This is a genomic window from Catenulispora sp. EB89 (assembly GCF_041261445.1).
Lineage (GTDB): Bacteria > Actinomycetota > Actinomycetes > Streptomycetales > Catenulisporaceae > Catenulispora.
The window spans coordinates 57,672-102,705 of the sequence record NZ_JBGCCU010000036.1 but is presented as its reverse complement, the minus strand read 5'-3'; the positions used below and the strand labels follow the sequence as shown (position 1 = coordinate 102,705).

The following is a 45,034-nucleotide window of genomic DNA, read 5'->3' as shown; positions in this document are numbered from 1 at the left end:
GACGTCGGCCGGGTCCTTGCGACCGGCGAGGCCTACGCCAGACCCGAACACCACAAGAAGGGCACCAAACCCCGCCGAAAAGGTTAAACGACAAGCTTAGCTCCGGCCGTAGCTCCGACTCCAGCCCCGATCAGGCGAGCCGATTCATCAAGTCCCCCACCGCCTGGCAGCGGGTGTCCGCGTGCGCGCGGAACGACTGCTCGACCCGGGCCCGGACCGGATCGCTCTGCTCCTGGCTCAGCTTGAACATCCCCTCGGCGCCGGTCACCTCGACGCGGAAGGCGCCGACGGCGGGCACGATGCGGCGGAAGTACTCCACCGACTCGGCCATGTCCCACTGGCTGCCGAAGCGCGCCTCGAAGGCCCGCACTGTCGCCTTCACGACGTCGAGCGTCTCCTCGATCGTGTCGATCTTGCGCACCGTGCCGCGCACGTGCACCGAGGTGAAGTTCCAGGTCGGCGCGGCCGGGGTGTAGTCGTAGGTGGTCGGCGTGACGTAGCCGTGCGGCCCGGTGAACGTCAGGAGCACGGCGCCGCCGTCCTCCAACGCCTCCCAGTGCGGGTTCTCCCGGTTCAGGTGGCCCAGCAGGACGCTGCCGGCCAGGTCGGCGGCGTCGGCGGCGAGCGATTCCGGGATGGCGGGCAGGTGGGTGGCGTACGGGACGCCGCCGGCCGGGCCGTTGGTCGTCACCAGCGCCAGGGGGTTGTCATGGAGGACTTCGATCATCCATGAGGCATCGGGCGCACGATAGTGACCGGGTACGAACATGGGGTCCTCCCTGGGCTCTGTCTCGTCGGCGGGACACGCTGAGCGGCTGCACTCACCATGGCCGAGGTCTCAGTGCTCTGCCTACCTTTGGACAAGGCATGAGCTCGCTTCCGGGAGGCGTCTTGAGGGTCTTGTTCGCGGTCTCGTCGTGGCCGACTCACTATTCCGCGATGGTGCCCTTCGGCTGGGCGCTGCAGGCCGCCGGGCACGACGTGCGGGTCTTGTGCACGCCGCCGCAGGTGCCGGCGCTGAGCGGGGCCGGGCTGACCCCGGTGCCGGTGCTGGACAGCCCCTCGGACGAGGTACGGCTGCGGGTGCAGTACTTCGCCGAGGCCCTGGACGGGATCTGGCCGTACCCCTGGCTGCCCCGGCACCCGCTGACCGGCGCCCGCATCGACAGCCTCGACGACTTCTCGGTCGAGGAGTTCCGCGAACGCCGACTCCCCGGCATCGCCGCCCGGGCCGCGGCGAGCTTCGACGCCGCCGTCGACTACGCCACGGCGTTCAAGCCGGACGTCGTCCTGCACGACCCCGCGAACCTGGAGGGCGCCCTCGCCGGCCGCGTCACCGGCGCCCGCACGGCGATGGTGCTGTGGGGAGCGGTCGGCCCCGCCGAGCCCGCGCACATGCGCATCGTGCCCGAGGACATCAGCGGCTCCTTCCCGCGCTACGGCCTGGGCCCCTTCGACCCCGGCACGATCGCCGCGGTCATCGACCCCTGCCCCAGCGCCGTAGCGCCGCCGATCGGAACCGCCGAGCGCTGGCCGGTGCAGTACGTGCCCTACAACGGAAGCTTCCCGGCACCGCGCTGGACCCTCGACCCCACCGACCGGCCCCGCATCTGCGTCACCTGGTCGACGGCCCTGCGCACGATGATCGGCCCGCCGGCGTTCCTGCTGCCGGAGATCGCCCGCGCCCTCGATGCCCTCGATGCCCTCGATGCCCTCGACGGCCTGGCCGGGCTCGACGCCGACGTGATCCTCACCGCGACCCCCCAGGACGTGGCGGACCTGGGCCCGATGCCGCCGAACGTCCGCGTCTTCGAACGCCTGCCCCTACGCCTGATCCTGCCGTCCTGCACCGCGGCCATCCACCACGGCGGCGCCGGCAGCACCCTGACGGCGCTGTGGGCCGGCGTACCGCAACTGCTACCGACCTTCGCCTCCGAACAAGCGGCATCAGCGAACCGCGTCGCCACCGCCGGCACCGGCATCCACCTGCCGGGCCACCTCGCCGACGCCCCCGCGCTCCGCAAAGCAGTCGACGACCTGCTGACCGACGCCTCGTACCCGAAGGCAGCCCGCGCGGCCCGCGACGAGATGCGGCTGCGGCCGACGCCGCTGGAGCTGATCGAGATGTTCGCGGACTGAGGTGCGGCCTAGCTCAGCGAGGCCCTATCCCTCCACGACAACCGCCGTCACCACGAACCCGCCCTCCACCGCGAACCGCCCCCGCATCCGCGTCAGCGCCACTCCCCCGACCTCCGGCCCGACCTGCTCCAGCTCCGCCACGAAAGTCCGCGCGACCGGCTCGAACCGCACCGTCGCGTCCTGGAAGTCCAGCCACCGCCGCGCCAGCGGGAACCAGGCTTTGTAGACCGACTCCTTCGCGCTGAACATCACCTTGTCCCAGTGCGTCGCCGGATGCCGCGAGCGCAGCTCCGCCAGCGCCGGGATCTCCTCCGGCCGCGCCACGACCTCCAGCACCCCGTCCGGCAGCGTCGAGTGCGGCTCCGCGTCGATCCCGACCGCCGCCAGCCGCCCGGCGCGCGCCACCGCCGCGGCGCGGTAGCCGTCGCAGTGCGTCAGGCTGCCGATGACGCCCTCGGGCCACAACGGCTCGTGCTTCGGCCCCGCCAGGATCGGCCCGGCCGCGCAGCCCAACTCGGCCAGCGCCTTGTGCGCGCACCAGCGCGCCGACGCGAACTCCCGCCGCCGCTTCTCGACCGCCCGGGCGACCAGCGCGGCCTCCTCCGGAAACAGGTCGTCGGCGTCACCGTACGTCTCGACCGAAACCACATCGGCCGGCAGCACCGCGTCGATCACACTCGTCCCCCAAGCTCAGCATCCAACGGCACCTGACATCGTCAACCAGACGCTCGGCGAACGACAACTCCCCCAGTCGCGGCATCCCTTGACTCCTCACACATCCATTCATACATTCACACATTATCTGTATGAATGGATGGCAGCAATGAACAGAGGCACAGCGGTCGTGGCGGGCGGCAGCATCGCAGGGCTCTGCGCCGCAGGAGTACTCGCCCGCCACTTCGAGAAAGTGATCGTTCTGGAACGGGACCAACTACCGCCGAACGCAGAGCACCGACGCGGCGTCCCCCAGAGCAAGCACCCGCATTTCCTCCTCAACTCCGGCCGCCGCGCGATCGGCGAGATCTTCCCAGGCTTCGAAGACGCCCTGATCGCGGCCGGCGGAATGCTGCTGATGCCGTCCATGGACGCCGCCTACTGCGAGAACGACGGCTGGGCACCCCGCAAACGCGGCTCCATGACGATGGTCTACAGCTCCCGAGTACTGATCGAACGCGTCCTGCGCGACATGGCCCGCCGGTTCCCCGCCATCGAACTCCGCGAAGGCACGACGGTCACCGGTCTGCTCTCCGTCGACGGAGGCACCCCGACCGGACACATCACCGGAGTCGAACACCGCACCGCCGATGGCGACGTCACCCGAATACCAGCCGACCTGGTCGTCGACGCCCTCGGCCGCGGCTCGTCGACCGTCGACTGGCTCGCCGCCGACGGCTGGCCCACGCCGCCGGAGAAGACCCTCGACGCCAAGGTCACCTACACCTCCCGCTGGTACGACCTCCCGCCGACGGCCCAACGCCCCACCGCCTGGTGGTGGAAGCACCTGATCATCACCCCGACCCAGAACCCTGACAACCACCCCGCCGAGCACGACTTCCTGAGCAACTTCTTCCCGATCGAGGGCGATCGGGCCATCGTCTGCCTGGGCTCGTGGGGCATCCCCATGCCGCGCGACGTCGAAGCGTTCGAATCGGCGGCGGACCGAGTACGCGCCACCGCCTTCGGCGCGGCCGCCAGGGCCTGCACGCCGACCTCGCCGGTGCACCTGACGCGCTCGACCGGCAACAAGTGGCGCCGCTTCGACCTCCTCGACACCCCACCGACCGGCCTGGTCTGCATCGGCGACTCGATCTGCGCGTTCAACCCGTTCTACGCCCAGGGCATGAGCTCCGCGGCCCGCTCGGCGCTGATCCTCGGCGACATGCTGCGCGAATACGACGTCTGCGACGCCGCGTTCTTCCGCAAGTTCCTCACCCGCCAGAAGAGGTCCCTGGCCGTGCCGTGGATGCTGGCGATGGCACGCGACCAGGCCTACGACTTCGCCACCGGAACGGAGCTCCCTCCGCGCTGGCGTCGACGAATAGCCGCGCGCCTGAGTTGGCCGCTCTTCAACGCCATCAACGCCGCCAGCCGCGAGGACGCCTACGTCGAGCGCACGTTCGCGGAGGTCTTCAACCTCGACAAGTCGCTGCGCCGGCTCGCCGCGGATCCACGCTTCTGGTACGGCGTCGCGCGTTACAAGCTGCGGCAACGGCTCGGTCGCACCGTCATCCCCGGCGGGTTCGACCAACACCGGGATCCGCCAGCCACGGACTATACGGACTACACCGGCTACACCGATTACGCGACCTGAGAAGCGGAGGCACCTGCGTTGGACCAGACCTGCGATCCGACCGCCGAGCGCATCGCCGAAGGCCTCGGCTTCTCCTGCCGCCACGCCAACCCGATCGTGACCTTCCGCAACCCGTTCAGCCTGAGCAACGGCACCATGCCGGTCCTGGAACTACTCATCGTCGGCGGCGCCGTGTTCGCCTTCTGGCACGCGTGGCGCCGGTGGCGGCACGACGGCGACCCGGCTAACCTCACGCTGTGGTTCGCCTCGGTCGCCTACCTGGCCGTCATCGAGCCACCGTTGTACTTTCCCGGCTGGTTCGGCCTGGACAAGCAGGTCGGGTTCATCTTCTCGCACAACGTGTTCACGGTGCAGTTCATGTACGACCGGCTGCCGCTCTACATCGTGGCTTTCTATCCGGCGCTGTCCCAGCTCGCCTACGAACTGGTGCGCACGCTGGGGGTGTTCGCACGGCGCGGCGCCCTCGTCGGCGCGCTGGCCGTCGCATTCGTCTGCCAGGTCTTCTACGAGATCTTCGACCAGCTCGGTCCGCAGCTGCGCTGGTGGGCCTGGAATCCCGGGGATACCAAGGTCAATAAGCCTGCGCTGGCTTCGGTGCCGATGAACAGCATGTTCTTGTTCGCTTCGGTGTCCTTCGCGGCGCTGACGTACCTGGTCGTCCGCCTGACCAGCACCAGTCCCAGCGCCAGCACCGGTGGCTTCGGCGTCGCCTGGCGATCCGTCATCGCAGGCGCCCTCGCTCCCCTGGCGATGCTGATCGCCGGCGCACCCGCAGGCGCCTTCCAAGGCCACGGCCACCTCACCATCCAGACGACGATCATCAGCATCGGACTCGCCATCGTCTGGATCATCGGCCTCGCCCTGATCGTCGACTCCTGGCGCGCGCCCCGCACCCACGCGGCACCGGCACCGGCACCGGCACCCCCGCCAACGCCCGCGCCCGCGCCACTGTTCGCCCGCACCTATCCCGCGATCTACCTGGCCACCCTCGCAGCCCTGTGGCTGGTCGCACTCCCCGCCTACTTCACCGCGACCAACGGCGTCACCTCCGCAGGAACACCGATCGGCAGCCTGTGGTACGCCACGCTCTGCGCGGCCGCCGCGACCGGCGTCATCCTCGCTGCACGCCGGACGACCAGGTAAAGTCCTGAGATCGTGGCGAAGCACGGATGGGGCGGCCGGCCCCCAGCGTCGGAGGCCGAGGCACGGCAACGGATCGTCGACGCGACCGCGCGCTGCGTGGACCGATACGGCGTCACCAAGACGACCCTGTCCGACGTCGCCACCGAGCTCGGCGTCACCCGCCAGACCGTCTACCGCCACTTCGCCCGCGTCAGCGACATCATCGCCGAGGTCGCGGCCCAGGGCGCCGACGCGTTCGTGGACCGCCTCGTCGCCCACCTGGCGGGCCGCACCGACCCGGCCGACGCCGTGATCGAGGGCATGGTCTTCTGCATCCGCACCATCCCCGCCGAACCCCGCGTAAGCCTCCTGCTCCGCCTCGACGACTCCGACGCCTTCGCCCGCGGCGCCACCACCGAAACCACCATCGCCTACGGCGCCCGCATGCTGCGCCGCTTCGCCGTCGACTGGACCGCCGCCGGCCTCACCGACCCCGACCTGCACGACCTGGCCGAGGTCATCATGCGCCTGCTCACCTCGTTCCTCCAGCACCCCGGCAACGCCCCGCAGGACGAGGAGCGGCTGCGCGCGCTGCTCAACCGCTGGCTGGCGCCGGCGCTGCGCGATGTCGTAGTTCGGTAAGTGCGGCTGGTGGGCACGTTGCGGTTTGTCTGTGGCTTTACAGGCGGTTTTACGGCTTCGCCTAAGGTTTGGTGACCTCGCAGGGGGACGCAGTTCGGTTGAGCGCCGCATGTCACGTTGGCGGCCGCCGGTTGTCATGAACACGACCGCGCGGTGGTTCAGGTCTCTGCGGCGATGCGCTGGCGACTGGCGACTGGCGGCCTGCGGTGTCGGTGGCGCGTGCTATATCTACGCATAAGGGGCGTTAATGCCCTAACAAAATGCCACCACACCCGACTCGCACACCAGGCTGCGCTGGCGACCGCCGGCATTTCACGTGCAAGACCACGCGTGCACTCGGTCACTGCACATACCCCATCCGCGCCGCTCACCGCCGGCGAACCGTAGCCTTTCGCGAATCAGCCGACTGCGAACCCCCCACCGGTCTAGTCTCTGCTGGTGTCCTCCACGCGAGCACCCTTCCGAGCCTCCTACGCGCTGGCCGCCATCGCCATCGCCGTGTCGATAGCCACCGCGGCCTGCGGTTCCACCGCCACCACCTCGGCACAGGCCGCGAACCCGACGCCGTCCGCGTCGCGCACCCCCACAGCCGGCGCCGCCACGACGTCCCACGCGTCGCCGTCCTCAGCCGCCTCCGCGCCATCGGCAACGAGCGCCAAGCCCACCGCGACCACCCCGTCCGAGGCTGCCTCCACCCCGGTCCCGCCGCCGTCCTTCGGCAACCCCGACGGCCACGCTCCCGTCCCGCTGGCCGCCCGGGCGGCCGACACCTCGCATCCCACCACCGTCGTCGGCGACGGCACCGCGGCCGGGTGCACGTCCGCCGCCGTGGTCGCCGCCGTCGCCAAAGGCGGGGTCATCACCTTCTCCTGCGGGCCCGCGCCGGTCGTGATCACCATGTCGGCCACGGCCAAGGTGGTCAACACCTCCCAGCGCGTCGTCCTCGACGGCGGCGGCAAGGTCACCCTCAGCGGTGGCGGCCAGCGGCGCATCCTTTACATGAACACCTGCGACCAGGCGCAGACCTGGATCACGTCGCACTGCCAGAACCAGTCCACCCCGCAGCTGACGCTGCAGAACATCACTTTCGCTAACGGCGACTCCACCGGCCAGCAGGCCTACGGCGGCGGAGGCGGCGCGGTCTTCGCCAGCGGCGGACGGCTGGCGATCGTCAACGCCCGCTTTGTGGCCAACCGCTGCGACTCCACCGGTCCCGACCTCGGCGGCGCCGCGGTGCGGGCCCTCGAACAGTGGCAGAACCAGCCGGTCTACGTCGTCGACAGCACCTTCGGCGGCGCTCCGGGCCAAGGCGGCGTCTGCTCCAACGGCGGCGCCCTGAGCAGCATCGGCGTCTCCTGGGACGTCATCAACTGTGTCATGTCCTACAACAAGGCCATCGGCAACGGCGCCAACCCCGCGGCGCCGGGCACCCCCGGCGGCGGCAGCGGCGGCGCCATCTACACCGACGGCGACGACTACACCGTCACGATCGCCGGCACCCGCATCGACCACAACACCGCGAACGAAGGCGGCGGCGCGCTCTTCTACGTCAGCAACAACCGCACCGGCACGCTGACCATCCACGACTCCACCCTGAGCGCCAACGTCAACGACAAGTTCTCCACCGACGGCTACCCCGGCGTGTTCTTCCTCGGATCCGGCCAGCCGGCGGTCAGCGGATCAACGCTCGAATAGCGCTGCCAGCCGCTCAGCCCGGCAGCCACGCCCCCTGGCGCTCAAGCTCGCGGCGAACAACCGCCGTCTCGACATCAGCACCAGCACCCCCAGCACCCCCCGCCGCGAAAGCCGCCGCCACCCCGGCCGCCTGCCCAGTCGCGAAGGCGGTCCCCATCACCCGCATCGAGGCGCCCGCGCCGCGATCGCCGTCCACGGTCCGGCCCGCCGCGAAGAGGTTCGCCGTGTTGCGGCTGCGCAGCACGTCCAGCGGGATGCCGTAGTACCCCGGCTCGCCGAGGTGGATCCACTCCAGCGGCATCCCGGGCCCCGGGTGCGACTCGATCGGCCACGCCCCCAGCGCCACGGCCTCACCCATCGGCCCGGGTTCCAGCACTTCCTTCTCAGTGAGCTGAGAGCGTCCGATCACATGCCGCGACTCGCGCGTGCCCAGCTCGGGTCCGGTGCTCACGATGTACGCCGAACCTCCCCCGGGCATGGTCCGGATGACCCGGAGGCAGGCCTGCGCCTGACCCCGCCCACCGCGCTCGGCGCGGCTGGTGTCCGCGGCACTGCGCGCGTCGTACTCCTCGTCGGCGATGTAGGTGATCAAGTCCTCTGATACCGGCATCCGCGCGATCAGCCCGGAGGTCCCGGTCAGCCCGGGCATCCCGGCCGCCTTGGCCGCACGCAGCGCCGCGGACACCGACGCGCGGGTGATCGGCGCGTCGGCCGGGATCCCCCCGAACCGCACGCCGAGGGTGCCGTTGAGCACCTTGCCATCGTTGCCGTAGCGCACCTCCGCACCGCCCAGATGTGCCAGGTCGGCCTCGCCGGTGGCGTCGACGAACGTGTCGGCGCCGTACTCGTGGATGCCGGAGTGGTCGGCGACCTGCACGCCGATGATCCGGTCCCCCTCCCGGGCGGCGGCACATATGTGACTGTGCAGCAGCACGTCCACCCCCGCGCGCTCACAGAGCTCGTCCGCGACGCGTTTGACCCCCTCGGGATCGAAGACGACGGCCACCGCCATGAACTTGCGCGGCTCGGTCACCGCGCCGAGCTCGCGCAGCCCCGCCAGCATCTCCTCGGCGACCCCGAACACGACCTGCTTGAGGTCCTGCGTGTACAGGCCGCAGTAGGTCACCACATTGCGCAGCGTCGCCGCGCCGCCCAGGCAGGGCCCGCGCTCGATGAGCAGGACGCGGGCACCCGCGCGCCGAGCCCCGATCGCCGCCGCTATACCCGCAGATCCCCCACCCGCGACGATGACGTCATAGTGATCGATCACTGACAACCTCTTCCCCGAGGAACGGACTGTCGGCCAATGTCCGCCCAGTAGATCGACTTTGACAGGGGCCGTCCAATGCCAACAGATCAGAGCCCATATGCTCTACAGGCATATCGAGGTGAAAAGAGAGCCCCGTGGAACTGCGTCATCTGAGGTATTTCGCGGCCGTCGTGGACGAGGGTTCCTTCTCCCGCGCGGCCGACGTGCTGCACATCACGCAGCCGGCGCTGAGCCGGCAGATCCGGTACCTCGAACGCGAAGTCGGCGCGCAGCTGTTCGAGCGCAGCGCGAGCGGAACGAAGGTCACCGACGCCGGAGCCGCGCTGCACCACCACGCACTCGTCCTGCTGCGGCTCGCCGACGCCACCAAGGAGATGGTCCACACCGCGACCGGCGCAGCAAGCGAGGCGGTACACGTGGGAATCCCCCAAGGACTCACCGCCGAATGGCTGCTCCGCCTACTGGCCGCACTGAGAACCGACGTCCCGCACGCAGCCATCACCTTCACCGAGACCGGCAGCGCCGACCAGCTGGACATGCTCCGCGAAGGCCGCCTCGACCTGGGCATCGTGCGCGAACAACCGAGCGCCGACCTCACCGGCAAGCACCTGTTCGACGTCCCATTCGGCATCGCGGTCCGCCCCGGCCACCACCTCGCCGCCCAACCAGCCTGCCACCTCCGCGACCTCGACGGCATCCGCACCCTCGCCCACGGCCGAGGCCAGGTCCCAACCGTCGACGACCACCTGGCCCTCGCCGCCCACGAGGCGGGCGCAGCCCCCCTCTGGCACTTCGCCCAGTTCTCCGAGCACGCCCTGGCCTGCGCCGAAGCCACCCACGCCGACGCGGTCCTCCTCATCGAACACTCCGCGCGCCGACTACTCCCAGGCTGGCCCTGGATACCCCTGGCCGAGCCGGGGATAGCCCTGTCCACCTGGCTCGCCTGGCCGCCGAACGCCCGCCAGGTGGTGAGCGAAGTCGCGCAGGTGACCGTTGCATGCAGCGCCCTTGGCTCCGGAACCGGCGCTGGTGACCACACCATTCCAGGCGTGGTCACCAGTGCCGTTCTCAGCCGCTAAGCCGCGGCCTGGAACTAGAGCTTGAGCTAGAACTTGAGCTAGATGCTCACGCCACCCAGCACCTGCCAAGCCATCACAATCCGCTGCACCTGATTTGTACCCTCATAGATCTGCGTGATCCACAAACCGAGGTATGACGCCGACAGCCCACCTGAACTGCCGTTCTCTCTTCTGGCGTCTTTGGTCGTTTCGGTCCTCTTCGATGTCATGACGGACCAGTCACGGACCGCAGCCGGACCAGCAAGACTAGCTCGATTGGGTACCGCGAGCCTTCCACCAGTTGCTTGGCCGGTTGGCCTAGTAGTGCTCGCACGTGAAGATCGGCAGGCCGAAGAACGGACCAAACGCCGCCTGCTGCTCGGCGACCGAGTCAGTCACGTAATCGAGTCGAGGAGACGTAAAACCCCAGGTCGGCCGGGTTTGCTGGGGTTCGGCTTCGGTGCCCTCAGCAGGATTCGACCTCGACCATCGGATTAGAAGTCCGGCGCGCAGTCCATTGCGCATGTGCTCTGACCTGCTTGAATAGAGGCAACTACTTGTTGATCAAGTCAGGCGGCTGAAGCCCGCGGTCTTCTCCAGTCGCCTCACTGGCTCTGACGTTCTCGTGTGGCCCCATCAGGACGTCTTGAGCGGGCCCCACCTATAGATCGAATGGTTTGTCAGGGCGTCTCGCGATGGCCCCGGATGTTGGTCCGAGCTGACCCCGCCTCCGTCGTCGGGTCGCAGGCCTCCAACCCATTTGTCGGGCCGATGTGACGCGGTCCTGCGGCTGATGGTCAGCTATCGTCGGGAGGCATGCGTCTCGAAGATCACAGCGGGCCCTCGGAGATCGTGATCCGCTGCCAGGAGCATCGCTCGACCCGTGTGCGTCTGTTCGCTCCGGAGGCGCACGGCGACGACGAGTTGGTGTTCGGCATGGAGGCTCAGGCCGACGGACTCCAGGCCCGTCTCGAACGCGTGGAGGTCCATCCTTGGCAGACGGAGTATCTGTCGACCTTCCTCGGCGGGCTCGCCGCCGACTTCCGCGGCTGGGACGGAGAGCGGGTGTGGCGGACCAACCATTTGGGTCTGGCTGCAACGTTCGCTTCCGGGGGCCATGTGCGCCTGGTGTGGACTCTGAGTGACTCGTTGGTGATGCCAGACTCCTGGCAGGCATCGGTGTCGACCTGGATTGAGGCCGGCGAGCAGATGGTGCAGGTCGCCGAACAGGCTCGGGAGTTCCTGCGCGGGTGGTGAGATGGTCAACCCGTCGGAGCGGCGGCCTGCGGTTCTTGGCGTGGGCGAGCCGGTAGGACCGGCTGCCGGTCTCGATGATGGTGCCGTTGAACGTGAGCCTGCCGACGATCGCCCCGCAGAGCCGGGGGTCGGTGAAGGTCTTTGTCCAGCCACTGAGAGATTTGTTACTTGCTATCGCAGCACTGTTCTTCTCCTCCCGCTCGGTCAGAATCTGGAACAGCAGCTCCGCCCCACGGCGGTCGAGTTCCAGGTAGCCGAGCTCGTCGATCACGAGGAGATCAACACGCCTGTATCGGGCGATGGTCTTAGTCAGCATCTCTCGTCGGCAGCCTCGACCAGCTCGTTGACGAGTTTCACAGCCAGGGCGTAGCGGACCCGGAACCCGCCATCGCGGCTTGCGAGCCCAGGGCGATGAGCAGGTGGGACTTGCCGGTGCCGGAAACGCCGAAGGGTTCGAGACCGGGATCTGGCTGAACCTGCGGGTTGACCGCTACGCGATGGTCACGGTGAGGATGGCGCGCTGCCGAAAACACCCCTGCAAGCTGGGATGATGCTGGATCACGGCGCTACGATCGATCTATCTGCCGGCAACCCGGATCTTCGCCTGGATCCGACTTTCAAGCCGGGATACGACGGCGAAGAAGGTCGAAATCCTGATCCTGCGCCACCAACTGGCCGTCGCGCAGCGCCATGAACCCCGGCTGGCGCGCAAGCTCACCTGATCGGACCGAGCCTGGGGGATGTGAATGACCTCTCGCGTCTCGAAGGTCGCGCGTTGGCCGTATTCGGTGACCTGCACGTACCCGGATATGTGGCCGTGGGCGTCGGCGATCGGATAGATGCTGGGGCAGTCCAGGTTGTACAGGGCCACCGGCTGATTACCGACCCACACCAGTTCCAGATAGGCGTCGCCGAAGACCAGCAGGTCCACGATCGCGCCGCGTATCACTTGGCGGATGTCGTCGCGCTGGTTGCACCAGGCAAGCATCCGATCCAGCGCCGGCACGTTCGCCGGCTTGACCGGCTGCGGCTGGTCGCCCTGCCCGGTGTCCGAATCCCAGTCGGTGACCGGGCCGCCAGCGGTGATCGTGCGGACGATGGCATTGACGGCGCAGAACGACCACGGGCAGGCCACGTAGGCGTCGTACAGGGTCTTCAAGGTGGTGCGGCGGTCAGCCGGGCCCGCGTTGCCGATGCCCTGGTCACGGGAGCGGTCTGCTCCCACCACAGCAAAGGCTCATGCTCCGGCGGCCGGTGCCCGAAGGCGCCGATCGTGGCGGGGGCGATCTCGAACGTGGCAGTGCCGGAAAGCTCTAGGCTGTGTGGCTATGGCAAAGCTGTGGCAGGTGGCTTCTGAGGATGAACGGCCGCAGTGGGCGTTGGTTCCTCACGTCAGCGTGGGGCCGCTTCGGTTCGAGATGAGCCCGGCGGAGGTAGCAGCCTCGATCGGCGCGCAGCGCCCGACAATTAGCCGAAGCAACGCCCACGACGGTCTGGTCCGGGAGTCGTATCCAGATCCAGGCTTGACGCTGTACTACCGGCCGCAAGATCCCAAGCTGTTCGGAATCTCAGTAAACGCACTGCGCGGTCCTCAGGTGTCCTTCGAGGGGCGCGCTCTCGTCGGCCAGGTTCCCTCCGAGGTGGAGCAGTGGCTCTTCGAGCGCGCCGAGCAACGCCCGGCACACAGCGAGTTGTTCTACCTGCCAGCAGCCGAATGCGGATCCTTCAGCCTCGGCATGGTCGTCTGCGTGCAGCGGGCTGGCGACCGGCTGATATCGCGGCCGGTCTTCCTGCCAGCCGACGCGAACGACGACATGTACCACCAGTTACCTTCCGAGGCGTGGCAGATCTAACGGAGCTGGCGGCGCGGAGCAGCACAAAGATAAGCCGCACGCTTGGCGTCACTACTTCGCCAGCGATAGCCTTCGGCGGCTGGTCCCTCTCACCTCGGTTTCCTCGGGTCTGGGGCACGCCAGCGCCAAGGTCACGTTCGACGTCTACGGGCACCAGATGCCCGACGCGCACGGGATCTCGATGGCCGCCGGCGAAGCGCGACTCGCCAACTTCACCTTCCGCCCTCTGACGGACCGGTGACGGACCAGAGCCCCTGACGATGCGTCAGGGACGGTTTCCCCAAGCCTCGCGCCCATATCGAGAAACCGCCCCTGACCTGCGAAATCAGATGTTCACATTACCGCTCAGCACCTGCCGAGCCATCACAATCCGCTGCACCTGGTTCGTGCCCTCATAAATCTGCGTGATCTTCGCATCCCGCATCATCCGCTCCAGCGGATAGTCCTTCGTGTACCCGTACCCGCCGAGCAGCTGCACCGCGTCCGTCGTGACCTCCATCGCCACGTCCGAGGCGAAGCACTTCGCCGCCGCTCCGAAGTACGTCAGGTCGCTGTCTCCGCGCTCCGACTTCGCCGCCGCGGTGTACGTCAGCTGGCGCGCCGCGGTCAGCTTCATCGCCATGTCCGCCAGCATGAACTGGATGCCCTGGAAGTCGGCGATGGCCTTGCCGAACTGCTTGCGCTCCTTCACGTAGTTCGACGCGTAGTCCAGTGCGCCCTGCGCGATGCCCAGGGCCTGCGCGGCGATCGTCACGCGGGTGTGGTCCAGGGTGCGCATCGCCGTGGCGAAGCCCGTGCCCTCGGCGCCGATCATGCGGTCGGCGGGGATGCGGACGTTGTCGAAGTAGACCTCGCGGGTCGGGGAGCCCTTGATGCCCAGCTTCTTCTCCGGGGCGCCGAAGGTGACGCCCTCGTCGCCCTTCTCGACCACGAAGGCCGAGATGCCCTTGGAGCGGGCTGCGGGGTCGGTGACGGCCATGACCGTGTAGAACTCCGACACGCCGGCGTTCGTGATCCAGCGCTTCACGCCGTTGAGGATGTAGTGATCTCCGTCACGCTCGGCGCGCGTCTTCATGCCGGCGGCGTCGGAGCCCGCGTCCGGCTCGGACAGGCAGTAGGAGAACATCGCGCTGCCGGCCGCCAGCGGGGTCAGGTACTTCTGCTTCAGCTCCTCCGAGCCGGACAGGATCACCGGCATCGAGCCCAGCTTGTTCACCGCCGGGATCAGCGAGGAGCTGGCGCACACCCGGGCGACCTCCTCGATCACGATGCACGTCGCGAGGGCGTCGGCGCCCTGGCCGCCGTACTGCTCGGCCACGTGCACGGCCGCCAGGTCGGAGGAGACCAGGGCGTCCAGCGCCTCCTGGGGGAAGCGGGACTGCTCGTCGACCTCGGCGGCGAAGGGCAGGATCTTCTCCTCGCACAGCGAGCGCACCGCCTCCCGTAGCAGGTCGTGCTCCTCGGAGACCTTGAACAGGTCGAAGTCGGCGGCCATGGCTCGCTCCTAGGCTGAAGGTACTGGGTACCCTCGATTATCCACACTCGGTGCCACGGATACCCTGTGGTACGCACCACAAGTGCTGCACAAGCCGCAACACCTGAACCGGAGGCATCGGTGATCGAACGAGTCGGAGTGGTCGGGGTCGGCCAGATGGGAGCGGGCATCGCGGAGGTCTGCGCACGCAGCGGGCTGGACGTGATCGTCGCCGACGAGAACGCCGAGGGCCTCAAGCGCGGGCGCGACCGCATCGCGGTGTCCCTCAAGCGCGCGGTCAAGGCCGGCAAGATGAGCGAGGCCGACGCCGAGGCGGCTCTGGGCCGGATCCGCTTCACCGAGGACCTGCAGGAGTTCGCCGACCGGCAGCTCGCGGTGGAGGCCGTGGTCGAGGTCGAGGCGGTCAAGACCGCGGTGCTGGGCAAGCTGGACCTGATCCTGCCCGAGGACGCCATCCTGGCCTCCAACACCTCCTCCATCCCGATCATGCGCCTGGGCACGGCCACCACCCGGCCGCACAACGTGGTCGGCGTCCACTTCTTCAACCCGGTCCCGGTGCTGAAGCTGGTCGAGGTCATCCCCTCGCTGGCCACCAGCGACGAGACCAAGGCCCGCGCCGTGGCCTTCGTCGAGCAGCTGGGCAAGCAGGCCGTGGTCGCCCAGGACCGCGCCGGGTTCGTGGTGAACTCCCTGCTCATCCCCTACCTGCTGGCCGCGATCCGGATGGCCGAGGGCGGCTTCGCCTCCGCCGAGGACATCGACTCCGGCATGGTGCTGGGCTGCGCGCACCCGATGGGCCCGCTGGCGCTGTCGGACCTGATCGGCCTGGACACGGTGAAGCTGGCCGCCGAGGCGATGTACGAGGAGTTCAAGGAGCCCCTGTACACCCCGCCGGCGCTGCTGCTGCGCATGGTCGAGGCCGGACGCCTGGGCCGCAAGGCCGGGCGCGGGTTCTACGAGTACGCGAGCGTCTAGGTCGGCGGCTGGGCAACAGCGTCCGGCCCAGACCGCCTAGGCCGGGGCTCCGACTACGGGACCGGGATCGGGCTCCTCCTCGAGGTCCCCGATCCCGACCCCGCGCACCGAGGACAGCAGCAGCGGTGCGAGCATCGCCGCCGCGAACAGGATCCCGGTGGTGAACATGACGCGGCGCGCGCCGAAGGCGTCGGCGATCGGGATGATCGTCAGCTGCCCCGCCGGGACGGCCAGGGCGCGGCCGAACTGGTCGTAGGACACGACGCGGGACATCATCTCGTTGGGGACGTACGTGTGCAGCGACGTGTCCCAGGCCACGGACGCGAACGTGATCCCGAACCCCGCGACGAACGACGCCGCGGCGACCGCCGCCACCCCCGCGTTCAGGCCCAGCAGCAGGTACGGCACCGCCTGCAGCGTGATGGCCAGCTGCCCGACCAGCAGCGGCCGCCGCACCTTCGTCCGGATCATCAGCACACTCATGACGAGCTGCCCCGCCGCCCGGCAGCTGATGATCACGCCCCAGCCTTCGGCGCCGAACGTCTGCTTGGCCAGCACCAGCCCGAGCACCTGCCCGGCGCCCATCTGCAGGAAGCCGGAGACCGCGAACGCGGCGGTCATCGACCAGATCCAGGAGGACGAGCGGAAGTACGTCCAGCCCTGGCGCAGCTCGGTGAACAGCTTCCGGTCGCTGCGCACCCGCCGGCCCTGCACCGGGATGAAGCAGAACACCGCGCCCGCGACGAAGAACGACGCCGAGTCCGCGACCAGTGCCCAGCCGCCCCCGACCGTGCTGACCAGCACGCCGCCGACCGTCGGTCCGAGCACCTTGGCCGCGTTGCCCACGCTGGCCAGCAGCGAGTTCGCCTTCTGCAGCCCGGCGGGGCCCACCAGCTGCGGCACGATCCCGCTCAGCGACGGCCCGGTGAACGCCGACAGCACGCCGGTCACGAACGCCAGGCCCATCAGGTAGCCGACCGGCTGCTTGGCGAGGATGCAGAACGCCATCGCGCCCTGCGTCACCCCGAGCCCCACGTGCGTGACCCGCAGCAGCAGCGCCTGCCCGAGCCGGTCGCCGATCCCGCCGCCGATCAGCAGCAGGGCGACGGTCGGCAGCATCTGGGCACTGATGACGATGCTCAGGTCCCGCGGGCTGCCGGTGAGCTGCAGGACGGCGAAGAACAGCGCGATCTGGCTCGCGGCGCCGCCGGTCACGGAGATCGACTGACCGATGAAGAAGCGGCGGAACGGCTTCTCGCGAAGCGGATTCATGATGGCGATCCCCACAGCCGGACGGCACAAGGATCGCGAGGCTAGCAGCGGTTTCCGCCGGTCCGCACGTGGTTTTCCGCGCGGTCGGAAGCGGAGGCGAGCCAGGTCGAGCGCTGACTCGGCTACCAGCCCGGCCGGAATATCCGCGCCGCGCCACCCCCGTCGGGTCACAGGCCAGATGGCCGATAACCTACGTCTTCAACGATTTTCTGAGGAAGGGCACTAGGATCTGACGCGCGCCGGTGATCGTCGCGGAAGACCGCCGGTTGCTGGCAGACCAATCCACAGCTGAAACCACGGGGCATCTGATGTCGGCATCGACCAGGCGGGACACCGGTTGGACCGCGGAAGTCATCTCGGGAGCCGACGCACTCGACAACCTGGCAACCGAGTGGGACCACTTGTTCAGGCGCTCCTCAGCGGCGACTCCGTTCCAGTCGAGGATCTGGCTCTCGTCGTGGTGCCGGTGGTACGGGCCGGCGAACGGCCGCCTGTGTCTGGTCTGTGTGCGCTACCAGGGGGTTCTGGTCGCCGCCGCGGCGCTCGTCCTCACCAGGCAGCGGCTGTGGCGGGTGCTCCGGCCGGCGGGCGTCGAGCAGTCCGACTTCTGCGACGTCCTGGTCGACGACTCGGGCGACGGCGTGCCGGACGCGCGGACCAGCGTCGGACGGCTGGCCGCGGCGATCCGGAGCGAGCTGCGCTTCGACCTCCTTGACTTTCCCGACGTGCGGCCGGGCAGCGTCCTGGCCCGGGTCCGCAACGACTGGCCGGGCGGGACGACGGAGATCCCCGGCGCGGTGTGCTTGTCCCTACCCGGGGTGCCGATGGAGGAGCACGTCGAGGCGATAGAGGCGACCAAGATCCGGCAGCAGTTGCGCCGGAGACTGCGCGAGCTCGACCGGGTCGGCCTGGAGGTCCGCCTGGTTTCGGCGGACGAGTCCGAGGACGCGGTGGCCAGGTTCCTCGAGCTGCACCGCCGGCAGTGGGCCGATCGTTCGGTCAACTCGGAACATCTGACAGAGCGTTTCAGAGGGCATCTCACGGCGGTGCTGCGAGCCTCGACCGAGGCCGGCGAGACCGCCGGCTTCCAGACCGTTCTCGCGGAGTTCTCGCTGAAGAACAAGGAGACGCTCGAGGTCGAACACGTCGCCTCGGACCTCCTGATCGTCGGCCGGTCCATGGTCGGCGCCTATCTGTACAGCTATCTGCCGAGCCTGCGGTCCCGCGTCGATGTGTCCGTCGCTCTCACGCGCGCCGCAATGGCGATGACCGCCGAACGAGGCGTTCCAGAGCTGTCGCTGCTCCGTGGCACCGAACAGAACAAGTACCAGTTGTCCCCGAATCAGGTGCAGAGCGTCCGGATCGTCCTGGCGGACGGGGTCTGGGGGGCCGTCGGGCTCTGGGCGATCCGGGGGTGGCGGTTGACCGCGAAGGCCGTCAAGCGCCTGGACGCGGCGGTGGTGCGCCGGGTGCGCCGGGTGCGGCGGTCAGGGTAGTCGGCGCGGCAAACCTCCCGACCCACCGAATACGCAGATCCGCGTACAACGCTGTGAACAGCCCTGACATCCGCATTAGCGTCACGCGCGTGCCTCCGTGCCGGCCACCGGCGGCACCGCCCGAAAACGCCGGCGAACGTGGGAGGTCCCCATGACCGTGTACCTCGCGCCGGGTCGGCCCGACGCCCTGATGAGCTACCAGCCCCGGTACGACCACTGGATCGGCGGGGAGTACGTGGCACCCGCCGGCGGGCAGTACTTCGAGAACCCGACGCCGATCACCGGGCAGCCGTTCTGCGAGGTGGCGCGGGGTACCGCCGACGACGTCGAGCGGGCCCTGGACGCCGCGCACGCCGCGGCGCCGGCCTGGGGCCGTACCTCGCCGGCCGCGCGTGCCGAGATCCTGAACAAGATCGCCGACCGGATGGCGATGAACGTGGACCGGCTGGCGCTGGCCGAGTCGTTCGAGAACGGCAAGCCGATCCGCGAGACGCTGGCCGCCGACATCCCGCTCGCGATCGACCACCTGCGCTACTTCGCCGGGGCGATCCGCGCGCAGGAGGGCGGCCTGTCGGAGATCGACGAGGACACCGTCGCCTACCACTTCCACGAGCCGCTGGGCGTGGTCGCGCAGATCATCCCCTGGAACTTCCCGATCCTGATGGCGATCTGGAAGCTGGCCCCGGCGCTGGCCGCGGGCAACGCCGTGGTGCTCAAGCCGGCCGAGCAGACGCCGGTGTCCGTGCACTATCTCATGAGCCTGATAGCCGACCTGCTGCCGCCGGGCGTGGTGAACATCGTCAACGGCTTCGGCGTCGAGGCCGGCAAGCCGCTGGCGTCCAGCGGCCGAGTGGCGAAGGTGGCCTTCACCGGCGAGACCACCACCGGCCGGCTGATCATGCAGTACGCGTCCGAGCACATCAAGCCGGTCACTCTGGAGCTCGGCGGCAAGAGCCCGAACATCTTCTTCAACGACGTCTCCCGCAACCGCGACGACTTCTACGACAAGGCGCAGGAGGGCTTCGCGATGTTCGCCCTGAACCAGGGCGAGGTCTGCACCTGCCCCAGCAGGGCCCTGATCCAGCGCGGCCACTACAGCGACTTCCTCGCCGACGGCCTCGCGCGCGTCGAGCGCATGAAGCAGGGCAACCCGCTGGATTCGGAGACGATGGTCGGCGCGCAGGCCTCCAACGACCAGCTGGAGAAGATCCTGTCCTACCTGGAGATCGGCCAGAGCGAGGGCGCCAAGATCCTGATCGGCGGCGAGCGCGTGGACCTCGGCGGCGAGCTGTCCGGCGGGTACTACGTGCAGCCGACGGTGTTCGAGGGCGACAACTCGATGCGCATCTTCCAGGAGGAGATCTTCGGCCCGGTGGTCGCCGTGACCCAGTTCGACCACTACGACGACGCGATCCGCATCGCCAACGACACCCTCTACGGGCTCGGCGCCGCGGTCTGGACCCGCGACGGCACCACGGCCTACCGCGCCGGCCGCGCGATCCAGGCCGGCCGCGTCTGGACCAACTGCTACCACCTGTACCCGGCGCACGCGGCCTTCGGCGGCTACAAGAGCTCCGGCATCGGGCGCGAGAACCACAAGATGATGCTCGAGCACTACCAGCAGACGAAGAACCTGCTGGTCAGCTACTCGGCGAAGGCGATGGGCTTCTTCTGATGCCGGAGGCGAACGCGACCGCGGCGGCGACCCGCGACGCGGCCGGCCCGGCGCCGCGCGACGGGCTCGGCGCGCCGTCCCGGGTGGCCGTCACCGACGCCGCGGCGGCGATGATGCTCAAGCTCTACACGGCGCACGGCCCGCTGATGTTCCACCAGTCCGGCGGCTGCTGCGACGGCAGCTCCCCGATGTGCTACCTGGAAGGCGAGTTCCGCACCGGGGCCTCCGACGTCCTGCTGGCACGCCTGGCGGTCGAGGGCATCACGGAACCGGTGACGTTCTGGATGGGCGCCGAGCAGTTCGAACGCTGGCGCCACACCCACCTGACCGTGGATGTGGTCCCGGGCCGCGGCGGCGGGTTCTCGCTGGAGGCGCCGGAGGGGGTCAGGTTCCTGATCCGCTCGCGGCTTCTGACCGACGCCGAGGACGCGGTGCTGAACCGGTAGGGCGGGCGAGGCGGGGCGGCGGCGGGCTGACGTGGTCCGCCGCCGCATCGCTGCTCCGATCGGGCGGACTTCCCTCCGGGGCCCTTCCTTCGGCGGTTGACGAATCGGGATAATTCATACGAGGGTGGTTAGTCCCCCGCTTAGGTTCTTGTGAATGTTGCAACGCTCCTGGTTGGAGGGTTGTTGTGGGGTTTGAGGTTCGGGTGGATCGGAGATCCGGCGCAACCGGCACCCGACCAGCGGGCAGTATCGCCCGCGGTCGGCCCGGACCCGGGCCGAGTCCCGGCGTCCCCGACCCAAGCCCCGGAAGATCGACGTGTTCCCGGAACTGCGGGCGTTCGTGGTGGCCGGCCTGGCCCGCAAGTGGAGCCCGGAGCAGATCTGCGAGGCTCTGTGTATGGAGTTCCCCGACCGCCCTGAGCTGCACCTGGCCATCGAGACCGTGTATCAGGCGTTGTATGTGCAGGGTCGCGGTGAGCTGCGCCGGGAGCTGGCCGAGGCGCTGCGCACCGGTCGGATCCGGCGCCGGCCGCGTCGGCAGGTCGGCACGCGGCAGCCGCGGTTCACCGACCCGATGGTGATGGTCTGCGACCGTGCCGCCGAAGTGGAGGACCGGGCGGTCCCCGGCCACCGGGAGAGCAACCTGATCATCGGCAAGGGGCAGAAGTCGCAGACCGGGATCCTGGTCGAGCGCTCCACCCGGTACGTCATGCTGGTGCACCCGCCCGCCGACCGCACCGCCGAGACGATGCGCGCTGACCGCGACCGTGCAGACCTTGCCCGCTCATCCGGTCCGGTCGCTGACCTGGGACCAGGGCGCCGAACTCGGCGGACACAAGGCGTTCACGATCGACACCGGCGTCCCGGTGTACTTCTGCGACCCCGGCAAACCGTGGCAGCGTGCCTCGAACAAGAACACGAACGGCCTGCTGCGCCAGTACTTCCCGAAAGGCACCGACCTAGCCGTCCACAGCCCAGACCACCTCGCGGCCGTCGCCGCCGAACTCAACAGCCGACCCCGCAAGACCCTGGACTGGCAGACCCCCGCCCAACGACTGGCTATGCTCCTCTGAACACATAGTCACGCGTTGCGACGGCCCCACGAATCCGCCCGGATCGGGGCGGGGTGTCTTACCGCCCCGGAGCCAACGGCGGCTCCAAAAACGTCAACGTCGCCGCCCCGGTGTCCAACCGCGCCCGCACCCCCAGCGGCAGCGACTGCATGAACACCCCGTGCCCGATGTCGGCCCCGAGCAGCACCGGCACGCCGAGGTCGCCGAGCCGGTCGGCCAGCAGTTCCTCGACCTCGGCAAGTGGGCCGCAGTCGTCCCAGGTGCCGCACAGGATGCCGCGTACGCCGTCGAGGTAGCCGCTGCGGCGCAGGTGGGTCAGGACCCTGTCGAGGCGGTACGGCTGCTCGCCGACGTCCTCCAGGAACAAGATCCCGTCGCGCGCCGGGACGGAGAACGGCGTCGCCAGCGATGAGGCGAGCAGGCTCGCGGTGCCGCCGACGGTCGGGCCCTCGGCGATGCCGGGCACCAGCACGCGCGTGTCCTGGAACACCAGCTCGGTGCACTTCTCCGGGGTCAGCAGCAGCCGCGCCAGCCCTTCGAACGACGGCACGCCGGAGCGGAACATCACGCTCGACACCATCGGCCCGTACACCGCCGTCCACCCGAACCGGCTGCGCACCGCCTCGATCAGTGCCGTGACGTCCGAGAACCCGACCACCACCCGCGGCTCCGGCGTCCCGACCGCGTCCCAGTCCAGCGCCTCCAGCGCGCGCTGCACCCCGTATCCGCCGCGTGCGCAGATCACCGCCGCGAACCCCGGCTCCCCCAGCGCCCGCGCCAGGTCCTCGGCCCGCACCTTGTCGTCGGCGGCCAGGTACGGGTACGGCCCCACCGACCGCGCCGACGGGAACACCTCCGGCAGCAGCCCCACGCTTCGCAGCGCCGCCAGCCCGAGGTCCAGTTCCTGGCGCCCGGGCGGCCCGCTGAGCGCGACGACGGCGACGCGGTCGCCGGACTTGAGGGCCGGGGGCGTGACGAGGGAGCGCATGATCCGACTGTCTCACGGGGAACGAGGAACGTTGAACCCGTCGACGAGCGCCGTCAGCGCGTCCCGCCACACCCGCTCGGCCACCTCGGCCGGGAACCCGCCGCGGATCTCCATGGCCGCCAGACCTTCGCAGAGTGCGTGGAAGGCGGTGGCGGCCCCGTTCGCATTGCGCGCACCCAGTCGGCCTTGCTCCTGAAGCCGGGCCACGCGGGCCTCGAGCACGGGCCAGGCCCGGTCCCCCGCCGCGCGGATCCCGACCAGCTGCCCGGGCGTGGCCTCGGTCTGCTGCACGCCGAGCCGGAACAGCGCCGGATGCTCCAGCACCAGACCGCGAAATCCCGTGACCCCGGCCTCGACCAGGTCGAAGGCGGCGTCGGGCGTGGTCGGCAGCGCCTCGACGGCGGCTCCGAGCAGGTCGAACATCCGGGCACCGAGAGCGGCGATCAGGCCGTCCTTGGAGCCGAACAGGCTGTAGACGGCACGCGTTGAGGTTCCCGCGTCGTCGGCCAGCGCGCGCACCGACAGGCCGCCGGGCCCGGTCCTGTCCACGATGCGCTCGGCGGAGTCCAGCAGTGCGGCGGCGACGCTCTCGCCGTGTTCTCTGGGGCGGCCCATGTTGCGAGTATACCGTAACACTGTTACGTTACAGCGTATCGAAATGAGGGAGCGATGATGTCCGAAAGCGACAGCACCACCGTGAACACCACCATGTCGGCACAAACCCCGCCGGCACAGACCCCACCGGACTGGGGACGCGGCCGGTACGAACGGACAGCGACCCAGCTCCTGCCCGCCGCGCAGACGGTGGTGGACGCCGCCGGCGTCGGTCCGGGAGAGCGCGTCCTGGACATCGGGTGCGGCACCGGGAACGCGGCGCTGATCGCGGCTCGCCTCGGGGCCCGGGTCACCGGGGTGGATCCGGCCGAACGGCTGCTCGACGTGGCCCGCGGCCTGGCCCGCGAGGACGGGCTCGACGTGAGTTTCCGCTCCGGCGACGCCGCCTCGCTACCGGTACCCGACGACAGCTTCGACGCCGTGCTGTCCAACTTCGCGGTGATCTTCGCGGCCGACGCGAACGCCGCGGTGGCGGAGATGGTGCGGGTCCTGGCGCCGGCGGGACGGATCGTGTTCAGCTCCTGGCTCCGGCACGGGGCGGTCGGGCAGCTCAGCGCGGTGGCGCCGGACCTGATCCGGCGCGCGCTCGACGCTCCGCCGCCGCCCAGGCCTTTCGCCTGGCACGACGAGGACGCTCTGCGAACCCTGTTCGCCGCTCACGACATGACCGTCACCGTCGCGCAGCACGACCTCGTCTTCACCGCCGAGTCGCCGGAGGCGTACCTGGAGGCCGAACGCCACAGCCATCCGTTGGCGGTCGCGGGCTTCGAAGTTCTCGAGCGGCTCGGCCAGGCCGAACAGGCGCACAAGCAGCTCCTGCAGATCCTCACGGACGGCAACGAGGACACCGGCGCCTTCCGAAGCACGAGCCGCTACCTGACGGTCACCGCGGTCGGACGGTAGGCGGCTCTGCGATCCGCCGGCCGGGGACGGTCAGCAGGGACGGGCAGCAAGGAACGGCCGGCAAGAATTCTGGGAACGGACCGCGCCGGCATCCCTACCCGCCGAACCGCACTACCCGAGGCGCCTTCTCCACCGCCTCCGGCAGCACCAAAGTCCCCCCGGCCGGCGGGCTGATCCGCCCGAGCACCCGCTCCCCCGCGGCGCCCGTGCAGGCCGCGATCGTGCCCGGCAGGCCGTGCGCGGTGAACCAGCCGATCAGTGCGAACGCGATCGCCTCCTTCGCGTCCGACGGCACCCGGTACGCGTCCGAGCGCAGTACCTCCACCCCCGGAAGCCGCTTCGTGATCCGCTTCATCAGCTCCGGGTTCTCCGCGCCGCCCCCGGACACCGCCAGCGTCGTGATGCCGTGCGAGCGCACTGCGTCGACCACCGTCATCGCGGTCAGCGTCGCCAGGGTCGACATCAGGTCCTCGGGCGTGAGGTCCGGGAACGGCTCGATGTGCGCGGCCAGGTACGCGTCGTGGAACAGTTCCTTGCCCGTGGTCTTCGGCGGCCGCCGTGCGTAGTAGGGCTCTGCCATGAGACCCGCGAGCAGCCCAGGGTGCACCAGTCCGGCGGCGGCGAGCCGGCCGTCGCGGTCGAAGGGCTTGCCCGTCAGCTGTCGGCACGCCGCGTCCAGGAGCGCGTTGGCCGGTCCGATGTCGAACGCCACCGGCGGATCGGCGACGACCGTCAGGTTCGCGATCCCGCCCAGGTTCAGCGCGCCGACCGGTCCCGGCAGCCCTCGGAGCAGCAGCAGGTCCAGCAACGACACCAGCGGCGCGCCCTGGCCGCCGGCGGCGACGTCGGCGGCGCGCACGTCCGACACCACCGGCACGCCGAGCCGCTCGCTGATCCACGCCGGCTGCCCGAGTTGCAGCGTGCCGAGCACCTCGCCGTCCTCGGTCCAGTGATAGAGCGTCTGGCCGTGCGAGCACACGACGTCCACCGGCCCCGCGGCTCGCACCGCGCGCGACGCCGCCGTCGCGAACGCCTGCCCGATCCCGGTGTCCAGGCGGCAGACCGCGCCGAGGTCGGTCGCGTGCGGCGGCAGCGCTGCGATGATCTGCGCCCGCAGGTCGTCCGGGTACGGGACGTGGTCGGCGTGGCACAGCTCGCCGACCAGCACGTCGCCGTCGAGCCGGAAGTCCACCAGCGCGACGTCGATCGCGTCGTGCGAGGTGCCGGAGCTCAGTCCCAGGACTCTCACGCGCTCGCGGCCCCGGCCTCGACGCCGACCACCCGGCGTGCCTCCGGGTAGAAGCAGGCGTGCAGATGATCGGATTCTTCGTCTGCGACGGCCCCGTCCCGGTCCCCGAGCGGCACCAACACCGGGTGCTTCTCAGCACACTGATCCTGAGCGAACGGACACCGCGGCTGGAACAGACACCCCGGCGTCACCGCCCGCTCGTCCAAAGCCGCCGTCGGCGCCGTCCGATCCGGCCCCGGCTCCTCCAGCCCTCGCATGATCGGCACCGCCGACAGCAGGCACTGCGTGTACGGATGCACCGGCGCCAGGATCACCTCGTCGGTGAGCCCGCGCTCGACGACCTCGCCGCGGTAGATCACGTGCAGCTCGCCGTCGTCGCCGACATACCGTGCGGTGGCCACGTCATGCGTGATGAACACCAGCGAGATCCCCAGCCGCGCCCGCAGATCGCGCAGCAGGCCCAGGATCCCCAGCCGCATCGACACGTCGATCATCGACACCGCCTCGTCGGCGATCAGCACCTTCGGATCCACGGTCAACGCCCGCGCGACGACCACGCGCTGCCGCTGCCCGCCGGAGAGCTGGTGCGGGTACTTCGGCAGCACAGCGTCGGGCTCCAGGCCGACCAGCGTCAGCAGCTCCGCGGCCCGATCGCGCCGGGTCCCGGCGTCTGCGCCGGTCTCCTTCGCGCGCATCCGCAACGGATCGCCGAGAATCGAGGCGATCGTGCGCGTCGGATTCAGCGCCGAATAAGGGTCCTGATGGATCATCTGGATCCGGCGGAAGTACTTCGCCCGCTGGTGCGGCTTGAGCCCGGACAGCTCCACGCCGTCGACGACCAGCTCGCCGCCGTCGAACGTCTCCAAGCCGGTGAGGATCTTCCCCAGCGTCGTCTTGCCGCAGCCGGACTCCCCGATGAACGACACCGCGCCGCCGTCCGGCAGCGTGAAGTCGACACCGCGCAGCGCGTGCACGGTCCGGGCGCCGGTGAAGGCGCTGTGCGTCTGGTAGGTGCGGGTGATCCCGCGCGCCTCGATCATGCCGGTTCTCCCACGGCGGCGGGTGTCCCGGGCGTCCCGGAGAGCACGGTGGACGGGTCGACGTGGCACGCGCGCCGGCGCCCGATCTGTTCCTCGGCCCCCACCTTCCAGGCCGCCAGCGGCGGCTCGACCTCGGCGCAGACCGCGAGCGCGAACGGGCAGCGGTCCCGGAAGACGCAGCCGACGCGGGCCACGGTGGTCAGGTCCGGCGGCCGGCCGGGCAGCGCGCGGGCGGCGTCGATGTCGCCGGTGATGCGCGCGGTGGCGCCTATCAGAGCCTTGGTATAAGGGTGCGTAGGTCGGCGCAGCACGTCCAGGAGCGGGCCGTCCTCCACGATCCGGCCGCCGTACATCACGGCCAGCCGGTCGGCGATCTCGGAGATCGCACCGATGTCGTGCGTGATGATCAGGGTGCTGAGCTGGTTCTCGTCGTGCACCTTGCGCACGATCTCCAGCACCGAGGCCTGCGAGAGCATGTCCAGCGCGGTCGTCGGCTCGTCGAGAATCAGCACCTTGGCATTGAGCACCAGGGCGAAGACGATGCCGATGCGCTGGCGCATGCCGCCGGAGAGCTCGTGCTGGTAGGAATCCAGCACCCGCTTGCCGTCCAGGCCCATCCGGTTGGCCAGGTCCAGGGCTCGCGCGATCAGCCCACGCAGGTCGGAGACCTCATGCGAGCGCCCGAGGTCCAGTAGCTGCTTGCCGATGGTCTTCAACGGGTTCAACGAGTTCTGCGATGCCTGGAACACGTAGCCGATGGCCCCGCCGCGCGCCTTGCGCAGCTGCTTGCCGCCGAGCCGCGTGAGATCCCCGACGCCGGCCACCTCGATCGTGCCGGCGGCGATCCGTCCGGGCGCCGGCACCGCGTTCAGCAGCGACAGCGCCAGCGTGGACTTGCCGGAGCCGGACTCGCCGACCAGGCCGGTGATCTCGCCGGCCCGAAGGTCCAGGGAGGCGTCGGCCACCGCCGGCAGCCAGCCGGCGGACGTCTGGTACTCGACCGTCAGGCCGCGTACTTGTACCTCGCTCACACGCGCTCCCTCAGCCGCGGGTTGAACAGTTCGTCGATGGCGTCCAGGAAGAGCACGATCCCCAGCGTCAGCAGCAGGATGCAGATCAGCGGCGCCAGCAGGTAGATCAGCGCCGACGGGGTCTCCATCGCCCCGCCGGAGAACACCGCCTGGTTCAGCATCACGCCCCAGTTGGTGCTGGAGAACGGCACCAGGCCCAGGAAGAACAGGCCGACCTCGGCGCCGACGAAGGCGATCATCGACAGCATCAGCTGCATGGTGGCGTAGGGCGCGATGTTCGGCAGCATCTCCTTGAAGATGATGTGCCGCCGGGACAGGCCCAGCCCGCGCGCCGCCTCCAGGAAGCCGCGCTCGCGCAGCGACAGCGCCTGCGAGCGCACGGCGCGGGCCACGCCGCCCCAGCCGGTGACGCCCAGCACCAGGCCCATCTCCCAGGGGCTGCCGAAGCTCCACACCGTGGACAGGATGATCAACAGCGGCAGGCCCGGGATGGTCAGGACGAAGTCCGTCAGGCGCATCAGGACACTGTCGGTCAGGCCGCGCTGGTAGCCGGCGACCAGGCCGACGGTGACGCCGAACAGGCTGGTGAAGAACGCCGACAGGGCCGCGGTGGCCAGCACGTAGCGCGCCCCGGTCACCACCTCCTGCAGCACGTCGGAGCCGGCGAAGTCGGTGCCCAGCCAGTGCTTGGCGCTGGGCCCGGCGTACAGCGCGTTCGGGTCGACGGCCAGCCGGCCGTAGAACCAGGGCCCGCAGATCCCCATCAGGACGAAGAACACGATGATGATCAGGCCGATCAGCCGGCCGGGCTTGCGGGTGACGGCCTTGCGGAAGGCGGTCAGCGCCGGGCGGCGGCGGCCCGCTCTGATGCCGGTCGGGGCGAGGTTCGCGGTCACGGCCATCTCAGCGCCTCACTCTCGGGTCGATCAGGGTGTAGCACAGGTCCGCGAGGATGTTCGCGACGATGATGGACACCGTGATCAGCAGGAACGCCCCGGCCATCACCGGGTAGTCGCGGGTGCCGATGCTCTTCAGGAGCAGGTCGCCGAGCCCGGGATAGTCGAAGGTGTCCTCGATGAAGAAGGACCCTGCGAACATCACGCCGAAGGACAGCGCCAGCACGGTGAACAGCGGCAGGATCGCGTTGCGGCCGATGTAGCGGGCCCGGGTGACCGGGGCGATGCCGCGCAGCTCGGAGGCGAGGATGAAGTCGTCGCCGAGCACTGACACCACCGAGGACTTCATCGCCAGCAGCCAGCCGCCGTAACTGAGCAGCGCGTACGCGCACACCGGCAGCACCGCGTGCTGCACCACCGAGCCGATGTACGGCACGTTCCAGCCCGGGTTGTACTGGATGTCGCTGGTGCCGGCGTCCGGCAGCAGGTTCCACTCCGTGTGGAACACCACCAGGAGCAGCAGGGCCAGGACGAAGGCGGGGACGCCGGCGACCAGCGAGCCGGAGACGGTCAGCAGACCGCCCCAGCGGCTGGACCGCTTGACCGCGGCGACGATGCCGGCGACCACCCCGAACAGGAAGCTGACCAGCAGCCCGGACAGCACCGGGATCACGGTCCACGGCAGCGCCGACCAGATCAGGTGGGTGACCGGGACGCCGGTGTAGCTGATCGACTGTCCCAGGTCGCCGTGCGCCAGCCGGCCGAGGTAGCCGCCGTACTGCGAGAGCAGCGGGGCGTGCGAGGTGAAGCCGTAGACCTGCTGCACCTTGGCCGAGGCCTGCTCCGAGCTCATCCCCGACATGATGTATTGCTCGTACTGCACATCACCGGGCTTGCCGGGCAGCGCGTGCACGAGGAAGAACGTGAACGTCACCACGACCCAGACCATCACCAGCCCGGTCAGGAGCTTGCCGGCCAGTCGCCGGGCGAATCCCGTCATCTTCCTCCCCTCCCTCTTGAGCGTCCTGTCATCGTCCTGGCCCTGTTCCTGTTCTCAGAACCCTTGTTTTAATCCCAGGGCCCTTACTTGCCCTGCACGTAGCCCTGCATCATCCACACCCCGGGCGGGTTGGCCAGCAGGGCGTCCTGCCCGGTCTTCGGGAAGTTCGTGAACCGCTTGTCCAGGGTGAACACCACGTGGGTGTAGTTCCAGATCTGGATCATCGGCAGTTCCTGGTTGGTGGCCGCGGCCAGCTGTGCGACGATCGGGGCCTGGCCGGACACCGGGGTCACCGACAGCTGCGCGGCGAGCTGGCCGGGGTCGATGCTCTGGCCGTTGACGGTGTAGGTGGCCGGAGTGTGCTCCCAGTTCGTCGGCGCGGCGTCGTTGTGCGTGGCCTGGCCTCCGGTGACGCTGTAGCCGTCGGCGGAGCCGTAGATGCGGGCGTAGGCCTTGTCGGTCTGCGGGCCCAGGGCCACCAGCCACCAGCCGACCGCGTACTTACCGGCGGCCATCTCCTTCTGGTAGGTGGCGAAGTCGGCGGTGATGGCCGCGGTGGTCGGGATGCCGAACTGGGTGAGCTCGTTGGCGATGATCGTGGAGGCCGCGATCCAGTCGGAGAAGCCGTTGACGGTCTGCAGGGTGATGGTCCACGGCTGGCCGTTCGGCAGATGCCACTTGCCGGAGCCGTCCTTGGTGAAGCCGGCGCCCTGCAGCAGGGACGCGGCCTTGGCGGTGTCCACCTTGTAGGGGTTCAGCGCGGCCTTCTGGTCGCCGGACAGGATCGAGTCGGACTGCGAGCCGACCAGGCCGGTGGTGGTCGGCGCGGCGATGCCGCCGACCGGCTCGCCGACCTTGGTGACCGCGTCGCGGTCGATGACGTAGGCCAGGGCCTGGCGGACCGGGGTGAGGTTGTACGGGGCCTGCTTCTCATTGAACGCGATCGAGGCGCTGACGTAGCTCGGGGCGTCGACGCGGGTGTAGCCGGCGCCCAGGACCTGGTTCAGGATGTTGGTGGGCATCGAGGTGTACGGCGCGAAGTCCAGCTCGCCGCCGTTCATGTAGCCCCAGATCTGCTGGTTGCCGGAGTAGCTGCGCAGGATGACCTGCTTCGGCGAGATCTTGCTGGCGGCGTAGAAGTACTGGTTGCGGTCCAGCAGCGCCTCGCCGGGGTTGACCCGGGTCTCCACGAACGGGCCGGCCGAGACGTCCTTGGCCGGGGCGAAGGCGGCGATGGTCTTGCCCTCGGCGGCCAGCTTGGTGGCGGCGGCGCCGGCGGCGGCCTGGTCGGTGCCCTGGACGGCGGCGATCTGGGTCCAGATGTCGGCCGGGAGCTGGCCGCCGTAGACCTTGTCGGACACGATCGTCGAGGTGAGCACCAGGCGCTGGAAGTACAGGTTCTTCACGCCGGGCTGCTGGTCGATCTCGATCTTGCCGCCGCCGAGGTCCTTGACATCGGACACCTCGAAGTTGCTGCCGGCCACGACGGTGCCGCCGGCGCTGGCCACTGGGCCCGCGGTGCCCTGCGTGTAAGCGATGGCGAGCGAGGTCTTGATGTCGGCGACGGTGACCGGGGTCCCGTCGGACCACTTGGCGCCGGGCTGGAGCTGGATGGTCAGGCCGGCGTCGGAGGCGGTCCAGCTGGCGGCCAGGCCGGGCAGCAGGGCGTTGGGGTCGGACGGGTCGTTCTTGGTGAAGCCCAGCTGCATCTGGTTGTAGCCGAGGAACATGTTGGGCGCGGCGTTGAAGGGGTTCATCGGCGCGCCGGCGGTGATCTTGTTGTTGGCGTCGATGCTGGTGAAGACACCGCCGGTGCCGCCACCGCCGCTCCCACCGTTGGATTTCTTCGCCGAGGAGCCGGAGCACGCGGACAGCGCGGTGGCCGCTATCGTCGCGACGGCTATGGCCGCGACCAGTGGTTTGGGTCGGGACATGGTCCTGACATCTCCGTTCGGGTCGGTGGGACGGGTCTGGGGTGCGGAAGGTGTACGGAAGGTGCGCGGAGCACTTGCGGACACGGCGAGGCCGGGTCGGTGTGTGGAACCGTAAGACCGGTCGACGAGCTACGTCAATGAGTTGCGCGAATCGCTTTCATTCCGTAACTTGCCAACGACGACCCCGCGCTGATCCCTTTCACCGACGCCGGCCGCCCCCGAGAGGAAACGCCACGCATGAGCCCCCTCACCCCGCCCACCGCAGAGCGCGTGGCCGCGCCGACCGAGGAACGCAACCCGGCGACCGCGGACATCGACGCCGTGCCGACGGTGGAGGTGCTCAGGCTGCTGAACGCCGAGGACGCCCGGGTCCCGGCCGCGGTCGCCGCGGTCCTGCCGGCCCTGGCCGAGGTGGTGGACGAGACCGTGCGCCGGCTGCGCGCCGGAGGCCGCGTGCACTACTTCGGCGCCGGCACCTCCGGCCGCGTGGCGGTGATGGACGCCGCGGAACTGATCCCCACCTTCGGCCTGCCCCCCGGCGTGGTCGTGGCGCACATCGCCGGCGGCATCCAGGCCCTGACCATCCCGGTGGAGGGCGCCGAGGACTCGGCGGAGGGCGGCGCAGCGGACGCCGCGGAGGTCACCGCCGCCGACGTGGTGGTGGGACTGACGGCGAGCGGCCGCGCACCGTACGTCGGCGGCGCACTGCGCGCGGCCCGGGCAGCGGGGGCGTTCACGGCACTGGTGTCGGCGAACCCGGACGCGGCCCTCGCGTCAGAGGCGGACGTGCACCTCGGCGCCGACACCGGGCCGGAGGCCATCGCCGGGTCGACGCGGCTGAAGGCGGCCACCGCCCAGAAGCTGATCCTCAACGGCCTGTCCACCGCCACGATGATCGCCCTGGGCCACACCTACTCGAACCTGATGGTCGACCTGGCCCCCACGAACACCAAGCTCCGCGGCCGCGTCCTGACCATCCTCACGGAGGCCACCGGCCTCCCGGAGCAGACCTGCGCCACCGCCCTCACCGCCGCCGACGGCGAACTGAAGACGGCCCTGGTCAGCCTCCTCGGCGCCCTGGCGCCGACCGATGCGCGCCGCGCCCTGGCCGCCGCCGGCGGGCAGGTGCGGGCGGCGCTGGCGGCCTCCGCGCGGACCTGAGACCTGCGCGGGGGCTGCCGCTCAAGCCGCCGCTCCTGCCTTTTGTGCTGGCATCGGGCGGAGGGCGGTTGATCTGTGCCCACAGGCGTCTTTAGGAGCCAGACGTCACCACCTGAGACCTGCGCGGGGGCTGCCGCTCAAGCCGCCGCTCCTGCTTTGTGTGCTGACGTCGGGCGGAGGGCGGTTGATCTGTGCCCACAGGCGTCTTTGGCGCCAGGCGTCACCACTGGCCCTCGTGGGTGAGGTAGTACTCCATCGCCGCCTGGAACGAGTTCAGGTACGCGGTGATGGCCTTGGGGACCAGGTCTTCGGCGTTGATCGGCTCGGTGTCACCGTCCTCGGCGGTGAGCTGCTCGCCGATGAAGCAGCCGGTGAGCGCGGTGAACCGGTCGTCGGTGGTCAGGCCGGACCCGAGGTACTGGAGCTGGTCGGTCTCCAGGGCGTGGATGGCGTCGCTGCCGGGGTCGATGCGGCCGTCGGGAGCGATGTCGCCGATGGCCGCCATGGTGGCCGCGTCGAAGACCCACGGCCGGGGGTCGCCCGGGTCCCAGAGCTCCGGCGGGTCGCTGCCGGCGACGACGGCGACGTAGAAGAAGCCGTTCACGGGATGGCCCCGCCGCTCCTCCCGCTGGACGGTGAGCAGGTCGATGTAGAACAGGCTGGGCTGGTCGTCGACGGCCGGGACGCCGTCGGGCGGGCCGATCGGGGACAGCAGTGGTGAGCTCGCCAGGATCAGGTACCTCAGGACCAGCGCCGGGGTCAGCTCCCCGACCCCGGTCAGCATCGCCGCGACGATCGCCCCCTCCACCAGCATCGCGACGGCGACCTCGGAGAACTGCTTCAGCCCGCTGTCGAAGCAGAGCTCGTAAAGGATCAGACCGTCCGTCTCCAGCCACCAGTGCAGGGAGATCTCGACCGGATACCCCTGCCATGCCCCGTTCCAGATGGTGAAGTGCTCGTCGGGCCGGTAGTCGAGCCCCGACTCGTAGGGAAGGTGGTACCTGGCGATGACGTCGTCGAAGTCCTCGATCTTCTCCTTGCCCTTGGCGCGTCCCGAATCCGAGGCGGGCTTGATCTCGTAGAACGCGCCAAGGCCGGAGGCGGTGTGCCGGACGATGTCGGGGATGGCGAACTTCTGAACCCCGGGCCCCTTCACGGCCAGACACTCCGCGGCGGCCGTCGGCGCCTGCACGTTCGAGTTGTGCAGGGCGAGGTATTCGGCGAAGTCGTTGCACGCGTGGGGTCCGCGGAACGTGTCGAAGTAGTCGGTCTGCGGACCGCCTTTGCGAGGGTCGAAGGGGAAGCACCCGCCGACATGGGCGCAGTAGTCGTTCTGGATGAGCTTCTCCACGAGCGCTGCGAAGCCACGCACGATGAGGCTGTCGGCCACGTACTGGCTGGGAGCGAAGCACATCTGCATGGATCCCTCGCTTCGACAGGCGGTGGGGCACCCGCGGGCCCGAGGCGCACCCGGTTCCCGACACCGCGATCGAACGCCCCGCGGTCGCCGAGCGCAGGCGGGCCCGTCCGTCGTGGCCGCCACCCGGGCTCCAACGACCACGACCAAGATCGGTAACGAAACCGCGACGGGACCGAGCAGGTGATCACCGATTCGGCCCAACAGCCCCTTGCCGTGATCGCTGTGATCCTTAGGGCCGCCGGCACCCGGGCCGAGGTGCGCAGTCGCCGGCGATCCGCGAGCTGGGGCCGCCCCTCACCGGCTCGTCACCCGCAGGTAGTACCCGTCCGGATCGAAGACCCGAAAGTCCCGCAGCCCCCAAGGCTGCTCCGTCAGCCCGTCCGCGATCGGCCATTCGCTCTCCAGCGCGCGCCGGTGCGCCGTCTCGACGTCGTCGACCTCCAGCACCAGTTCCGCCCCCGACGGGATGCTGCGCACCGCCAGCTCCAGATCGCCCCAGGAGCGGACCGCGCCGATGCGCGCCGTGCCCAGCGCGACGGCGGCGTAAGGGCTGTCCGTCGCGCGGCGGTCGTCGGACAGCGTGAAGCCCAGCACTCGCGTGTAGAAGTCCACGAACGCGTCCAGGTCCGCCACGAACACCTCCACCCGCAGCGCCGCCTGGTGCTCCCGGGCCAGCATCCCCATGTGCACGGCGTCGTGCCAGCGGCCGCCTCTGAACATCGCTTCGCGGCGGCGGCCCTCCTCGACGAAGCCGGCCTTGCGGTAGGCCGCCATGGCTGCTGGGTTGTCGCCGTTGACGTTCAGCTCGATGCGGTGCAGGCCCAGCTCCGTGAAGCCGTAGTCCACGATCGTCCGGACCGCGTCCGTGCCCAGGCCGCGGCCCTGGTGCGGGGCGCCGATCATCACGGCGAGGGTGGCGCAGCGGTCCTTCACCGTCGCGCCGAACAGTGCCACCTGTCCGACCAGGTCGCCGCTCGCCAGTTCCACCACGGCCAGGCCGACGTCGCTGCCGATGTTGGCGCACCAGGCCTGGAACGTCGCCGCGACCTCGGCGGCGGGCTTGGGGACGAACGGCCCGCTGGTCTGCCGGGCCAAGGTCGCCGGGTCCGACCACCACGCGACCAGCGAGTCCAGGTCCGACTCCCGCAGTACCCGGAGCCCGACCAGCCGGCCCCTCAAGGTGAAGTCCACCGAAGTGGAGTCCGCCGAGGTGAAGCCCGGCACAGTGACATCCATCGAATCCGCCCCTCCCGCCGACGGTGGCGCGGCGCCGGCGTCGGCATGGTTCACAGGGATCGTATCGATCACAGGCCAAACCGCCAGCGACCATTACCGGCCGCCGACCCGCGCGCGATCCGCCCGCCCGCCGCCGACCGCAATCGGCCCCGCCCACCTGCCTGCCTGCCGCCGCCCGCCATCCGGGGCCGTCGGCAGCAACCCGAGCCCCACCGACGGCGAGCCGGCCCCCTACCGCCCCCGAGCCCCCTGCACCGCACTCCGCGTCCGCTCCAAAGCCCGCGTCGTCCGGCTGAAGTTCCGCTGCGCCACGCCGACGAACAGGCAGTCCACCACCGTCAGCGCCGCGATGCGGCTCGCCATGGCCCCCGACCGGAACGTGGTCTCCCGCACCGCCGTCGTGAGCACCAGGTCCGCCACGTCCGTGATCGGGGAGCGCGGGAAGTTGGTGATCGCGATCGTGCGCGCGCCGTTGTCGTGCGCCTCGGCCAACGCCGTGACCGTCGCCGGTGTGGCCCCGGTGTGCGAGATCCCGATCGCGACGTCGCCGCGCCCCAGCAGCGCCGCCGACGTCAGCGCCGCCTCGGCGTCCGGCCAGGCGAACGCGCGGTGCCCGATGCGGTGCAGCTTCTGGTGCAGGTCCAGCGCGATCAGCGCGCTGGCCCCGATCCCGTACACGTCCACCGCCCCGGCCGACACCACTGCGTCCACCGCGCGCTCCAGCACCTCCAGGTCCAGCTGCGCGACCGTGTCCTCGACCGCGCGCGCGTCGGCGTAGCCGAGCTTGGTGACCACGTCGGCCAGCGAGTCGCCGGGCCCGATGTCGCCGCCGGCGGTGTGCGTCATGGCGGCGGCGTCCTCGATGCCGGCCGCGGCGGCCAGGCCGATCCGCAGCTCCGGGTAGCCCTTCAGGCCGACCGCGCGGCAGAAGCGGATGACCGTGGTCTCCGAGGTGTCGCAGTCGGCGGCCAGCTCGCTGATCGTCTTGGCCGCGACGCCGGCCGGATCGGCGATCGCCGCCTCGGCGACCCGCCGCTCCGACGGCGGCAGCGTCGGCAGCAGAGCCCTGATCCGCACCAGCACGGTCGGCGGCGGCCCGGCCTCGCCGACCAGCAGGGAAGCCGCGGCTGCGACCGTCGCCACGCCGCCGGAGCCCGATCCGCGCGCGCCGCGGGAGGGCCGATTCGCGCCAGTGCTCATGTTGTGATCCTAAAGCCACCGTCGGCGTCGCCGGCACCGGCGTTGAGGCTGCCGCCGGAGCCGCCTTCGGGCACGTCACCAGGCGGGACGGGCACGCCCGCCGCGACCCCGAACTCGGCGGCGACCGCGCCGTGCAGCGAGCGCCGCAGCTGCCGCGCCCGGTTGTCCCGGCCGTAGAGCACCGCGTTGGTCAGCAACACGCACCAGATCCCGGACACCGGATCGAACGCGAGGCTGGTCCCGGTGAACCCGGTGTGCCCGGCCCCGCTCAACGGCCACTGGTCCGACATGAAGTCGTACGAGTCGCCCCGCAACGTCCAGCCAAGCCCGCGCCGACCGTCCAGCCCCTCGGTCTGGCACCGCAGCGCCTCGGCGCGGATGGCCGCGCCAAGGATCGGGCTGTCGTCGGCGAGCCAGCCGGCGCGCAGGTATTTCGCGAGGTCAGAGGCGGTTCCGAAGAGACCGGCCTGACCCGCGACGCCCCCGAAGCTCTCGGCGTTCTCGTCGTGCACGACGCCCGCCTTCGGGTCCTGGCGCTCCGGGTCGTCGAACCAGTTCGCCTCGGTGGCGGCGAAATCCGACGTCTCACCGACAGGCCGGAACCCGGTCGAGGCCATCCCCAGCGGCCCGGCCACCAGCTCGCCGAACGCCTCGTCCAGCGGCCGGCCCGCCACCTCGGCCACGATCCGCCCCAGCATGATGAACCCCAGGTCGGAGTACTTCACGACGCTCCCCACCGGCGACTCCAGCGGCTCGGCGACCACCGCCGCGAACCGCTCCTCGGCGGTCCCGGGCATCCGGTAGACCTCGCTGACCGCGGGCAGCCCGGAGGAGTGCGTCAGCAGGTGCCGGAGCGTCACGCGGTCCTTGACGGCGCCGTCGCCGAAGGCCGGCAGGTACTTCGCCACCGGATCGTCCAGCCCGACCTCCCCCGCCTCGGCCAGCCGCAGCACGCAGGGCAGCGTCGCCGTCACCTTCGTCAGCGACGCCAGGTCGTAGACCGTGTTTGGCCCGACGCCGGCGCCGAACGCCGCGACCCGGGCCGGGCCGCCGGTCCCGCGGCCGTAGGCCAGCACCGCGCCGGGCACCACGCCCTCGCGGACGGCCTCGGAGACGATCTCGCCGGGCTCGGTGCTCATCATCAGTTCCTTCCCGCGCGACACCGGTGGTAGGTTTCCACCGTCAGCATGCCTGAAGACGTTAGCAAATGACGAAGAGGGTCGCGATGCGCGAAGCAGTCCCGGAAGACCTGCCGACTCTGCGAGCCCTGGCCCAGACCAGCCTGGTCCACGATTCCGACGCCGAAGCGATCGTAGAGCTGTTGTGGTCCTCCGCCGCCGATGGTTGCCGGATCGTGCTGGAGCGCACCGACGCCGCTGACGACGCCGAAGGCACGGACGCGACTGACGGCACCCGCATCATCGGCTTCGCCCTCGGCTCGCTGCGCCCGGCGCAGGACGCGCTACCGGCCACCGGGCACGTCGAGCTCATCGTCGTCGCCCCCGAGCACCGCGAGCACGGCCATGGCCGCGCACTGCTCGCCGACCTGGAACGCCGCCTCATCGCCGCCGGCGCGACCCGCCTGCGCATCCGCGGCAACCCGCCGCACTTCGCGTGGCCCGGCATCGACATCCGCTACACGCCGGCCGTCTGCATGGCCGCGGCGGCCGGCTACGAGCGCCTCCTGGACTGCAACAGCATGCTGGTCGACCTGGCCGCCGCGGACCTCGCGACCGACAAGGACGAGCAGCGCCTGACCGAGGCCGGCATCGAGGTGCGGCGCGGCCGGCCCGAGGACGAGCGGGCCCTGCACGCCTGGTGCGACGAGGAGTTCGGCGGCACCTGGGGCCGGGAGGCGGCGATGGCGCTGCGCAAGAGCCCGCCGACGCTGCACGTGGCCGTCCGCGACGGAGCGTTCCTCGGCTTCGCCGGACACGGCATGCAGCGCGCCGACATGTTCGGGCCGATGGGCACCGCCGAGGCGGCCCGCGGCCACGGCATCGGCGCCGTGCTCCTGCGCCGCTGCCTGACCGACCAGCGCAACGCCGGGATCACGGTCGCCGAGATCGGCTGGGTCGGCCCGGCCCGGTTCTACTCCAAGACCGTCGGCGCCCGGCTGGGCCGGGTCTTCTGGGCTTTCGAGAAGTCGGTCAACGCCGAGAACTCAGTAGTTGCCGCAAAATCGGTCGCTCCATGACGGTCTCAGGACTCGAACGACTCGTCGACACCGGAAGCGGCCGCGGCATACCGTTTGCCGGACACCGAGTCGGCTTGCTGACCCACCCGGCGGCGATCACCTCCGACGGCCGCCACGCCGCGCACGCGCTGCTGGAAGCCGACACCGACCTGCGCGCCCTGTTCGGCCCCGAACACGGCGTGCTCGGCACGGCGCAGGCCGGCGAAACCGAAGCCGCCGCAACGGATTCCAGCACCGGACTGCCGGTGTACGACACGTACAACCACAGCGTCGAGCACCTGTCCGGGATGCTGGCCGAGTCGCGCATCGACGTGCTGGCGGTCGACCTGCAGAACGTCGGCGCCCGGTTCTTCACCTACGAATCAAGCCTCTACGACGCCCTGGCCGCCGCGGCGCTGGTCGGCGTGCGGGTCTGCGTGCTGGACCGGCCGAACCCGTTGGGCGGCCGCGCGGTCGCCGGGCCGGTGCTGGAGGAGGCGTACGCCTCGTTCGTCGGCCGCGCCCCGATCCCGGTGCGGCACGGCATGACGATGGCCGAACTCGGCCGGCTGTTCGCCGCCCGGCTCGGCGTCGAGGCCCCGGACGTGGTGCCGCTGGCCGGGTGGAACGCCGCCGAGCTGTTCCCGGCGACCGCGCTGCCGTGGGTGCCGCCGTCGCCGAACCTGCCGACCCCGATCAGTGCCCTGATCTACCCCGGCACGTGCTTCCTGGAAGGCACGAACGTCTCGGTCGGCCGCGGCACCACCACGCCGTTCGAGCTCGTCGGCGCGCCGTGGCTGGACCGCGGTTTCGCCGAACGGCTGCGGGCCGCCGCGCCGGCCGGGCTTGCCGGAATCACGGTCCGGGAGGCGTATGCGACCCCTGCGTTCGACCGGTACGCCGGGCAGCAGATCTGCGGCGCCCAGCTGCACGTCACCGACCCCGACGCCGTCGATCCGCTGGCGGTCGGCGTGACCGTGCTGTGCGCATTGCGCGACGGCTGGCTGGGCCGGCTGAGGTTCCGGGACGAGCACTTCGACCTGCTGGCCGGATCCGACGGCCTGCGCACGGCCCTGAATAGGGGCAGCTCCGCCGAGGAGATCCTGGAGTCGTGGCGCGCGCCGGCACTCCGGTTCGCCGAGGTGGAGCGGGAACCGTACCTGTTGTATCCGCGCGATGGAGAGTACTGATGTCAGAGCTCGATGTCCTGATCGCCCGCGTCCTGCAGCCGGGCTTCGTCGGCCCGGCGCTGCCGGACTGGGTGCGGCGGCGGCTGGCCGGCGGGCTCGGGTCGGTGATCCTGTTCGCCGCGAACATCGAGTCGCCGGCGCAGCTGCGGGGGCTGACGGACGAGCTGCGCGCGGAGAATCCGGACGTGTTCGTGGCAGTCGATGAGGAAGCCGGGGACATCACGCGGCTGGAGTTCGCGACCGGCTCCTCCTACCCGGGGAACCTGGCGCTCGGCGCGGTGGACGACGCGGCGCTGACCGAGGCCATGGCCCGCTCGGTGGGCTCCCTGGTGCGCGCGGCGGGGATCGACCTGGACTACGCGCCGGTCGCCGACGTGAACACCGAGCCGCGCAACCCGGTGATCGGCGCGCGCTCGTTCGGCTCGGACCCGGCACTGGTGGCGCGGCACGTCGCCGCGGCGGTGCGGGGGCTGCACGCGGCGGGGGTCGCGGCGTGCGCGAAGCACTTCCCGGGGCACGGCGACACCGTCGTGGACTCGCACTTCGGGCTGCCGACGGTGCACGCCACGCTGGCGGAGCTGCGGCGCGACACGCTGCCGCCGTTCGCGGCGGCGGTCGGGGCCGGGGCGCGCGCGGTGATGGTCGCGCACCTGCTGATGCCCGAGTTCGACGCCGAGCACCCGGCCTCGGTGAGCCCGGCGGTGGTCGGCGAGCTGCTGCGCGGCGAACTCGGCTTCGACGGGCTGGCGGTGACCGACGGGATCGGGATGGCCGCGGTGCGGGAGCGGTACGGGCTCGCCGGTGCGGCGGTGCGGGCGCTGGTCGCGGGGATGGACCTGGTCTGCGTGGACAACAATTCGACGGACGCGGACATCGCCGCGGTGACCGAGGCGATCGCGGGGGCGGTGCGCGACGGGACGCTGGCGGAGGCGCGGTTGGTGGAGGCCGCGGAGCGGGTGGCGGCTTTCGCGGCGTGGCGGCGGGAAGCCCGGGAGGCGCCGGAAGACTCGACAGCCGAGGCCGTGGGCTCACCGGACGACGGTCTCGCGGCAGCCCGCCGCGCTGCCCGGGTCCTGCGTGCCGAACCCGATGCGCTGCCGCTGAAGTCGGCGCCGCACGTCGTCGAGGTCGAACTCCCCCGCAGCCTCGCCACCCCGCTCGCCGACCTGCTCCCCGGCACGACGCACTCGAAGCTCGCCGACACTGCCGCCGACACCGTGCCCGCCGACCGCCCCCTGGTCGTTGTCGTCCGCGGCATCCAGCGCTCGCCCGAGGACCTGGACCGCGTGACCCGCCTGGTGAAGGAGCGCCCCGATACGATCGTGGTCGACCTCGGTGTCGCGCACGTCGATCCCGGCGGCGCGGCGTGGGTGGCCGGCTACGGCGTCTCCCGGGTCTGCGTGCAGGCCGCAGCCGAGGTCTTGGCCGGCAGGTAGCGCCCCGACTGGAGGACCCGAGCATGACCGACCTCGACAACCAGACCTCCTACTGGGACGCCGTCGCCGCGACCAAGCGCTTCACGCATCCGCTGCACGCCGCCTGGACTGATGCGCTCGCCCGGGACATCGCGGTCCTGGACTACGGCTGCGGATACGGCCGGACCATGGCGGACCTGGCCGCGCAGGGGTTCACCGACCTCACCGGCGTCGACAGCTCGGCGGGGATGATCGACCAGGCCCGCGAGCAGCAGCCGGCGATGCGCTTCGCGGTCCTGGACGCCCCGCCGACCGTGCCGTTCCCAGACGGGAGCTTCGACCTGGCCGTCCTGTTCGCGGTCCTCACCTGCATCCCCGGCGACGCCGCGCAGCGTCGGCTGATCGGCGAGCTGGAGCGGGTCCTCAAGCCCGGCGGGCTGCTCTACGTCAGCGACCTGGTGCTGGGCGACGACACGCGCAGCGTCGAGCGCTACGAGCGCTTCGCCCCGACGCACGGTACCTACGGGATCTTCGAGACCAGCGACGGCGCGGTGTGCCGGCACCACCACCCCGACCACTTCGCCGAACTGCTGACCGGCCTGGCCATCGAGGATTCCCGGCGGATCAGCGTCGCCACGATGAACGGGAACGAGGCGGCCGGGATCCAGGTGCTCGCGCGCAAGGCCGCCGCTCGGCGACAGCGCTGATCAGCATCAGGAGATGGTCGATCGCCGCCCGACGAGCCGTCCGCCAGCACGCAGTCTGCGCCAGGTCTTCGAACGACGGCTCGCCGGCCCGCGTACGGCGATCGGGCCCCTCCCCCACCGCGGGTCCCCCGCCCGCACGGCGATCATCAACCACGCGCGGGAGGCTGACCGCCGCTACCGACAGGCACCTCCCGCCCGGACACGGACACGGGCCCGGCCATACCTACCGCCCGGACACGGACACGAGCCCTGCCATGCCTCCCGCCCGGACACGGACACGAGCCCTGCCATGCCTCCCGCCCGGACACGGACACGGGCCCTGCCATGCCTACGGCCCGGCCCCGGACCCGAATCCGGACCCTGCCACCCCGCTACGGCTGCCGCCCCGACACCGCCAGCGCCGTCTCCAGCGCCGTCGCGTCCGGGCCTACCTCCACCTCGGCCGCGAAGCCGTCGTACTGGCGGTACATCTCCGCCGAGGCGGCGACGGCCTTGGCGACCGTCGCCGCGACCTGGTCCGAGACCTGGTACGGCTGCCCGGTCGCGGTGGCGAGGTCCCAGCCGTGCAGGACCATCTCCATCAGGATCATCTCCGCGACCTGCGGGGCCGGGGTCTTGCCGCCGCCGGTGTCGATCTCGCTGTCCCACACCTCGGCCGGGGCCCAGGCGGCCAGGGCGCGGTCCAGCTGCGCGCGGTAGGCGGCGGCGTAGTCGGCTTCGGCGGCGAAGTCGCGTTCGGTCAGTTCCGGGCCGACCTGCTCGCTGCGGGCGCGGCGCTCGAAGGAGTACGAGGTCCACAGGATCAGATGGTTCAGCAACTCCTTGACGTCCCACTGCGTGCACGGCGTCTTGTCGCCGAACCGGCTCGGGTCGGTGCCGGCAACGATGCGCGCGGCCTGGTCGGCCGCTTCGGTCAACTGCTCGTGAACGGTGCTCATACCGCGACGCTACGACCACGCGCGGCGCCCGTCTTGAAGAAACGCGTCAGTGCTCGCCGCTACCCTGATCCCATGTCCGAATCCCAGGTCAAGCCGGTGGCCGACGACAGCCGCGGCATCGTGCGGCCGGCCGCCGCCGGCACCGTGTTCCGCCTGGACCGCTTCCCGCCGACCGGCGGCGCGGCGCGCTTCGTCGACCGGTACTGGCTCTCCACGTGGCGCCTGCCGCCGGGGATCCGGCACGAGCAGCAGGTGCTGCTCCATCCGGTGGTCAACGTGGTGTTCGAGGCGCACGGTGCGCTGGTGTCCGGGGTGGACACCGGGCGGTTCGCGGTCACCCTGGAGGGTGAGGGACGCGCGCTGGGGATCATGTTCCGCCCGGCCGGCTTCGCGCCGTTCTTCGACGGCCCGCTGGCCACGCTCACCGACCAGGACGTCCCGCTGGCCGGCGTGCCGGCCCTGGCCGACCTGGAGGCCCTGCTGGTGCCGCTGGTCGCCGACCTGGACGTGCCGGCCGACGCCATCGCCGCCGCCGCGGACGCCGCGCTGGCCGATCACGTCCCCGCCGAGCGCCAGGACTGCGAGACCACGACCGAGTGGGCCGAGCTGGCGGTGCACGACCGGGCCCTGACCCGCGCCGAGGACCTGGCGTCCGCCGCCGGCGTCGGCATCCGCACGCTCCAGCGCGCCTTCACCGAGCACATCGGCATCGGCCCGAAGTGGTTCCTGCGCCGCTACCGCCTCTACGAGGTCGGCGAGCGCATCGCCCACAACGAGCACGTCGACTGGGCCGCGCTGGCCACCGACCTCGGGTACGCCGACCAGGCGCACCTGACCCGCGACTTCACCGCCGCCTTCGGACTGCCGCCGGCGCAGTACGCGGCGACGGCGCGCGAGACACGCAAGAAGACACCGGATCCAGGAGCTGACCTTGGCTGAGCACGACCCCATCACCCGCGACGTCCTGCGGACCTTCGAAGACGTGCGGTCCCGGACGTTCGCGCGCCTGGAGGGCCTGACCGACGCCGAGTACCTGTGGCAGCCGGTCCCCGACTGCATGACCATCCGCCGCACCGACGAGGGCGTCTACCGCGCCGACTCGCGGCTGCCGAAAGGCCCGGTCAGCCCGGACAGCTCGGACCGCGACGCCGACGACGCACCAGCCCCGGTCACGACCATCGCCTGGCGCATGTGGCACATCGGCTCGGACTGCCTGCGCGGCTACCTGGGCTTCTTCGAGGACGTACCCGCCCTCGGCGACCCCTTCGAATGGCCCGGCACGGCCGACCGCGGCATCCTGGCGATGGAAGAGGACTGGGCCCGCTTCATCGCCCGCGTCGAAGGTCTCGGCGACGAGCGCCTGATGGAACCGATGGGCCCGCGCGCCGGAGAGTTCGCAGACGCGAGCTTCCTGGCGCTGGCGCTGCACGCGCTGGACGAGGTCGCACACCACGGCGGCGAGCTCGGGCTGCTGCGGGATCTGTACCTGCGCGAGGGTGCCTGACCTCAACTCTCCATCGAGATGTCCTCCACCTCGCCGTCGTCGTCCAGCGACACGGCGATGAGGTAGTTGGTGACCTCGGCGCCGATCGAGTAGTCGAGGATGACCCCGGAGTCCTCGGGTTCGGCATCGAGGCAGAACTCGATGCCGACCAGGCTCAGTGCGGCGAGGAAGGGTTCGAGGTCGATCGAGCCGTCCTCGCCGAACACGGCCCCCAACTCGTCGCGATGGTGCTCGGCGTAGAACCGGACCGTGGAATCCGCCTCGGCGAATTCGGCGCGCATCCCGGCCCGCGCCGTGTGGTCCAGCGCTTCCAGGTTCACCCCGTGGCGAGCCAGCCGGCCGAGAGCGGCGGCGTCCACGCGCGCGCCGTCGAAGGTGATGTCGACCTGCATGCTCATCGATCGTCTCCCGAGAAGTCGCCACGCCGAGGCCCGCCCTTGACGAGCGGGCCCCACCGTAGCAACCGGCGCCGACAAGATCCCGGCGCGCGCAGCGTTCGTCGCCGCGTGCCTCAGTCCTCCTCGGCGTGCGGCAGCTTCGTCGAGATCAGGTCCATGACCGTGGAGTCGGCGAGCGTCGTGGTGTCCCCGATCGCCCGGTCCTCCGCGACGTCCCGCAGCAGCCGCCGCATGATCTTGCCGGACCGGGTCTT

The 45,034-nt window shown here is 70.5% G+C and carries 41 protein-coding genes and 2 pseudogenes (1 of these 43 running past the window's edge); 21 read left to right on the top strand and 22 right to left on the bottom strand.

The window, feature by feature from the left end; all coding sequences use genetic code 11:
- Positions 1-130: 130 nt before the first annotated feature.
- Complete coding sequence (locus ABH920_RS45305) at positions 131-769, bottom strand: FMN-binding negative transcriptional regulator (RefSeq protein ID WP_370355546.1); 639 nt, start codon at positions 767-769, stop codon at positions 131-133.
- 122 nt (positions 770-891) lie between these two features.
- Here ABH920_RS45305 and ABH920_RS45300 point away from each other — a divergent pair, with 122 nt between their 5' ends.
- The gene (locus ABH920_RS45300; RefSeq protein ID WP_370355545.1) at positions 892-2,139 is read left to right on the top strand and encodes a nucleotide disphospho-sugar-binding domain-containing protein; all 1,248 of its coding nucleotides are present in this window, start codon (positions 892-894) and stop codon (positions 2,137-2,139) included.
- 24 nt (positions 2,140-2,163) lie between these two features.
- Here ABH920_RS45300 and ABH920_RS45295 read toward each other — a convergent pair whose 3' ends face one another.
- The gene (locus tag ABH920_RS45295) at positions 2,164-2,814 is read right to left on the bottom strand and encodes a 4'-phosphopantetheinyl transferase (RefSeq protein ID WP_370355544.1); all 651 of its coding nucleotides are present in this window, start codon (positions 2,812-2,814) and stop codon (positions 2,164-2,166) included.
- Between the two features lie 148 nt (positions 2,815-2,962).
- On the opposite strand from ABH920_RS45295, the gene ABH920_RS45290 reads away from it, so the two are divergent.
- The 4 genes from ABH920_RS45290 to ABH920_RS45275 all read left to right on the top strand — a co-directional run bounded on the left by ABH920_RS45290 (position 2,963) and on the right by ABH920_RS45275 (position 7,909).
- Positions 2,963-4,450 (top strand): FAD-dependent oxidoreductase, encoded by a 1,488-nt coding sequence (locus tag ABH920_RS45290; RefSeq protein ID WP_370355543.1) that lies wholly within the window; start codon positions 2,963-2,965, stop codon positions 4,448-4,450.
- A gap of 18 nt (positions 4,451-4,468) precedes the next feature.
- The gene (locus ABH920_RS45285; RefSeq protein ID WP_370355542.1) at positions 4,469-5,593 is read left to right on the top strand and encodes a hypothetical protein; all 1,125 of its coding nucleotides are present in this window, start codon (positions 4,469-4,471) and stop codon (positions 5,591-5,593) included.
- Between the two features lie 12 nt (positions 5,594-5,605).
- Positions 5,606-6,214, top strand: coding sequence for a TetR/AcrR family transcriptional regulator (locus tag ABH920_RS45280; protein ID WP_370355541.1), 609 nt, complete (start codon positions 5,606-5,608; stop codon positions 6,212-6,214).
- A 438-nt stretch (positions 6,215-6,652) separates the two neighbouring features.
- Positions 6,653-7,909, top strand: a complete 1,257-nt coding sequence (locus ABH920_RS45275) for a hypothetical protein (RefSeq protein ID WP_370355540.1) — start codon at positions 6,653-6,655, stop codon at positions 7,907-7,909.
- 13 nt (positions 7,910-7,922) lie between these two features.
- On the opposite strand, the gene ABH920_RS45270 is transcribed toward ABH920_RS45275, so the two are convergent.
- Positions 7,923-9,179 (bottom strand): FAD-dependent oxidoreductase, encoded by a 1,257-nt coding sequence (locus ABH920_RS45270; protein WP_370355539.1) that lies wholly within the window; start codon positions 9,177-9,179, stop codon positions 7,923-7,925.
- Positions 9,180-9,313: 134 nt separating this feature from the next.
- Here ABH920_RS45270 and ABH920_RS45265 point away from each other — a divergent pair, with 134 nt between their 5' ends.
- On the top strand, positions 9,314-10,258 hold the full coding sequence (locus ABH920_RS45265; RefSeq protein WP_370355538.1) for a LysR family transcriptional regulator: 945 nt from the start codon (positions 9,314-9,316) through the stop codon (positions 10,256-10,258).
- A 795-nt stretch (positions 10,259-11,053) separates the two neighbouring features.
- Positions 11,054-11,494: a DUF6228 family protein gene (locus ABH920_RS45260; protein WP_370355537.1), complete on the top strand. Its 441-nt coding sequence runs from the start codon at positions 11,054-11,056 to the stop codon at positions 11,492-11,494.
- Between the two features lie 28 nt (positions 11,495-11,522).
- On the opposite strand, the pseudogene ABH920_RS45255 reads toward ABH920_RS45260, so the two are convergent.
- Together ABH920_RS45255 and ABH920_RS45250 are read right to left on the bottom strand one after the other, a co-directional pair.
- Positions 11,523-11,940 (bottom strand): annotated as a pseudogene (locus tag ABH920_RS45255) (ATP-binding protein); the annotation flags it as partial.
- Between the two features lie 131 nt (positions 11,941-12,071).
- A complete protein-coding gene (locus tag ABH920_RS45250) occupies positions 12,072-12,722 on the bottom strand; it encodes a hypothetical protein (protein ID WP_370355536.1) in 651 nt (216 codons plus the stop codon).
- 100 nt (positions 12,723-12,822) lie between these two features.
- Between ABH920_RS45250 and ABH920_RS45245 the strand changes: the two genes are divergently transcribed.
- On the top strand, positions 12,823-13,347 hold the full coding sequence (locus ABH920_RS45245; protein ID WP_370355535.1) for a hypothetical protein: 525 nt from the start codon (positions 12,823-12,825) through the stop codon (positions 13,345-13,347).
- A 325-nt stretch (positions 13,348-13,672) separates the two neighbouring features.
- Here ABH920_RS45245 and ABH920_RS45240 read toward each other — a convergent pair whose 3' ends face one another.
- On the bottom strand, positions 13,673-14,842 hold the full coding sequence (locus ABH920_RS45240; protein WP_370355534.1) for an acyl-CoA dehydrogenase: 1,170 nt from the start codon (positions 14,840-14,842) through the stop codon (positions 13,673-13,675).
- A 120-nt stretch (positions 14,843-14,962) separates the two neighbouring features.
- Here ABH920_RS45240 and ABH920_RS45235 point away from each other — a divergent pair, with 120 nt between their 5' ends.
- Positions 14,963-15,817: a 3-hydroxybutyryl-CoA dehydrogenase gene (locus ABH920_RS45235; protein WP_370355533.1), complete on the top strand. Its 855-nt coding sequence runs from the start codon at positions 14,963-14,965 to the stop codon at positions 15,815-15,817.
- A 36-nt stretch (positions 15,818-15,853) separates the two neighbouring features.
- Here ABH920_RS45235 and ABH920_RS45230 read toward each other — a convergent pair whose 3' ends face one another.
- Positions 15,854-17,089 carry an MFS transporter gene (locus ABH920_RS45230; protein ID WP_370355532.1) on the bottom strand — a complete coding sequence of 412 codons (1,236 nt, stop codon included), beginning with the start codon at positions 17,087-17,089 and terminating at the stop codon, positions 15,854-15,856.
- 308 nt (positions 17,090-17,397) lie between these two features.
- Between ABH920_RS45230 and ABH920_RS45225 the strand changes: the two genes are divergently transcribed.
- The 4 genes and pseudogenes from ABH920_RS45225 to ABH920_RS45210 all read left to right on the top strand — a co-directional run.
- Positions 17,398-18,585, top strand: a complete 1,188-nt coding sequence (locus ABH920_RS45225) for a GNAT family N-acetyltransferase (protein ID WP_370355531.1) — start codon at positions 17,398-17,400, stop codon at positions 18,583-18,585.
- A gap of 151 nt (positions 18,586-18,736) precedes the next feature.
- On the top strand, positions 18,737-20,260 hold the full coding sequence (locus ABH920_RS45220; RefSeq protein WP_370355530.1) for an aldehyde dehydrogenase family protein: 1,524 nt from the start codon (positions 18,737-18,739) through the stop codon (positions 20,258-20,260).
- Between the two features lie 110 nt (positions 20,261-20,370).
- Entirely contained in the window at positions 20,371-20,706 is a 336-nt protein-coding gene (locus ABH920_RS45215; protein WP_370355549.1) for a DUF779 domain-containing protein, read from the top strand.
- Positions 20,707-20,917: 211 nt separating this feature from the next.
- Positions 20,918-21,779 (top strand): annotated as a pseudogene (locus ABH920_RS45210) (IS30 family transposase); the annotation flags it as partial.
- Positions 21,780-21,837: 58 nt separating this feature from the next.
- Here ABH920_RS45210 and ABH920_RS45205 read toward each other — a convergent pair.
- On the bottom strand, positions 21,838-22,767 hold the full coding sequence (locus tag ABH920_RS45205; protein ID WP_370355529.1) for an LD-carboxypeptidase: 930 nt from the start codon (positions 22,765-22,767) through the stop codon (positions 21,838-21,840).
- Between the two features lie 12 nt (positions 22,768-22,779).
- Complete coding sequence (locus tag ABH920_RS45200; protein ID WP_370355528.1) at positions 22,780-23,382, bottom strand: TetR/AcrR family transcriptional regulator; 603 nt, start codon at positions 23,380-23,382, stop codon at positions 22,780-22,782.
- Between the two features lie 57 nt (positions 23,383-23,439).
- Here ABH920_RS45200 and ABH920_RS45195 point away from each other — a divergent pair, with 57 nt between their 5' ends.
- Positions 23,440-24,285, top strand: a complete 846-nt coding sequence (locus ABH920_RS45195) for a class I SAM-dependent methyltransferase (RefSeq protein WP_370355527.1) — start codon at positions 23,440-23,442, stop codon at positions 24,283-24,285.
- 94 nt (positions 24,286-24,379) lie between these two features.
- On the opposite strand, the gene ABH920_RS45190 is transcribed toward ABH920_RS45195, so the two are convergent.
- From ABH920_RS45190 to ABH920_RS45165, 6 genes are all read right to left on the bottom strand, one after another.
- On the bottom strand, positions 24,380-25,534 hold the full coding sequence (locus tag ABH920_RS45190; protein WP_370355526.1) for an anhydro-N-acetylmuramic acid kinase: 1,155 nt from the start codon (positions 25,532-25,534) through the stop codon (positions 24,380-24,382).
- Positions 25,531-26,574: an ABC transporter ATP-binding protein gene (locus tag ABH920_RS45185; protein ID WP_370355525.1), complete on the bottom strand. Its 1,044-nt coding sequence runs from the start codon at positions 26,572-26,574 to the stop codon at positions 25,531-25,533. Before ABH920_RS45185 ends, ABH920_RS45190 begins: the two co-directional genes overlap by 4 nt.
- A complete protein-coding gene (locus ABH920_RS45180; protein WP_370355524.1) occupies positions 26,571-27,605 on the bottom strand; it encodes an ABC transporter ATP-binding protein in 1,035 nt (344 codons plus the stop codon). Before ABH920_RS45180 ends, ABH920_RS45185 begins: the two co-directional genes overlap by 4 nt.
- Positions 27,602-28,507: an ABC transporter permease gene (locus ABH920_RS45175; RefSeq protein WP_370355523.1), complete on the bottom strand. Its 906-nt coding sequence runs from the start codon at positions 28,505-28,507 to the stop codon at positions 27,602-27,604. The genes ABH920_RS45180 and ABH920_RS45175 overlap by 4 nt, the downstream gene beginning before the upstream one ends.
- 1 nt (position 28,508) lies before the next feature.
- Positions 28,509-29,501 (bottom strand): ABC transporter permease, encoded by a 993-nt coding sequence (locus ABH920_RS45170; RefSeq protein WP_370355522.1) that lies wholly within the window; start codon positions 29,499-29,501, stop codon positions 28,509-28,511.
- An 83-nt stretch (positions 29,502-29,584) separates the two neighbouring features.
- Positions 29,585-31,435: an ABC transporter substrate-binding protein gene (locus tag ABH920_RS45165; protein WP_370355521.1), complete on the bottom strand. Its 1,851-nt coding sequence runs from the start codon at positions 31,433-31,435 to the stop codon at positions 29,585-29,587.
- A gap of 237 nt (positions 31,436-31,672) precedes the next feature.
- Between ABH920_RS45165 and ABH920_RS45160 the strand changes: the two genes are divergently transcribed.
- Positions 31,673-32,596 carry an N-acetylmuramic acid 6-phosphate etherase gene (locus tag ABH920_RS45160; RefSeq protein ID WP_370355520.1) on the top strand — a complete coding sequence of 308 codons (924 nt, stop codon included), beginning with the start codon at positions 31,673-31,675 and terminating at the stop codon, positions 32,594-32,596.
- A 220-nt stretch (positions 32,597-32,816) separates the two neighbouring features.
- Here the strand turns inward: ABH920_RS45160 and ABH920_RS45155 are convergent, their stop codons facing one another.
- The 4 genes from ABH920_RS45155 to ABH920_RS45140 form a co-directional block, all read right to left on the bottom strand.
- Positions 32,817-34,010: a hypothetical protein gene (locus tag ABH920_RS45155; protein WP_370355519.1), complete on the bottom strand. Its 1,194-nt coding sequence runs from the start codon at positions 34,008-34,010 to the stop codon at positions 32,817-32,819.
- Positions 34,011-34,310: 300 nt separating this feature from the next.
- Positions 34,311-35,252: a GNAT family N-acetyltransferase gene (locus ABH920_RS45150; RefSeq protein WP_370355518.1), complete on the bottom strand. Its 942-nt coding sequence runs from the start codon at positions 35,250-35,252 to the stop codon at positions 34,311-34,313.
- A 231-nt stretch (positions 35,253-35,483) separates the two neighbouring features.
- Positions 35,484-36,452 carry a MurR/RpiR family transcriptional regulator gene (locus tag ABH920_RS45145; protein WP_370355517.1) on the bottom strand — a complete coding sequence of 323 codons (969 nt, stop codon included), beginning with the start codon at positions 36,450-36,452 and terminating at the stop codon, positions 35,484-35,486.
- On the bottom strand, positions 36,449-37,591 hold the full coding sequence (locus ABH920_RS45140) for a serine hydrolase domain-containing protein (RefSeq protein WP_370355516.1): 1,143 nt from the start codon (positions 37,589-37,591) through the stop codon (positions 36,449-36,451). Before ABH920_RS45140 ends, ABH920_RS45145 begins: the two co-directional genes overlap by 4 nt.
- A gap of 68 nt (positions 37,592-37,659) precedes the next feature.
- Here ABH920_RS45140 and ABH920_RS45135 point away from each other — a divergent pair, with 68 nt between their 5' ends.
- The 4 genes from ABH920_RS45135 to ABH920_RS45120 all read left to right on the top strand — a co-directional run bounded on the left by ABH920_RS45135 (position 37,660) and on the right by ABH920_RS45120 (position 41,940).
- Positions 37,660-38,649 (top strand): GNAT family N-acetyltransferase, encoded by a 990-nt coding sequence (locus ABH920_RS45135; RefSeq protein WP_370355515.1) that lies wholly within the window; start codon positions 37,660-37,662, stop codon positions 38,647-38,649.
- A 74-nt stretch (positions 38,650-38,723) separates the two neighbouring features.
- The gene (locus tag ABH920_RS45130; RefSeq protein WP_370355514.1) at positions 38,724-39,818 is read left to right on the top strand and encodes an exo-beta-N-acetylmuramidase NamZ domain-containing protein; all 1,095 of its coding nucleotides are present in this window, start codon (positions 38,724-38,726) and stop codon (positions 39,816-39,818) included.
- Positions 39,818-41,254, top strand: coding sequence for a glycoside hydrolase family 3 N-terminal domain-containing protein (locus tag ABH920_RS45125; RefSeq protein ID WP_370355513.1), 1,437 nt, complete (start codon positions 39,818-39,820; stop codon positions 41,252-41,254). The genes ABH920_RS45130 and ABH920_RS45125 overlap by 1 nt, the downstream gene beginning before the upstream one ends.
- A gap of 23 nt (positions 41,255-41,277) precedes the next feature.
- Complete coding sequence (locus ABH920_RS45120) at positions 41,278-41,940, top strand: class I SAM-dependent methyltransferase (RefSeq protein ID WP_370355512.1); 663 nt, start codon at positions 41,278-41,280, stop codon at positions 41,938-41,940.
- A gap of 371 nt (positions 41,941-42,311) precedes the next feature.
- Here the strand turns inward: ABH920_RS45120 and ABH920_RS45115 are convergent, their stop codons facing one another.
- The gene (locus ABH920_RS45115) at positions 42,312-42,878 is read right to left on the bottom strand and encodes a TIGR03086 family metal-binding protein (RefSeq protein ID WP_370355511.1); all 567 of its coding nucleotides are present in this window, start codon (positions 42,876-42,878) and stop codon (positions 42,312-42,314) included.
- Between the two features lie 72 nt (positions 42,879-42,950).
- Between ABH920_RS45115 and ABH920_RS45110 the strand changes: the two genes are divergently transcribed.
- Together ABH920_RS45110 and ABH920_RS45105 are read left to right on the top strand one after the other, a co-directional pair.
- Positions 42,951-43,817, top strand: a complete 867-nt coding sequence (locus ABH920_RS45110) for a DUF6597 domain-containing transcriptional factor (protein ID WP_370355510.1) — start codon at positions 42,951-42,953, stop codon at positions 43,815-43,817.
- Entirely contained in the window at positions 43,810-44,382 is a 573-nt protein-coding gene (locus tag ABH920_RS45105) for a DinB family protein (protein ID WP_370355509.1), read from the top strand. The genes ABH920_RS45110 and ABH920_RS45105 overlap by 8 nt, the downstream gene beginning before the upstream one ends.
- A gap of 2 nt (positions 44,383-44,384) precedes the next feature.
- Here the strand turns inward: ABH920_RS45105 and ABH920_RS45100 are convergent, their stop codons facing one another.
- Together ABH920_RS45100 and acs are read right to left on the bottom strand one after the other, a co-directional pair.
- Positions 44,385-44,780: a DUF2004 domain-containing protein gene (locus ABH920_RS45100; protein WP_370355508.1), complete on the bottom strand. Its 396-nt coding sequence runs from the start codon at positions 44,778-44,780 to the stop codon at positions 44,385-44,387.
- Between the two features lie 113 nt (positions 44,781-44,893).
- Positions 44,894-45,034, bottom strand: partial view of an acetate--CoA ligase gene (gene acs / locus ABH920_RS45095; protein WP_370355507.1) — the 3' portion only. Its footprint extends 1,833 nt past the window's final position; only the last 141 of its 1,974 coding nucleotides appear in the window; its start codon lies beyond the right edge, outside the window; the stop codon is at positions 44,894-44,896.

Coding starts and splice junctions, on each gene's coding strand:
- ABH920_RS45185 (WP_370355525.1), bottom strand. CDS start 26,574: ATGATCGAGGCGCGCGGGATCACCCGCACCTACCAGACGCACAGCGCC.
- ABH920_RS45135 (WP_370355515.1), top strand. CDS start 37,660: ATGACGAAGAGGGTCGCGATGCGCGAAGCAGTCCCGGAAGACCTGCCG.
- ABH920_RS45170 (WP_370355522.1), bottom strand. CDS start 29,501: ATGACGGGATTCGCCCGGCGACTGGCCGGCAAGCTCCTGACCGGGCTG.
- ABH920_RS45160 (WP_370355520.1), top strand. CDS start 31,673: ATGAGCCCCCTCACCCCGCCCACCGCAGAGCGCGTGGCCGCGCCGACC.
- ABH920_RS45115 (WP_370355511.1), bottom strand. CDS start 42,878: ATGAGCACCGTTCACGAGCAGTTGACCGAAGCGGCCGACCAGGCCGCG.
- ABH920_RS45145 (WP_370355517.1), bottom strand. CDS start 36,452: ATGAGCACTGGCGCGAATCGGCCCTCCCGCGGCGCGCGCGGATCGGGC.
- ABH920_RS45245 (WP_370355535.1), top strand. CDS start 12,823: ATGGCAAAGCTGTGGCAGGTGGCTTCTGAGGATGAACGGCCGCAGTGG.
- ABH920_RS45155 (WP_370355519.1), bottom strand. CDS start 34,010: ATGTGCTTCGCTCCCAGCCAGTACGTGGCCGACAGCCTCATCGTGCGT.
- ABH920_RS45305 (WP_370355546.1), bottom strand. CDS start 769: ATGTTCGTACCCGGTCACTATCGTGCGCCCGATGCCTCATGGATGATC.
- ABH920_RS45220 (WP_370355530.1), top strand. CDS start 18,737: ATGACCGTGTACCTCGCGCCGGGTCGGCCCGACGCCCTGATGAGCTAC.
- ABH920_RS45200 (WP_370355528.1), bottom strand. CDS start 23,382: ATGGGCCGCCCCAGAGAACACGGCGAGAGCGTCGCCGCCGCACTGCTG.
- ABH920_RS45240 (WP_370355534.1), bottom strand. CDS start 14,842: ATGGCCGCCGACTTCGACCTGTTCAAGGTCTCCGAGGAGCACGACCTG.
- ABH920_RS45140 (WP_370355516.1), bottom strand. CDS start 37,591: ATGAGCACCGAGCCCGGCGAGATCGTCTCCGAGGCCGTCCGCGAGGGC.
- ABH920_RS45150 (WP_370355518.1), bottom strand. CDS start 35,252: ATGGATGTCACTGTGCCGGGCTTCACCTCGGCGGACTCCACTTCGGTG.
- ABH920_RS45175 (WP_370355523.1), bottom strand. CDS start 28,507: ATGGCCGTGACCGCGAACCTCGCCCCGACCGGCATCAGAGCGGGCCGC.
- ABH920_RS45205 (WP_370355529.1), bottom strand. CDS start 22,767: ATGCGCTCCCTCGTCACGCCCCCGGCCCTCAAGTCCGGCGACCGCGTC.
- ABH920_RS45125 (WP_370355513.1), top strand. CDS start 39,818: ATGTCAGAGCTCGATGTCCTGATCGCCCGCGTCCTGCAGCCGGGCTTC.
- ABH920_RS45195 (WP_370355527.1), top strand. CDS start 23,440: ATGTCCGAAAGCGACAGCACCACCGTGAACACCACCATGTCGGCACAA.
- ABH920_RS45215 (WP_370355549.1), top strand. CDS start 20,371: ATGATGCTCAAGCTCTACACGGCGCACGGCCCGCTGATGTTCCACCAG.
- ABH920_RS45290 (WP_370355543.1), top strand. CDS start 2,963: ATGAACAGAGGCACAGCGGTCGTGGCGGGCGGCAGCATCGCAGGGCTC.
- ABH920_RS45100 (WP_370355508.1), bottom strand. CDS start 44,780: ATGAGCATGCAGGTCGACATCACCTTCGACGGCGCGCGCGTGGACGCC.
- ABH920_RS45230 (WP_370355532.1), bottom strand. CDS start 17,089: ATGAATCCGCTTCGCGAGAAGCCGTTCCGCCGCTTCTTCATCGGTCAG.
- ABH920_RS45120 (WP_370355512.1), top strand. CDS start 41,278: ATGACCGACCTCGACAACCAGACCTCCTACTGGGACGCCGTCGCCGCG.
- ABH920_RS45165 (WP_370355521.1), bottom strand. CDS start 31,435: ATGTCCCGACCCAAACCACTGGTCGCGGCCATAGCCGTCGCGACGATA.
- ABH920_RS45110 (WP_370355510.1), top strand. CDS start 42,951: ATGTCCGAATCCCAGGTCAAGCCGGTGGCCGACGACAGCCGCGGCATC.
- ABH920_RS45225 (WP_370355531.1), top strand. CDS start 17,398: ATGTCGGCATCGACCAGGCGGGACACCGGTTGGACCGCGGAAGTCATC.
- ABH920_RS45260 (WP_370355537.1), top strand. CDS start 11,054: ATGCGTCTCGAAGATCACAGCGGGCCCTCGGAGATCGTGATCCGCTGC.